This is a genomic window from Pseudomonas sp. MWU12-3088 (assembly GCF_023242405.1).
Classification (GTDB): domain Bacteria; phylum Pseudomonadota; class Gammaproteobacteria; order Pseudomonadales; family Pseudomonadaceae; genus Aquipseudomonas; species Aquipseudomonas kribbensis.
In genome coordinates, this window is record NZ_JALJEA010000016.1 from 1 (window position 1) to 57,671 (window position 57,671).

A 57,671-nucleotide genomic window follows, 5' to 3' on the forward strand; every position below is an offset into this window, starting at 1 on the left:
CGGTGTGAACCAGCACATCAAGATCGGCACCGGGCAGTTCATCGACGCGGGGCAGGAAATTCACCTGAGCAGCGGCATGAAAGTGGTGCTGGAGGCCGGGGCTGAGCTGACGCTGGTCGGCGGTGGCAGCTTCATCAAGATCGATGGCGGCGGCGTGACCATGAGCGGGCCGGCGATCAACATCAACTCCGGGGGTGGGCCTGGGAGCGGGACGGGGGCGGCGCCGTTGATGCCGGGCGTGCTGAAGCAGGCGGATGCCGACAAGGCGGGGGCTGTGCTGACGCCGGCGCAGATCAACACGCTCAAGCGTAATGCGCCGTTTTGTGAAGAGTGTGAAAAATGCAAGGCAGGTGCCTGTGCCATCTAATCGACTGACACCCAAGGATTGGCTGGCACAACAGCCGTTGCAGAAAGACGAACGTCTGTATCTGATCGTCAGTGCTGCCAGTGATGCCGACGCGCTGAAGACCCTGTATCAGAGCGAACCGTCCGTCCAGGCCATTCCCGTCTGGGGCGGAACGCCCTACTCCACCTGGCAACCGGTGATGCCTTACGTCGCCGAACTCAAGGCCAACTCCGCCTTCCTGCCCTGGATCAGCGAAACCGACGCCCTCGACTGGGGCTGGCTGGCCGTCTCCCGCTCCGAACCCAACGAAGTCTTCGAACACCTGCGCAGCCTGACCCAGGTGAAGATGCCGGACGGGACCGAGGTGTTTTTCCGGTTCTGGGATGGGCGGCATATCTATCCGATTCTTGAAGGGTTGGGTGAGAGCGCTGGGGAGGTGCTGCCGGTGTTTGAGCGGTATCTGATCAATGGCCGCAGCCTGGAAGTCGGACCGAGGGTGGTGCCGAAGGTGAGGGATTGGCCGTGGTGGGAGGTGCCGAAGAAGCTGTTGGATCAGTTGGCGAAGGAGGATCAGACGACGCTGGTCGGCAACTTGATGCAGTGGCTCGAAGAAGCACGCCCGGACCTCTATAGCGCCTGGCCCGAGAACAACCTGAAACTGAAAATCACCCGTTTCGTGCGTCGCCCGGATGCTCCGGACAACCTTAAAGAAGCACTGTTAAACCACCTGATTCTGGAGCAAGGCTGATGGATCGCGTTGCCTTTGTTGACAACCAACTGAACACCTTCAAGGACAGTTTGAAGCTGTATCAGGAACAGACCAAGACCTGGTACGCGAGAGCCGCCGACAAGGCCAGTCGGGCCGCCGACCTGCCTTCCCTTTTGGGCATGGAGCGAGTGATCAAGGTTGGAAACACCAGTAAGTCGGTGAGCATGACCGACGGCGACTTCTCTTCGAACGTGGCTCAGTGTCCGCTGAAAGGGCCGCTGCTGATCGAGAGCAAGTTCGAATCGGTTTATGACATTCCCATCGGCGATATCGAAGTCGAGATCGTTGCAGTGGAAGGTGGTGCAGTCAGCAAGGTCAAACTCGATCAGCAAGGTAAGGCCAGCTGGACCGGCGGAATTCCTGGCAAGTTCTACAAAATCCGTGTTCACAACGAAGTGACACCTGCGCAGATCGACGCTCTGTTCAGCTCCTACAGCGGCGTAACAGCAGACCTTGAAGGTTTCCTGCGCAAGGAGTGGGCCGGGTTCAAGCCGCAATGGTCGAATCTGTCGGCTTCGGGGACTGCGATGGCGATCGGCAACGGCATTCTTGAGGGTGGCTGGGAGGCCATCAAAGGCGTGTGGGATGGCATCAGTCTGGTGCTCGACATTCTGCAAGACCCCAAGAAGTTTGCAAAAGATCTCGGTGCCGGCGTCCAGGACCTGATCAAAGTCGCCGAAAGTTCGCCAGACATCATGAAAAAAGCCATGTTGCTGGCCAGCGACGAAGCCGCTTTGTTCCTGCTGGTACGCAGTGCCGTGATCTGGTTGGCAGGCTTGCCGCCAATGAAAATGGCCGGCGACGTTGCGAAGATGACCACGGCCATTGTCGTCGGCATCGCGATCGACATCGTGATTGGCGTGGTCCTGACCATTGCGGCTGAAGGCACAGGGGTTATCTACCTCGCCGCCCGACTGAAGAAGTACGGTGAGCTTGTCATCAATGCTGTCACCAGCTTCGTGAAGTCGCTGTTCAAAATCATCAATGGCTTTATGGAGTATGTCGCGAAGTACACCGCTGTTGCGGCGCGTGGGGTGACAGCCAAGGTGAGAAACGGCGTCTCTCAGTTGCGCTTCGACGGGAAAAAGAACGCAAAACTGGGTAAAGGCAAAGTCGGTGACGACGCTTCCAAACAGGCAAAGTCGCCTGCGGAAAAGAGTGCCGAACCCGCCTCGGAAACCTGCACCAACGGATGCCCGGTTTCGATGGTCACCGGTGAAGAGCTGCTGACGCTGACAGATGGCCAACTTGATGGCTTGCTGCCGTTTGAATGGACGCGCCTGTACAGAACCAGCGCCGTGGAAATCGACTGTGGCCTGGGCTACGGCTGGAGTCACGCCCTTGCCCACCGCATCGAAATCGTGGGCGATGAGGTCATCTGGACCGACCACGAAAACCGCTCCACACCGTTCCCGCTTCCAAGCGAGCAACGCCCGGCGATCACTAACAGCCTCTCGCGTGCAGCCATTTTCCTCGGCGATGACCCGTCCGAACTGGTACTGGCCCAAGCAGGCAAACGCCCATCGTTCTACCACTTCCGCTTCAACAGCAAAGGCGCAACCCTGATCGCCATCAGCGACAGCTATGGCAATCGCCTGCACGTCACACGAGACATCCACGGGCGCATCAAACGCCTCGACAACGGCGCAGGTCGTGCCCTGCTTTTACGCTACGACCGCAAACATATTGTGGCTGTGGACTATCAGCAGTTTCTACCGGCGGACAATCTTGAGGATGCCTGGAACACCGTCCAGACGCTGGTCATCTACACCTATGACGCGCAACACCGGTTGATTGAAGCAAAGAACGCCGCGGGGGAAGCCGAGCGTTATCGCTACAACGATCAACACGTGATTCTGGAGCGGCAACTGGCCGGCGGCGCGAGCTTCTTCTGGGAGTGGGAGAACGAAGGCAAACTGGCTCGATGCATCCACCACTGGGCAAACTTCTCGCAGATGGACGCGCGCTACGCCTGGGATGACAAAGGCAGCGTGACCGTTACCAACGCCGATGGCAGCGAAGAGGTTTACACCCACGACGACCAGGCGCGACTGATCAGCAAGATCGATCCGGATGGTGCCGAGCACCTCAAGGCCTATAACGACAAAGGCCAATTGGTCGCGGAAAAAGATCCGCTCGGCGCCGTGACCGAATATCGGTACGACGATGATGGATTGATGACCGCTGTCATCCCTCCTGAAGATGAAGCCACCACGTACGAATACAGCAACGGATTCGTCAGCGATGTTCACCGTGGCAAAGCCAGCTGGAAGTATCAACGCAACAGACAGGGTGATGTCACTCAGCAAATCGACCCGGATGGAAATTCGACGTTCTACAGCTACGACCGTCAAGGACGTCTGCTGGAGATCCGTCACCCGGATGGCAGCCGCCACCAACTCGGTTGGAACAACCTCGGTCAACTGCTTGAGGAACGACTGCCCGACGGTGGTCAACGCAAATATCGCTACGACGCGTTGGGGCGGCAGATTACTCGGCAAGAAGAGTCCGGGGCCATCACCCAGTACCAATGGGATACCGCCAACCGCCTTGCACAAATTACCCTGCCGGGCGGCGCAACACGCGCGTTCACCTACAACGCCTACGGCAACGTCACTGCCGAACGTGACGAACTTGGCCGCGTCACTCGTTACGAATACGCCGATAAACTGCACCTTGTCAGCCGTCGCATCAACCCGGATGGCAGCCAGCTGCGTTACCGCTACGACAACTCGCGCCTGTTGCTGACCGAGATCGAAAACGAGCGCGGCGAGCATTACCACCTCGACTACTTCCCGAATGGCCTGATCCAACAGGAAACCGGCTTCGACGGTCGTCGCACCGCATACGAATACGACCTCAACGGCCAATTGCTGAAGAAAACCGAATTCGGTGAAGACGGTAGCGAGTTGGTAACTGAGTACCAACGCGACACCGCAGGCCGGTTGCTGGTGAAGACTCTTCCCGACGGCGAAGAAATTCACTACAGCTACGACGCCCTCGGCCGCCTGGTCAACGTCGACGACGGAAACTGGCCGCTCGCCTACGAATACGACCTGCAAGACCGCCTCGTCACCGAACATCAAGGCTGGGGCACCTTGCGTTATGAGTACGACAACGTTGGCCAACTCAAGCACTGTCGCTTGCCCGATGGCAGCAAACTCGACTACCGCCATCAATCCGGCGGTATGCTCAGCGGCATCGATCTCAATGGCTCGCGCCTGACGTCTCACCAGTTCAGCGGTGGTCGCGAACAGCAGCGCCAGCAAGGCCTGCTGCTCAGCCAGTATCAATATGACGAACAGGGTCGCTTGCAGGCTCACAACGTCAGCCAGCGCGACAAAAACCTGTTCCAGCGCCGCTACAACTACGACGCAAACGGCAACCTCGCCGGTATCGACGACAGCCGCAAAGGCAACCGCAGCTACCACTACGACCCGCTCGATCGCTTGATCAGCGTTCGTGGCGCGACACCGGAAAGTTTCGCCCACGACCCGGCCGGCAACCTGCTCGGCCAGAACAACGAAGGCACAGCCAACCTCGCCAACGTCAAAGGCAACCGCCTGCTGATGCAAGGCGACCGCCACTACGACTACGACGCGTATGGCAACCTGATCCGCGAGCGCCGTGGCGCCGGGCAGAAGCTCGTCACCGAATACCGTTACGACTGCCAGCATCGACTGATCGGCGCGAGCCTTCCGGGTGGCAGCACCGCGTCCTACAAGTACGATGCTTTCGGTCGCCGCATCGAGAAAACCGTCGATGGCCAAACCACCGAGTTTCTGTGGCAAGGCGAACGCCTGATCGCCGAAAGCGGCGACAACCGCTATCGCACCTACATCTACGAACCCGGCAGCTTCCGCCCGCTGGCCATGCTCGACGGCGAAGGCCCGCGCAAGGCAACGCCGTTCTACTACCAGCTCGACCATCTGGGCACACCGCAGGAACTCACTGACTACAGCGGCGAAATCATGTGGTCCGCGAAGTACCGCGCCTACGGCAACCTCGCGGCGCTGGATGTCAGCGAAATCGATAATCCGTTGCGGTTCCAGGGTCAGTATTTCGATGCGGAGACGGGCCTACACTACAACCGACATCGCTACTACAATCCGGGGACTGGACGGTTTCTGACGCCGGATCCGATTAAGCTTGCGGGTGGGTTGAATAACTACCAGTACGTGCCTAACCCTACGGGGTGGGTGGATCCGTTGGGTTTGAATGGATGCCCGCCAGATGGAGATGGTCAAGGAAACTCAACATCACCGGCAAAAAATGCCAAAGTCGATACCAAAGAACCACCACCACCAGATTTAGACTGGTCAAGTCCTAGCGTTAAAAGAGCGTCAGCTCAGCTTGATCAAGGTGCCAAGGACGTCACAGTCAATAGCCGGGCGGAAGCTGAAGAAATATTCAGAGGAAAATATGTAGGCCAAGGCTATAGAAACGCAGAGGAATTCAACTCAGTGACAGCCAAGGATTATTTTCAAACGCCCCAAGGCAAAGAGTCTTATTACCACTGGGACGACACACCAGTTTCCAATATTGAAACGCGAAAAGTCTATATGGCGAACCACAGCCCAACAGATCCACATGCTGCGATGCCTCATTTGCAGCTACACCCAAAAGATGGGAAAGTAATCCGTATTTATTGGCCAAACCCGTTCGAGGGGCAAAAATGACAGCACAAAAATATATCCCACGAAGTGTATGGTATGGGCTTGACGGGACAGGCTACGACAACATTGCGCAAGAGCTAGAATCCGATGAACCATCATTAAGAAAATGGATTTCAGTGTATGCCATTTACAAGTATTCCTTCACCAACGACCCAAACCAATATTACGATTTCATCCACCATTCAAAAAGCTTTCGATACGCGATTGTAATATTTACAATTCCTACCGAAACACTTGAAACAAGCGACGGCATAGATGACCGCGATATTACTATCGAAAAAATAGAAACCATGAACTCCGAGGATGAGATCAACGCTCTACTTGAAAAACTCGATATTAATCCAGAGCTTTTCACTACACCATGGCGCTGTGAATATCCGCTATAACCACCAAATCGGAAAAAGAAATAGAGCAAAAAGGGGACCGGGTTACATTACAACCGGCACCAAAAATGGCAAAAATGGGACTGGCAAAAATGGACAGATTTATTTTTCACGGAAAAAAACAAATCTGTCCCTGAGAAATCTTGGAAAAAGATGGAACAATCACTTTACTTCCACCAGGGACAACCCCATGAAATTCACATCAAAAGGTGAGGTAATCAATCCATGTTCTGTCGGATATCGAAGTCTAGGATTTGGCGAATCGACAAACTTACAAACAAAAAATTACGAGTTAACAGCTGAACTTAACGAATTACCTGACAGCTTTATAAAATGCGCCGACTCATTTATTGAACAGTGTAAAATTGACGACACAGAACAAGGCTTCCCAGAAATACCTGAACTTGAAGAGCTGCAATACCCAGACTTTTTAGAACTAGTCAAAAAAAGTCCAAAACAAGCCACTGAACCAATCAAAAACCACCTATACTTCGATCTATTATTTTCACTATTCCCAAACACCAACAATCTAAAGCTAGTAATAAATAATATAACCAGCATCAGCACAACCACAACGGGAATAGCAATAACCGGAGAAACCTTCCCTTTCAAGTCATAAACCAAACAAAGGGATAAAATTTAAAGTAAAAAGGGGATAGATTTATTTTTAGAAAATAAATCTATCCCCTTTTCATTCTTTTTCATTCAACGATGGTATAAACTTCAGAATCTACTTAGACGAAACCTTGACAACAGTTACAAATCTCCACCCGACAATTAAGTAATAACATGCAAACACCAAACCTCACTGCGACACAAGAAAGCATAATTCATAACTGCTTATTGGATTTGCTTGAATCACACTCACTAAATAACCCAAGCTTTTTACCAAAAGCGCTTGACAGTCTAATTGAATCCCGGGGATTCGGTATCGAGATGTCTGGAATCTATATCAGCACAGACGACGACTACGAAAACATTCCAGAACACCTTAAAACTGGAATAGCTTTCGAATTTATGGACGACCATGTTTCGCTACAGTTCGGGGAAGCAATTGTTTGCATCACAAACTGGTGCAATAAACATAACCAAACAGCAACCCCCTCAATCGACTCAAAACTTAAAGCACTCCAAAAAAAATTCATGAGAGCGCTTTAATCCAACTCGAAAAAATGGAACCATACAGAAAATAATCAGAATCAAAGGGGACATAGAATCAAAGGGGATAGATTTATTTTTCGCTAAAGACAATAAAAAAACAAATCAATAAAAAATAAATCTGCCCCCTTTCATTGGAAGGGCTCTACAGGAATTGAGACCAAAAATCCAAGGTATGGCACCATGGAGTTAACGATAAAAGGAAATTTAAAACTTGAAAACCCAACTTTCACAAGGAGAAAATAATGTTAGAAACCAATAAAAAAATAGAACTTAAAGGGGAGGACGCTCTTGAAGCTCTAGCTGAGCTTGAATTTATATTAATTTCCCTACACAAAATGGGAAGCTACTATAGCGACAAATCAGTCGAGGATTATCAAAAAGCCACCACCAACTTCATTGACAACGAAAAGGTAACTCATAGGCTTGCAAAAATAAGAAAAATCATCTCCAAAAGCTTTGATACAACTCTTGGGGACGACGATATGGACGATATTGAACGCCATGTAGAAAACATTCAATTTTGGAAACCCTAAATTCAGAAAACCAAGAACAAAAGTGGACAGATTTGTTTTTCGCTGAAGAAAACAAATTTGTCCCCTTTTCACTTGTCCCCTTTTCACTTTTTACTTTTTACTAACCCTTTACTATTTTCCAAATCAGTTTAAAGAAAAAATGAGTATTCAGAAAATAATCCCTAGAAAAATCTGGTGGGGTTTTGAGGCAAAATCATATACAGAAATTGCTCAAGAACTACCGTCACAGGATGTGTCACTTCGAAAATGGATCGCAATCTACGCTGCTTATCATTTAAACTTCGAAAATAGATCCCCAGGAGAGCGTTATTACAAGTTCCTAGAAGATGCAAAAAATTCTAAATACGTAATTATAGAATTCACTCTCGCAATCCACCTTCTCGAAACAAGAGACAGCATTGGCCCCAACGATACGACAATAACAAAATGCAAAACCCTGGAAACAGAGGAAGAAATCAACTCTTTTCTTTACGAAAACAACATAAACCCAGAGCTATTTACGCCACCATGGACTTGCGAGTACCCGCTAGACTGAATTCAACAAAAAGAAACCACAGAGGACGCACTAACATGAGATCCAAGCTTAAATACGAACTCCATCCCCTTCGAGTCCCAAGCGGATGGACTATTACAATCAACAACCTTTTCGAGGTTGATTTCACACCAGAGACTGTCGAGTGGTTTAGTAACTCAGTTTTACTGGGTGGTGTCCGGCGAACTACTGGTCATTGCTTTGACTCAAGACTTGAGCCAGAGGGAGATCCTGACGGGGACTTTGTCATTGAACTCCTGAAAATCAAGTACGACAACAAAGGAAAACCGATCAAAAACTCTGAGCTACCACTAGGGCAATACAGAACAAAAAGCAAAGAAGACTTTATCAAACAGATTGAACGCTTCATGCTCGACGCTTGAAAATGCTTCCCTCCCAACCAATTGGAACTGATCTATTTTTATTTTTTTCTGTAAAACAAAAGGAACACCTCGATGAGTTACTTGGAAAAAGAAATCACATCAGCACTCGAAACAAATCATCTAAAAAACCAGAAACTCAAGAAAGATGAATTAGAAAAAATAATTTCAGACGTAAAAACCCGCTTCTTTTACTCCAACACAAATACCCTTGACCCCTTCAATCTAAAATTCGCAACAAAACAACACGACTCAGATTTTTGGAAAAAGGTCGATCTCCTATACTCTTCTGAGAAACCAACATTAATCGTCCTCGACAACCAAATCCATGCCTGGACGCTTCAGTCATCATCCGATTTGAAAATATTGCTTTCAGAAACGACTGGATTTCCATTCTGGATAACTAATACAGCCCTTAGCTTCTTAATTTATGTAGACGACCACGATTGCGTACATACAGCATCGACTTCATTCCCTCCAGCGATTAAAAATCATGATCTTCAAATCTGAAAACGACATCATTGACCCAACCTTTGTAACCTACCGCAGCCTTGGCTTCGGTGAACCTCTCTTCAACAATGCCAAAAAATATACTTTATCAATAAAAATTCACGAACTGCCCGAGCAATTCCACGAGCTGACAAATGCATTCATCGCCGAATGCATACAAGACGATAACAAACAAGGCTACGCCGACATCCCCGAATTACGAGATTGCAATTACCCACCACTTGCAACCCTGATAAGAAACCACCCAGACGTAGCGGTAATCCTCATCAAGGACTATTTATTCTTTGAGCTGCTCTATTTGCTATTCCCATCAAAGGAAAAGCTAGAAGTGGTAATAAACTCGATTTCCGGAGTTTATTATTTGGACGATACGTTTCACCTATGCGGCGAAACATATCCCTACAGAAACCTGTAATTGCGTTATTTCCATCGTACGCTGGAAACCCTAAGGTAAAAACGCAACCTACTGCTGCCTTTCAATGGCTTGTTCCCCCACCTCATACTTAACCACCACCCGATTCCCATACAACCTCTCCCTCTCCACCAAAGCCCCCACCTGCCCCTTCTCCCTCACCTCCCGCCAAATCTCATTCTCCCGATACACCCGCTCCCCCTCCCGCACAAACCGATGCCCCAACTCAAACACGTGATACCGAAACTCCCGCTCCCGATCACACAACAACTCCCCCTCCAGTTGCGTCTCCCCGACCTTCAACTTCAGCTGAAAGCTCCGATCCGTCGGGTTGTGCAGTACCAGGTCGATGTAGTTGTAGAAGATCGCCGCGCCGGAGCCGAATGGCAGGACGCGGCCGTCGTCCGGGAAGGGGTCGAAGCTGTGGTTGGCGCGTTCGATGACGACCAGGGGTGAGTGAATGGCCATCCAGTGGATGAGGTTGCTGAGTTGGCAGATGCCGCCGCCGATGCCGGTGCGGGCCTGGCCGAAGGACAGTTCCATGCCTTCGACGTAGCCGCGTTGGCGGGTCGGGCGGCCGACGAGGCGGCAGAAGGAGAAATACTCGCCGGGGGCAATGGTGACGCCGTCGATGGCGGCGACGGCGAGTTTGAGGTTGATGACTTTGTTGTGTTGCAGCGCCAGGTCGGAGTCGCCGAGTTTGCGGATCAGTTTTGAGGTGTGTTTGAGGTAGCGATACGGCAAGCGCTCAGGCGTCGCGACGGGCCGTGCATAGCGTTTGCTCGAGCAGTGCCAGGCGATGTGGCGGAACAGTCTTTTTTGCCACACGCGCAGCCAGTAGAGGGCCGGGTGGTAGAGGGAAAGTGGTTTCATCCGTGGCGAACGGCGCGGGCCGTTGTCTTCCTTGATCTGAAAAGGGCGGCGCATCTTACCGTGGAATATCGCCGTGTGCGCTGCTCGCGCAGGCGTCGCAAGCCGTTACAAGTCGGCCGACGCCGAGCGTTTCGAAATTAAGTTTGAACTAAGGTTGCGTCCCTACCATCCGGGCCACGAAGCAGCGGGTGCGAGCGTTGATTGCCGCACACAAAGCCATCCATTTCGATGTGAGCCCGGATCATGAGAGAGTTTGATTTCCCCTCGGCACAACAGCCCGCGTTCAGTCTTGTATTGGTCAATTACAAAACCCCGGAAATAACCCGGATGTGCCTGGAGTTTCTTCAGGAATACGTCAAGGAACAGCAGATTCCGGTGTGGGTGGTGGACAATGATTCTGCCGACGAAAGCCTGGCTTACTTGCGCTCTCTGGACTGGATCAACTTGATCGAGCGCCCTTCCCCTTGCAAAGAAGCCGGGCATATTGCTCACGGCAAGGCACTCGATCTGGCACTTGCAAAGGTTGAAACCGATTACCTGTTTTTACTGCACACCGATACTTTCGTTTTCGATAGCACTGTCTTTTCAATGATGATGAAAGAGTGCATGCAATCTTTGGATACAGCAGCGGTCGGTTGTGTCGAACAGCTTGACCGGGGTGTTTTAAGAGACACCTGGCGCTTGTCTTCGCGTTATTTCAAACACTATTTCCGGCGGGCGAAATTGCAGTTGGGCCTGCGCTCCCGGGAACCCAAACCCTACCGGGAAACCCACCTGAAAAGCTTCTGCACCTTGTGGAATGCACGGTTGATCAAGGCTCATGGCCTGCATTTCTCGATGGACGACCGGGTCCCGGGATACACGCTGCAGGATCGATTAAGCAGCCTTGGCTACGGCATCAGATTCCTTTCGCCGCGGACGATCTTCCGCTACCTGGACCACATCCAGGCCGGCACCGTGGCGGCTGCCGGTGGCTACGCGAAAAACCACCGCCGGACCACCATGTACCAGCAAACACTCAAACGTATTCAGATGCAGCAAGGCATGCGGCCGGCGAAATCCTGAGAACAATAAAAAAGGGCGACTTCACAGTCGCCCTTTTTTTATCCGAATTCTTTAGTCCTCTCTCCGGAGGAGGTGTCCGCCCAGTGTAATGGCCTGGCAATCCATGCACCGGTAAAGAGCCCTGACACTGGGCGAACGGGAAGGATTTTAATGGAAGTTGGCGGATATGTCGTGCTAATTGAGGATGAAATTTATGTACTAAAACGTTAACGGATATTGATCACCGATATTTCCCGAGAAACTTCCAGAATTATCGGATCCGATCATTTTATATGACTGTTCTCATACAACTACTTGTACAAGAACAGTCACTCTGTAGAGTTAATACTCAGCTTTCATGTTCACTGGTCACTTTTAATACATCGGTGTAAGTGACCACGACACTCTGCCCGATTTTCAGATCTTTGAGTTTGGCTTGGATTTCAGGCTTTTCGACATTGAGGGTTTTCGACTGGCCCGAAGGGTTTTCCAGGGTCACCTGGTTTTTCTTCAAATCAATTCTGGTGATTTTCAGTTGTACCTGAATCTGGCGGAATGCCTCGCCGCCAGGGTTGCTGCTGCCCACGGCGTTGCGCAGCTCGCCGGTACGCTCGGTGGAGCCAGGCAGACCTTTATCCACGTCGGTGTCCAGGAAAGCCGCCACGGAACGGGTGACTTGAATGTCGACCTTGTCGCCAACCTTCAGGTTGGCGAGGTTTTTCGCCTTGTCGCTGAGCTGGACATGCACCTGGCGACCTTCTTCGCCTTCAAGGACAACCTGATGATTGGCCGGATCAACCGCCAGTACTTTGGTGGTGACCTGATCCTTCTCGACAGTCGCCGACAAAGGAATATCGGCCGCGAACGCCGTGGAGGCGGACAGGACAGTGGCGAGGGCAATGGCGTGCGACAGTGATTGAAGCTTCATAAGCGGTACGTTCCCTGTGATGGATGGCAGCACACGGCGCATTCGGCGCCGTGCGTGCCAAGGAGCATAGACGCTGATCCGCCGTCGCTCTTGGCACAGGGTGAATCAGTACCCGGTCATCTCCAGATAACCGCGCCCGCCCTGACTGCCGCTCAACCGCACCGGGCCTTCCCAGTAAGGGATGCGCAGCCCCATCCAGGCATCGGGATTGATTGCGTCGAGGGTGATCTGCAGGTTCTTTTCCGCAATCCCGATCGACCAGCGCACCGGCATCGAACGGCCAGCGACCTTCGCGGTGTCTTGCGGCGTCAGTTTGATCTGCTCGGCGTGCAGCGTTTCAGTCTGGCCATCGGCGCCAATCCAGGTGCCGGTGAGGTACGGCGCGCCCTCCTTCTGGCGCATGCGGTAAAGCATGACGTGCGCGCCATCGTCCAGATGCAGGGAGAACCAGTCCCAACCGGTCTGGTTGGCGGTCAGCGGCTGGCTGCTCCATTCTCGGTCGAGCCAGGCCGGACCGTTGACGGTGTAGGTCTGGCCGTCGATTTGCAGGGTGCCGCTGGCCTGGAAAAACGGCTGGCTGTAGTAATACGAGGCCTGGCCCTGTTCGGATTTCTGACTGAAACCGTGATCACCTTGCAGCACCAGCGGACGGCTGGAAGTCAGGCGCAGTTGGTAGCTGAAGTTTTTGTCCTTTGCGCTGAGCTGCATGTCGCCCAGCGGATCGCTCGCCTGACTGACGAAGCGCCAGTCATCGATCCACGCCTCGAACGGCGCCACACGCACCCCGGCCTGCCCGACGCCGCCACGGGCGTAGCGTTCGGCTGCGTGATGGACATTGGGCGAGGTCACCGCCGCATGCCCGAGCCAGATCGTTTGATTGGCCCACCCCGGTTGCTCCGGCGTGGGGTTCAGGGCGCTGCGAAACAACGTCCACTGCACGCCGAAATCATTACCCTGGGCATCCTTGAGATTGGCCGTGACATACCACCACTCGATACGAAAACCGTCATGAGCGCCATGATCCGCCGGAAAGCTGAACACCCGCCCCGGCACCACCGGCGTGAAGGCCTGCGCCTGAGCGCCCATCCCGGCGAAACCTTTCTGCTCCGGCGCCGGGTTGTCGCAACCACCGAGCAACAGCGCCATACACACCACGGCGAAGTTAATCTTCATGGGCAAACGTCCTCAGCAAGTCCGCCGGTTGCGTGCGGTACAGCGAATACAGCGGCCACGCCGAGGCCAGCAGCGTCGCCAGCAGCGCCAGCCCGGTCAGTTGCAGCAGCTGCAACGGAAACACCCGCAACGGCAGGCGCCAGCCGAAGGCCTGCACGTTGATCACCGCATCCAGACACCACGCCAGCCCGATGCCCAACGGCAATGCCAGCACCAGCGTCAGCACCGCCAGCAGCCAGGTCTGGCCAAGGTTGAGCAGCATCAATTGCCGTCGCGTCACACCCAAGGCCCACAACGGCGCCAATTGGCCGAGGCGACTCTGGCTCTGGGTCAGCAGGCTGATGAACAGCGCCACACCGGCAACCGCCAGCGTCAGGCTGTTGAGCGCGGCCGTCGCGGCGAAGGTTCGCTCAAAAACCTGCACCGACCAGCCCTTGAGCCGCGCCTGATCGACGATGCGGCTGTCATCGAGCTGGAAGCGTGCCTGCAAGGTGCTCAGCAATGCCGGAATCTTTGCCGGTTCGATCCGCAGGTTGAAGCGATTCGGCGTCAACTGCGGCCAACTGCGCAGCAGATGATTGCTGTTGACCAGCACATGCCCCTTGGGATTGCCGTAATCGGCGTAGATCCCGACGATGCGCGGCGACCACGACAGGCCCGGCGTCGGAATCGTCAGGTGATCCCCCGGCCGCACCTTGAGCCGGCGCGCGAGTTGCTCGCTGAGCATCACCGCATCATCCGTGGCCAGCAACGCCCACGGGTCGTTGCCCCGGGCTTCGAGCAGCGGCCAGTGCTGACGATAGTGCGGATGGTCGATGATGCCGAACACCTCCGTCGGCCAGCCTTGCAGCGTCACCGAAACCTGCCAGTTGGGCAGGATCGCCGTGACACTCGGCTGTTGCTTGAGCCAGCTGTACAGCTCGCGGGCCTGAGCCGGGTTGCTCGGGTTCAGATAGAGCTCGGCGGTGAGCCGTTGTTCGAGCCAGTCGTTGAAGGTCTGGCGGAAACCGGCGGTCATGCTGCCGGCGCCGATGTTGGCCGCCATCGCCAGCAGCAACGCCATCAATGCCAGACTCAGCGCCGGTAATTGCTGTCGGCAGTCCGCGAGAAACCACTGCCCCAGCACCGAACGACTGCGCCCGAGCAAACCGTTCAACAGCGCACTGAGCACCACCGGCAATGCCAGTGCAGCGCCGAGCAACAACCCGGCCATCAACACAAATCCGCTGGCGAGACTGTCACCCAACACCAACGCGATCAACGCAATCGCCGCAAACACCCCGGCCACCCAGCCCTGCCGGCGCAACCAACGTGCATGCTGTTCATGCCAGGCTTGCGGATCAGCCACCGCCAGCAACGGCAGCCGCGCCGCCCGCAGCAGACTGTTGGCCCCGGCCAGCAACGCGCCGAGCAGGCTCAAGCCGATGCCGCTGAACCACCACCAGGGACTCAGGCGCAACTGCCCCGCCACTTCCGCGCCATACAACCCGCGCAGGCTGGCGGCGACATCCGGCAACAGCACGCTCGCCAGCCAGTAGCCGCTGACGACACCGAACAGTCCGCCGATCAACGCCAGCGCACCGAGTTCGACGATCAGACCGGCGATCAGCATTCGCGCACTGACACCGCAGGCGCGCAACGTGCGCAGCAATCCGCGACGCTGTTCCAGTGCGAGGCCGATGGCGGCATGCACGATGAACAGGCCGACGACAAACGAAAGAAACCCAAGGGCATCGAGGTTGAGGTGAAAGCTTTCGGTCAGGCGCGCCAGATTGTTTTCTTCGCCGCTGCTCTTTAACTGCAACTGGCCTTTGAACGCCGCCGGCACGTCGGCGTGAAAATCCTTGGGCAACAGCAGCCGCGACAGTTGATCGGGTTGTTCGAGCACGCGTTGAGCGACACCGATGTCCACCAGCAGCACGCCGGGGGCCATGTCCTTTTGCGCCCGCAGCGGTGGCAACGTCTGAGCGGTTTCGGTTTGCGGTGTCGCGCCCTCGGTCAGATTCAACGCTTGCAAGGTGTCGGGGGAAATCCAGGTGCTGCCCGGCGGGCTGAAGAATTCGACGATGCGCTCGATCGGCATCGCCTGCCCGGCCACCGCACTGTCGGCCGGCAGCGACACCGGTTCGATGCCCATCAATTGCAGGCGCTGGGATTCATGGCCCTTGAGAATCAAACGCCCTTGCAGCACCGGCGAAACCGGCCAGCCTTGGCGACGCAGATCGACAAACCACTGCTGGGAAAACGTCGCGCCATTCGGCGCACTCAGGCTGGCCTGGGGTTCGCCGCCGATCATCTGGCTGGCTCGCGCGTAACTGTCCCGCGCCTGACTGTTGAGCGCCTCGACACCGGTCAACAGGCTGGTGGCCAGCCACAACCCGGTCAGCACGCTGAAGAACTGCACCGGATGCCGCCGCCAGTGACTGAGCAAGGCGATCAGCGTTTGCCGGAAAACCCTCACGTCAAACGACCGCTGGACAACACCACCCGCTCCGCCAGTCGCGCGGCCACGCGTTGACTGTGGGTGACCATCAGCAACGTGGTCGGCGTGTCGTCGAGCAACTCCAGCAACAGCCGCAGCACCTCGTCGCTGGTCGCTTCGTCGAGGCTGCCGGTGGGTTCGTCAGCCAGCAACAACTTGGGCCGCGAGGCCAACGCCCGGCCAAGCGCGACCCGTTGCTGCTGGCCGCCGGAGAGTTGTTCGGGATAACGCTTGAGCAGTTCGCTCAGGCCAAGACGCTGCACCAGATGATTCTGCCAGCGCGGGTCATGACGCCCGGCAAGTCGCGCCTGAAACGCCAGGTTGTCTTCGATGCGCAGGCTGCCGATCAGGTTGTACTGCTGGAACACCAGACCGATTTCCGTGCGCCGCCAGTTGGCCAGTTGCGCTTCGCTCATTGCGTCGAGTCGATGTTCGCCGCTGCGGATGCTGCCGCTGTCGACTTTATCCAGGCCGGCGATCAGGTGCAGCAGCGTGCTTTTGCCGCTGCCCGACTCGCCCATCAGCGCCAGACTGCTGCCGGGTTCGAGCGTCAGGTCGATACCTTGCAACACGGGCAACGGGCCTTGGGGGGTGAGGTAGCTTTTGAAGACGTTTTGAACCTGCAGCATGCCGCCATCCGATCGTTGCGTGTGGGGCAAGGATAGCGGATCGCGATGGGTTACTGCCCTGCTGCAACACTGGTCGGCGCCTCACCCGGCGTGACGATGCTGTTCAGGTCGATGTGCTTCCACTCGGGCTTGGCCCCCAACCGCGCATTGAAGCGGTAGTTGAAGGTGAAGTCGTCCGTCGTCGGCACGCTCAGCGGTTTGCCGTAGACCGATTCGATCCCCGCCAGGTCGTAGCCCATCAACTGCAGCAGGGTCGGGAAGATGTTGTAGTGACTGGAGCGATCCTTGTTCGCCGCCAGTTGTGCCGACCAGTCGAGTGTGTGCAACTGATCGCCCTGAATCACCACCAGCGGCACCAGTCCTTCTTCTTCCACCGGATCGCCGCCGCAATGGGTGTTGAGCCCCGGGTTACCGCGCTCGTGCAGGTCCTGGCCGTGATCCGAGGTGTAGATCAGCAGCGCGTTGTTCAGGTTGGCCTGGGCAAACACCCGCGAGAAAAACTCGCCAACATTCCAAAGCACCGTGTTCTTGTAGGCGTTGCGGTACAGCACCCAGTCATCCGGCTGGCCGTTGAAGCCGTCGCGCTTGCCGGTGTCGGCGATTTCGGTGAACTGGCCCCGTGGCAAGGTCGGACGATAAGCCATGAAGGCGTCCGGGTATTTGTCGTGCACCGGGAAATGCGCGCCGACCTTGTTGATCACCACCAGCTCCGGTTTGTCGTCGTTGAGCAGCTCGATCAGCTTGGCCGCAGCGGCCATGTCACGGTCGCGGACGCTGGTCTGGTCGAATTGCACGAACTCGTCGATGTCCTTTTTCTCGGTGTCGGTCATCAGGTTCTGCAGGTTGCCGCCGGTGCGTTGGGCGTCGATGTAGACCGTGCGCAGGCCAGCCTTTTTCGCGTACTGCCAGATCGACGGCAGCGTGCTGTTGATGCGCATGTAATCGGCGCGGGTGCCGCCGTAACGCAGGGTGACGTTGGTGTCGGCGCTGCAATTGGCAATGGACGCCGCATAGCCGTAATTGAAGATCTCGACACCCGGATGCGCCTGTTTGAGGTTGCTGTGCACGCCGAACGGCGCGTTGATGTCCAGGTAATTGCCGGAAATGCTTTCGTCGATGATCAGCACGATGTCGTGGCCCACTGCCGGGCCGTTGCGCGCCAGGGTCACCGGCTCGCGAGGGCCGACGGTGTTGTGCAATGCCTCGTAGCCGAACAGGTTGAGGTAGGCCAGCGGCGTGTACATGATCGGCAAGCCGCGCGCACCTTCCCCGGCCCGCACGAACAGCACGGCGCTGAGCAGCAACACTCCCAGCACCGGCGCCGCAACTCGCAGCGCATTGGGAACCGGAATCGAATGACGCGGCCGCAGGCCGATGCCGATCAACAGCAAAAGTCCGTTGAGCACCCCGTGGATGATCGCATCCCGGTACTGATACGCCGCTTCCTGGATGAAGCCGCCCGAATACACCAGCGAGACAAAACTGCTGTACGTCAGGTAATCGGCAGTGACCCGGGTATAGACATCAAAGAACACCGCCGAAATAAACATCGCCAATGCGAACAAGTGCCGAATGAAAGTCTGCCTTATATACGCCGTTAGTAGTAATGCGAAAGTCAGCGCCAAAAACATCGCGCCAAAAAGCAGTACTGCCGGACCGATACCCATGGCGTTTAAACGTTCAAGGTAATAATCGGAATAAAGCAATAGATAAATAACTAAAAGCAGTTCTTTCAAATATCGAAACATGGCGGTTCCGGGGCGCTGCCGACGGGGCACGGTCAATGAATTGTCGGTCAATTTCTGACACTAGCACCGCGCTATCAAAGCGCAAGAATTGTCGGACTTTTGCCAAAAGCGTCAAAAAAACATTGACTCATTACTGACACACCCAAGTCGCTACAGCCCTTGAATTTTGTGGCCTACGACCGTTTATCGCTTTCTTTGAATTGTGAAAAACATGTCAAGGACGGGACAAATCCAGATGCAGCAAGTACTTGATGGCTATTAGCCCCCAAAAACGGGGGTGTTATACACATGCAACATGTCATTTTGCTGACACGCTTTCCCCACCCTGCGCTATACCCCTTTTGACAGTTCCAATTCGATCTTCCTCCACCGTCTTACGAGGCACGCCAATATGGACGTGAGCGTATTTGGTACGGGCTATGTTGGCCTGATACAAGCTGCGGCACTTGCCGATGTCGGACATCGAGTACTGTGTGTCGATATAGATCCAAACAAGATTAAACAACTGCAACAGGCGGTTCCGCCTATCAGTGAGCCGGGTCTGTCGGCAACTTTGGAAGAAAACATCAAGGCCGGGCGTTTGCTGTTCACCACTCAGGCCAGCGATGCCGTTGAACATGCCGAGCTGATCTTCATTGCCGTGGGTACGCCGGCCGACGAAGACGGTTCCGCCGACCTCAGCCACGTGCTCAACGTGGCACGGCAGATCGCAAGCTTCATGGAGGCCGATCGCACCCTGATCATCAAGTCCACGGTGCCGGTCGGCACGGCGGATCAGGTACTCGATACCGCCAACAACGAATTGCGCCGGCGCGGCAAAAGCGGCCTGAACGTGCGGATCGTGTCCAACCCCGAATTCCTCAAGGAGGGCAGCGCCCTCGCCGACTGCATGCGCCCGGACCGGATCATCGTCGGCACCCTGGACCCTGAAGCACGGGAACAGTTGAGCGAACTCTACGCGCCGTTCTGCCGCAACCACGAAAAACTGATGTTCATGGACAACCGCAGCGCCGAGCTGACCAAGTATGCAGCCAACGCGATGCTCGCCACCCGCATCAGCTTCATGAACGAACTGGCCAACCTCACCGAACTGCTGGGCGCCGACATCGAAGCCGTGCGCAAGGGCATCGGCTCCGACCCGCGCATCGGTTATCACTTCATCTACCCTGGCTGCGGCTTCGGTGGCTCATGCTTCCCCAAGGATCTGCGCGCCCTGCTGCACACCGCCGAACACAACGGCATGCCGCTGAAATTGCTGCGCAGTGTCACCGACGTCAACGATACGCAGCGGCACATCCTGTTCAGCAAACTGAAGGCGCAGTTCCCGCAGGGCCTGGCCGGCAAATCCATCGCCGTCTGGGGCCTGGCGTTCAAACCGAACACCGATGACATGCGCGAAGCCCCCAGCCGTTATCTGATGGATGCACTGTGGGCCGAAGGCGCCAGCGTGCAGGCCTACGATCCGGAAGCCATGTCCGAATGCCGGCGCATTTACGGCTACCGCGATGACCTGCACCTGTGCGCCACCCGCGACGACACCCTGGAAGACGCCGATGCGCTGGTGATCTGCACCGAGTGGAAGAACTTTCGCGTGGTGGACTTCGAACTGCTGGCCGACAAGCTGCGCTCGAAGGTGATCATCGACGGGCGCAATCTCTACAACCCGGAACAAGTGGCGGCCGCCGGCCTGCACTACAGCGGCATCGGTCTGCGGCATATCGCGCCTGACGGGTTGCGGTCATGAAAATCCTCGTTACCGGTGCGGCCGGATTCATTGGCGCTCATTGCGTGTTGCGGCTGATGCGCGACGGGCATCAGGTCATCGGCCTGGACAATTTCAACGCCTATTACGACCCGCAGCTCAAGCATGACCGCGTGCGCTGGGTGCGCGGTCAGGTCGGCGACTTCCAGATCGCCAGAGTCGATCTGGCCGACGCCGCCGCGGTGGATGCGCTATTTGTCCGCGAGTGCCCGCAAGTGGTGATCCACCTGGCAGCGCAGGCCGGGGTACGTTATTCGCTGGAAAATCCACAGGCCTATCTGAACAGCAATCTCAGTGGTTTCCTGAACATTCTGGAAAGCTGCCGGCATCACCCGGTCGAGCATCTGATCTATGCCTCGTCGAGTTCGGTGTACGGCGCCAACCAGCACACGCCGTACACGGTGCATGACGACGTCAATCACCCGTTGTCGCTGTACGCCGCGACCAAAAAAGCCAATGAGCTGATGGCCCACAGCTACAGCTATCTGTTCGGCATTCCCTGCACCGGGCTGCGCTTTTTCACGGTGTACGGGCCCTGGGGCCGGCCGGACATGTCGCCGATCCAGTTCGCCCGGGCCATCACCGAAGGCCTGCCGCTGAAGCTGTTCAACTACGGCCTGCACCAGCGCGATTTCACCTACATCGACGACATCGTCGAGAGCATCGCCCGCCTCACGGTCCATCCGCCGCATACCCATCCGGAATGGGACCGCGAGCACCCCGACGCGGGCAGCAGCATGGCGCCGTGGTGCCTGTTCAACATCGGCGGCCACCATCCGGTGGAGCTGAAAACCTACCTGGCCCTGATGGAAAAACACCTCGGCCAGAAAGCCATTGTCGAGCTGCTGCCCCTGCAACCGGGCGATGTGCTCAACACCTGTGCCGACACCGACGATCTGGCCCAGGCCACCGGGTTCCAGCCCCGGATAGAGCTGGATGAAGGCCTCGGGCGGTTCATCGCCTGGTATCGCGATTACTACCCGACTGCCTGTCGCCCACGCGCCGTTCGCGGCTGAACACCAGCGGAGGACTCCATGACTGGACATGAGAAAGGTGTACCGATCCAACATCTGGTTCGTGACAAACGCATGGATCCGGAACATCGAATGCGCCTCGACGCGGCCATCCACCGTCAGGGGCAAGGCTGGGTGACCGGACGCGAGGGTGGCCGCCCCTGGCAGCTGTCACGCACCAACCGGGTGCTGGCCTGCTTCGGCGCGCTGGTGATTCTGGTGATGATTTCGCCACTGCTGATCGGCCTGGCACTTGCCATCAAGTTCACCAGCAAAGGCCCGGTGATGTTCGTGCAGAAACGCACCGGCTATCGCGGCCGCAAGTTCGGCATGTACAAATTTCGCACCATGGTCGCCAACGCCGAAGAACTGAAAGAGTCGCTGCGCCACCTCAACAAGCACGGTGTCGACGCGATCGATTTCAAGATCGACCAGGATCCGCGCATCACCCGGATCGGCGGCTTCCTGCGGCGCACCAGCCTCGACGAGCTGCCCAACCTGATCAATGTGGTGACCGGCGACATGCGCCTGGTCGGCCCTCGTCCGACCTCGTTCAACGCCTACCGCTACAAGGACAAGCACCTCGCCCGTCTGGCGATCTACCCCGGCATGACCGGCCTGTGGCAGATCTCCGGGCGCAGCAATATCGACTTCGACCAGCGCGTTGAGTTGGACCTCAGCTACATCGCCGAGCAGAGCCTGTTGCTTGATTTGAAGATCCTGTTGAAAACCCCTTTCAAAGTATTCAGCGGCCACGGAGCAAGCTAATGGACGGTTCAACCAACAAAAGCCTGAGCATTGCCAGCCCCAGCGAGTCGAACCTGACGTCGACCGTGCTGGACCTGGATCTGCGGATCCTGTTCCTGACCGCCGCCAACCCCGGCGCCGGCACCACCACCAGCGCTCTGGCCATGGCCAGTCAACTGGCGCAAATGAGCAGCGGACTGGTGCTGTATGTCGATGCCAGCCAATCGGCGAACAACCTCACCCAGCAACTGAACCTGGGCAAGGAGCGCGGTCTGCGCGACCTGCTGTTCAACCCGGACAACCCGCCGCTGTTGCAAGACTGCGTGGTGCAGGTTTCCAGCCTGCCCTTCCACGTGCTGCCCAACGGCCGGCCGATCCGCACCATGGACATGCTCACCGCCGAACGCCTGAGCCCGCTGCTCGATCAGTTGGGCAGCCAGTACCGCTTCGTGGTGATCGACGGCGATGCGGTGTACTCCGCCGCCGACACCCTGGTGCTCAGCACCCAGGCCGACGGCGTGGTGTTCGTGGTCCGTGCCGAGGACACCCGCTGGGAAGTCGCCCAGGCCGCGGTGCAACGGCTGACCCAGGCCGGGGCAAAAGTGGTCGGCAGCGTGTTCAACCGGCGCAAGTACTACATGCCCAAATGGCTGTACAAAAACCTGTAAGCAACGCGAGGGATGACGCAATGAACGCCAAGATACTGGTTCTGCTGATGCTGCCGCTTGCAGGTTGCTCCAGCAACTCCGAAACCCAGACCATGCCGGTGAATATCCTCACCGCCACCCCGGCCAACGCCCAAGCCACCGACATGCCGAAGGTCGAGCAGACCCTACGCCCGCAGGATGTGCTGGACGTGATCTTCCACATCAGCACCAGCGGCTCGGACGCTTATCGCGTGCAGTCGGGTGACCAGATCGGCCTGAACTTCACCGCTGCCAGCCAGCTCAACGGCAATCAACTGGTGCTGCCGGACGGCACCATCAATCTGCCGGGGGCCAACACTTCGGTGAAGATCGCCGGGCTGACCAGCGATGAGGCCCGGGATGAAATCCAGCGTGCCTATCAGCGCAAACAGTTGTTCCAGCCCAATCGCAATCAGCTGACCGTGCAGATCATCAGTCCGCTGACCAACGAGCAGAACCTGAAAAGCGCCCTCAACCACCCGGCCACCGGCATGAGCCGCGAGATCACGGTGGGTAACGACGGCTACGCGAGCTTCCCGGAAATCGGTGCAGTGCCGCTGCAAGGCATGACCGTCAATCAACTGGAAACCTTCCTCAACAAACGCTACGCGCAACTGCCTGGCCGGATGAGCGTCGACGTCATGCTCAAGTCCACCGCCGGCAACGAGATCTACGTGCTGGGTGAAGTCGGCCAGCCGGGTTCCTACCCGATCCGCCGGCCGGTCTCGGTGCTCGAGGCGCTGACCCTGGCCCGTGGCACCAACATCAAGGCGCGGCTGGATTCGGTAGTGATCATGCGTCGCAACGGCAACCAGGTGCAGGCGGTGCATTACGACGTGGAAAAAGCCCTGTCCGGCGACGCCTCGCAGATCGCCTACCTGCAACCGGACGACATGCTCTACGTGCCGAAGACCAAACTGGCCAGTGCCGGCGAACTCGCCCGTCAACTGGCTGACGTCGTGCTGTTTCAAGGCGTGGGCGTGAGCTTCAGCTACCGCCTCGACAACAAAACCGACAGCAGTAACCACAATTGACTCTCAGGTGACCTGACATGAATCCAAAGGAAAACTACCTGCACGAGTTCTTCAGGATCTTCTTCGCCAACAAACGGCTGGTGAAGCGTGTCTTCCTGATCTTTGCAGTGATCGCGCTGGTACTGCCGATGGTGCTCAAACAGAGCTTCGATATCACCGCCCAGGTGATCGTGCAGTCGAAAAAACTCTCCCAGGGCGACGCCACCACGTCGCTGACCGTAGACAACGCCACGTTCATCCCGCCGTCACTGGCGGACATGGAAACCGAGAGCAACATCCTGCGTTCGCCGGCGCTGATCCGTCAGACCATCAGCGAACTGCGGGACAAGGGTGAATACACCCCGCCGCCTGGAATGTTCGCCAAACTGATCGGCGATCCGTTCCGGCGCTACATCACCTCGCCGCTGCGCCAGTACCTGATCAACCCGCTGCGCAACCTGCTGGGGCTGGAAACCGATCCGGTGCGTGATACCGTGCTCGACGGGCTGACGCAACAGGCCATCGACAGCCTGAAGATCGAGACCCTGCCCGGCTCCAACGTGATCTCGATCGTCTACAGCTTCCCGGATCCGCATCAAGGCACGACCTTCGTCGCCGCCCTGCTGCAGAACTATCTGGTCAGCCGTCAGGCGCTGCAATCGATCGACCTGCCGCAGTCCTTCTACGAGACCAAGAAGCACCTGTATCAAGTGCGCCTCGACGGTCTGGAAGCCAATCGTCAGGCCTTGCTGGAACGTGTCGGCGCGGCGGATCCGAAGGAAGAAATCACCTTCCGCCTGAACGCGATCAACACTGAAGAGCAGGCGCTGAACCTGTATCAGGATCGCCTGCTGCAAAGCCAGCGCTGGCTGGAATACCTGAAAACCAGCCTGGCCGCCGCCAGCAACAACAAGCTCAATGACTACACCTTCCCCTACACCTTCACCACCACCGTCGACAACGTGGCGTTCGAAGACCGGGAGATCAAACAACTGGGCGAGCAACTGACCACCCAGGTCAGCCGCTACATGAACGATCTTGCAGTGTTCCAGCCCGGCAGCGAGCCGATGCTGTTGACCCGCGAACAGATCGCCCGCACCCGCCAGCAGTTCCTCAAAGTGGTGAGCAACCGCATTCAGGAACGCACCAACGATCTGGCGGTGGTGCAACAGGTGATCGATCAGAAGACGGCGCGCATCGCCGAGTTCAAGGCGCGCATCCATGACTTGCAGCAGACCCAAAGCAAACTGCGGCAGATGGACACCGAAATCGATGCCCTGCACGCCGCGTTCTCGACCTACGCCCAGCGCTTTGCCGAAAGCAGCACCACCCGCGCGCTGAACGACGACCTGTCGAACGCCCGGGTCCTGAGCCCGCCGTTCGAGCCGACCGAAGCGGCGTTCCCCAAACCGCTGCTGATCATTCCGTTCGGTCTGTTCACCGGCCTGCTGCTGGCGATTGCCCTGGTCTACGTGCGTGAGTTCTTCGATCACCGCTTCAAACACCCGGCGCAAATCAGCCACGAGCTGGGCGTACCGGTGCTGCTGGTGATCAACGATCAGAGCACCCAGCCCGGCAATCCGCACAAGAACTGGACCGTGCCAAGCTTCGTGCACTGGGTGCGCAATTGAACACGCCGTCCTCCCCGAACGCCGCGCTGCCGATCATACATTTGCTCAGCAGCGGCGGCTTCTATGGGGCCGAGCGGATGTTGCTGGATCATTGCCTGGCGACACCGGGGCAGCATCAGGTGCTGTTTCTCGATGCGCCAGCGCAGCTGATCGAGCGCTTTCGCGAAGCCGGCGTCGATGCGCAAGGGTGCGCCGGGCTCGGCGCACTGCTCGGGCATCTGCGCCAGCGCCGGGCGGAGCGTCCGTTGATCAACACCCATAATTTCAAGGGCCTGTTGTTCGGCTGGGTGGGCGCTTCGCTGTTGCGTCTGCCGCTGGTGATCACGCAACACGGTTTTACTCCGCGCAGCCGCAAGCAGAAGTTCTACACCTGGCTCAGCCTGCAACTGTGCCGCACGGCCTCGGTGGACCGGGTGGTGTGCGTGGCCGAAAGCATCGCGGTGCTGCACCGCCAGGCCAGCGTGCGGGCGGAGAAGCTGCAAGTGATCCCCAACGGCCTGCCGGCAGCGGTCGCCCCGCAAACGCTGCAAACCGAAAATCCGCGCTGGCTCGCCGGTTACGTCGGCCGGCTGAGCAGCGAGAAAGGCCCGGACCTGTTCCTCGATGCGCTGATTCCGCTGTGTCATCAGCACCCGCAGCTCGACGCAGTGATGCTCGGTGACGGCCCGGAACGCGAGGCGTTGCAGGCACGGATTGACGCCGCCGGGTTGCAGCAGCGCATTCGCCTGCCGGGGTATCAGAACGACATGCGCCACTGGTGGCAGCGACTCGACGCGCTGGTGATCAGCTCGCGCACCGAAGGCACACCGATGATTTTGCTCGAGGCCATGCAGACCGGCGTGCCGGTGGTGGCCTTTGCGGTCGGCGGGATTCCCGATGTGCTGGAACACCGGCACAACGGCCTGCTCGCCGCGCCGACCGACAGTACCGCCCTGGGCCGTCAGCTCGACACCCTGCTGAGCGACAGCGGGCTGGCGCGCCGGCTGCGGGATAACGCAAAACGCACGCAACAGGACCGCTACGACCTCAAGGCCCTGGCCGAACGCTGGTCGCAGCTGTACATCCGCACGGCACGGGAGGCACGCGCATGATTTTCCCGCTCTCGATCGTCAGCTTGCTGGGTCTGGTCTGCATCGCCTTGCTGGCCAGTCCCTGGCCCTATCTTGCGCCGGGCGCGGTGCTCGGTCTGGTGGGGTTCGCCGTGCTCTACCGCAAGCCGACCTGGGGCCTGCTCGGCATCGCCGCGCTGGTGCCGTTCGAGGGTTTCTTCAAGGACAGCTCGCTGTCGGGCAGCAAGCTGATCGGCGCGTCGCTGGCAGTGATCCTGATGCTGCAACTGGCGATGCACCAGATCCCGGCGGAACGCCTGCGCAGCAATATCTGGCGTTACCTGATCTGGTTCATGGTTCTGTACTTTCTGAGCCTGCTCAACACCGATGACATGGGCATGTCCCTCGGTCATCTGCGTGAACTCAGCGTCGGCCTGATCCTGTTCGTCATCACCTTGCTGATCGGACGCGAGTTGAACCTCGACCTGTTCGCCCGCCTGGTGACACTGGCCGTCAGCGCCACCTGTGCGATGGCGATGTTTTCGACCAAATTCCAGGATCAGGGCCGCGCCGCCGGCCTGCTCGAAGACCCGAACGCCTTCGCCATGCTGATCGCCTTCGCCGTGCCGCTGGGCCTGCTGCTGATCATTCGCGGCCCGAACCTGTTGCACCGTCTGTTCTGGGGCGGTTGCTGCCTTCTGCTGCTCGGCGGCATGACCAAGACCGAATCACGCTCCGGGCTGGTGGTACTGGCGTTGAGTCTGGTGATCGGTTGCTGGCACTACCGTGCGCAACTGACACGCATCCGCCCACGGCACCTGGGCTTCGCCATGCTCGGCCTGGCGATCGTGATTCCGCTGGCGATCTATGCGATGCCCGCCGGCTATCTGGCGCGTATCCAGTCGCTGAGCGTGCTCAGTGCCGGCGCCCGTGGGCACGATGACGAATCCCTGGGCCGCCGCGCTTCGTACATCGTGGTCGGCAGCCAGATGATCCGCGAGAACCCGTTGCTCGGCTCCGGCCCCGGCACCTTTCCCCTGCATTACGCCACCACCGGTTACGCCAAGGCGTTTTCCGCCAACCGCAAGATCGGTGACCTGTACCGCCGGGCGCACAACACCTACCTGGAAATCTTCAGCGAACTGGGGATTCCCGCCGGCCTGCTGTTCGTCGGCATGCTCACGCTGGGTCTGTACAACCTGATTCGCGCACGTCGCGCCTGGATGCAGCGTCGCGACTGGGAGCAGGCCGACATGATGACCCATCTGGGGGTGGGGTTCCTGTCGCTGACCCTGTTTCTGATGTTCCTCAGTGCACCGAACCAGAAGTACGTGTGGATCATGCTCGCGCTCACCAGCGTCCTGCGCCTGAAGGCCGAGCAAGCACCGTTGGTGGAGACCAGGGCATGAGCCGGATCAGTGTCGTCATCCCGATGTACAACGAGGGCCGCCACATCGGCCGTACCCTGCTGGCGGCGCAGAAAGCCGCACATGCGGCCAATGTCGAGTGCGAACTGATCGTGGTCGATAACGGCTCCAGCGATGACGGCCCGCAGATCGCCCGCCAGTTCGGCGCAAAAGTGCTGGTGGTGCCGGGTGTGTTGATCGGCGCCCTGCGCAATCGCGGCACCGCCGTCGCCACCGGTGACTGGCTGGCATTCATCGACGCCGACATCGAGATGCCCGAAGACTGGCTCACCGGACTGTTCGCTCTCGAAGCCGAGGGCCACGCCGATGTGTTCGGGCTGGACCTGCACACCCCTGCCTCTGCACCGTGGTACGCCGTGGCCTGGCAACGCCGCACCCTGCGCCCGACCAGCCACACCGCCCACGCCGTGGACTGGTTGCCCAGCTCCAACCTGCTGATGCATCGGCGCTGGTTCGACAAGGTCGGCGGGTTCAACGAATCCCTGCGCACCGGCGAAGACAAAGAATTCACCCTGCGCCAGAGCGAACAGGGTGCGCGGCTGCTGTCGGTCAACGAATCCGTGGCCCTGCACTGGGGCTACGAAATGAACTGGCGCGAATGGATGGGCAAGGAAATGTGGCGCCAGGGCAGCCATTTGCAGCTGCTGCGCACCCATGGTTTCAGCCTGCGTCTGTTGCGTTTTCCACTGTTGTCGCTGGCGGCGTGGCTGCTGGATCTGCTGGCGATTTCCGCGCTGCTCAACGGTTTTCCCCATCACGCCGCGGTCATGGTGATCATGACCACGATCCCGGCGCTGGTCCTCAGCATCCGTCAGAGTCGCCGCCAGCACGATATCGGCCTGACCCTGCAACTGTGGGGACTGCATTGGGTACGCCTGCACCTGGCCGGCGCGGCGTTCATTCTCAGTCTGTGTCATTGGAACGCCAGGAGGCCTGCCCGTGGCTGAGTTCATTTTCTGGATGTGCCTGTTGCTGCCGGTGTACGCCTACGTCGGCTACCCGCTGCTGCTGACGCTGCTCGCTCCGCTGTTTCCGGCGTGGCGCCACAGCCCGACGCCACCGCTGAATATCAGTATCGTGATCGCCGCGCACAACGAGGCGCGGCATATCGAACACAAGCTGCGTTCGCTGCTGTCCCAGGATTATCAGCCGGCCACCCTGCAAATCATTCTGGCCAGCGACGGTTCCACCGACGACACCGTGGCTTGCGCGCACAAGGTCGTCGACCCACGGATCATCGTGCTCGACCTGCCGCGCCAGGGCAAGGCGGCGACACTCAATGCCGGTGTGGCCCTGGCCACCGGCGACATTCTGGTGTTCACCGATGCCGACAACCAATGGTCGCGGGAAACCCTCGGCTACCTGCTCGCGCCCCTGAGCGATCCGCAGGTCGGCGCCTGCGCCGGGCACATGGTGATCCCGGTCACCGGCGGCGGTTTGAGTGTCGGCGACAGCCTCTATCGGCATTACGAAGGCTGGCTGCGCCGGGTCGAGAATCGCACCGGCTGCATGGTCTCCGCCGACGGCGCCCTGCTCGCCCTGCGCCGTGAGTTGTTCGAAGACGTGCCAGCGGAAGTCAACGACGACTTCTTCATCAGCACCTGCGCCCCGGTGAAGTTCAAACGCATCGTCTACGTGCCTGAAGCGCAAGTGATCGACCACGGCGTAGATGAAGCGGACAAACAATTCCGCCGGCGCCAGCGGGTCACCGTCGGCGGCCTGCAAAGCCTGGCCCAGCGCAGCGAACTTCTTAATCCACTCAAGCACGGGCTGTATTCGATTGCGCTGATCAGCCACAAACTGATCCGGCGGCTGGCGCCGATCCTGTTGCTGCCGCTGCTGCTGAGCAATTTCTGGCTGTGGGACGACCACGGTTTCTATCGTTTGAGCCTGATCGCGCAACTGCTTGGCTACGCCATCGCGATTGCCGGCCTGCTGGATTCGCAACACCGCTTACCCAAACCGTTCCGCCTTGCGGCATTCCTGCTGGTGACATTGGCGGGCATGAGCATCGGCCTGTGGCAGTTCCTGCGCGGCCAGCGTTACGCCCAGTGGAACCCTGACCAAAACCGTTGAGAGGGCACAAGCCATGGCGATCAAACAACTGATAAAACGCACCAGTGGCTGGCTCTATCTCAACTCGCCCGTGGGACGAAACCAGTTGCACGGCGCCGGGGTGATCCTGATGTTGCACCGGGTGCTGTCCAACGACCGCGCAGCCGACCTGCCGCATCGCAACGAACTGTGCGTCGGCCCGAAAGCCTTCGAGCATTTGCTGGTGTGGCTGCGCCGGCACTTCGACTGCGTGCCGCTGATGGAAATCCTCCAGCCCAACGCCCTGCGCCGCGAGCGCCCGCAAGTGGCGCTGACCTTCGATGACGGCTGGCGCGACAACGCGGCCAACGCCTTTCCTCTGCTGCAGAAGCATCAGGTGCCGGCGAGCATTTTCCTCTCCACGGATTTCATCGGCAGCCGTCAGCGCTTCTGGTGGGAAAGCATCGGTGAAACGCTGTGGGGCAGCCACGGTGAAAAACCGCGCATGCACCTGATCGACTGCCTGCAGGCGCTCCACCACCCATTGCCGGTGCTGATGGACGACATCGATGTGGATCGTCGCAGCCTGACGTTGCTGCACTATCTGCAAAGCTTGAAAAGCACCGACCCTTTGATCCTCGAACGCCTGACCAACGAATGCCCGCCAGAGTCACTGCCCCAGGCGCTGGACTGGCATCAGGTGCGGGCGATGGAGGCTTCGGGGCTGGTGCGTTTCGGTCCTCACGGTGCCAGCCACGCGATCCTGACCCAACTCGACGACGTGCGTCTGGGCGAAGAAATCAGCCGCAGCCGCGACGCCCTGAACAATGGCTGCAACCGGCCATTGCCGGTGTACTGCTACCCCAACGGCGACAACGACGCGCGAGTCCGCGAACAGATTGCCAGCCATGACTACCCGTTCGCCCTCGGCACCGGCACCGGCATCTATCGCGGCGCCGGCGATCCGCTGAACCTGCCGCGCTTCGGCGTCAGTCAACGCACGGCGCGCAACCCCGAGCTGCTGTCGTGGCGGATCTTTCGCGGGGCGCGACCATGAGTCGAAGCAGTTACCTCAAGCACCTGGCGCTGAGTATGGGCACCAAACTGGCGATGATCGCCCTGCGCCTGCTGAGGAACGTGTTGCTGGCGCGGATCCTCGGCCCCAGCGAGCGCGGGCTGTTCGCTCTACTGAGCACCCTGCCCGACCTCATCAGCGCGGCCACCAGTGGCGGCTTGAACTCCGCCGTCGGTTACCAGGCCGCCAAGCAGCGGCCGATGGGCTTGCTGCTGGCTCAGGTGCTGGTGTTCGGTTGTCTGCTGGCGGGGCTGTTGACCTTGCTGGTGGTGGCACTGGTGCGCGAGTTCGGCAGTGAACTGGACGTGACCGTGCAACTCGGCCTGCTGGCGTGGCTGTTGCTGCTGGCGGTGCCGTTGACCGTGCTCAAGAGCGGCCTGCTCACGTTGCACAATGCGTCCGGCGGCGTGGTCGCGTTCAATGCCTTGCGGCTGGTGGAATCCCTGGCGCCGCTGCTGTTGTTTCTCGCGCTGTTCTGGATGTGGAAAGAAGCGGCACTGGAAGCGGCGCTGATCAGCTGGCTGGCGGGAATCAGTCTGGTGGTGCTGGCCGGTTGGGTCTGGCTCAAACGAGCGCAGCCGTTGCAGCTGCAATGGGACCGCGCCAGCCAGAACGAACTGCTGCGCTACAGCGCCCGCAGTCATCCGGATCTGTTGTTCCAGCAAGTCATCCTGCGCTCCGATTACCTGTTCATCGGCGCCCTGCTCGGCAGTACCGCGCTGGGTCATTACGCCATGGCCAGCGCCGCCGCCGAACTGCTGTTGATCGTCCCCGAAGCCGTGACCACACCGCTGATGAAACGCCTGCTGCAACAGGACGAAGGCATGGACAAGGTCACCCCGCTGGCCCTGCGCCTGACCGCCACGGTGATGCTCGGCGCCTGCCTGACCATGGCGGTGATCGGCGAATGGCTGATCGTCACCCTGTTCGGAGTCGCCTATCAACCGGCGTATCCGGCGTTGCTGGCGTTGCTCCCGGGTCTGCTGGGCCTGTGCTACGCGAGCATTCTGCGGCTCGACCTGCTGGGCAAGAATCGCCCCGGCACCGTGTCGTTGCTGATGGGCCTCGGCGCCCTGCTCAACCTGGCACTGAACGTGGTGCTGATTCCGGCTTACGGGATTGTCGGCGCAGCAGCGGCATCGTCGATTGCCTATCTGGCGGTGACCGTGGCGATGCTGGTGTTGTACTGCCGGTTGAGCGGCGTGCCGTTCTGGCAAACCCTGATCATCCTGCCCGCCGACATCGCGCCGATGTGGCTGATGTTGCAACGCAGGAAAGCCGCATGAAAAGCCTGGCCCTGCTGCTCGGTCTCGGCCTTTCGCTGGACGCCTTTGCGGCGTCGATGCGCTGGGGTGACATCCGTGACGGCAGCCTGTACCTGCAAGCGGATCACCCCGACACCGTGACCGTACGCTGGGCACCGGCATGGCAGGCGGACGCCAACGAAGAGCACCTGTACCTGCTCGACGGCCAGGGCAAATTGCAGGGCGAGCGCTTCATCAAGGCCAGCGAAACCCGTGGCAGCCAGAGCTGGCCGTTGGCGCCGGGCGCGGCGAGTTATCAGCTGGAAATCCCCGGCTACAGCTTTCGCAATTACCGGGTCGAGCACGACGAAAATACGGTCGCATTGTTCGCCCCGGCCAAGGTGCATTTCAGCGCTGAGACCCATGACGGCGATGAGCTGTATTTCAGGATTGCGCCGGGTGAACACGCGGTGCTCGCAGGCAAGTTCCACGGTGGCGTCAGCGCCTTGCAAGCACAGCGGGTCGGCGACGGCCAACAGCTGTCACTGGCGCTGAAGCCTTATCGCGCCTATTGGCAATTCGATCAGGTCGCGCTGCCGGTCAGCGATCGCGAACAAGTCTGGCGCCTGCGCCTGCAAGGCAGCGGCAAAGCGGCATTCTGGCTGGACGGCACGGCCAATCTGTTCGCGCAGAACCCGCAACAGCTCAAACCGCTGCGCGAAGACGACGGCCAGACCCGCCTGACCCTGCACGACAAAGTCCTCGGCCGCACGCCGGACCTGGGCATCGCCCTGCCCTACGTGATGCCGCCGCCCGCCAGCCATGCCGCCCTCGATGCGCTGAAACCGACGGCCGCCAGTTACTACAGCTTCGTCGATGTGACGGCGAAAAAACCGCAGTTCGAAGATGCGTTTCGCCAGGTCTATCAGGACCGATTCGGCATTCGTCAGGACATCACTTTGCTCGCCGGCAGCCAGCGCCAGGCCGACTTGCGCGCCGACGTACAAAGCAACGGTGGCCTCGACGCATGGCTCACGAGCACTCGACTGCTTGGCGGCAAAGGCACGCACTACATCGGTTTTGCCGACGAGCCCAATCTCAATTATTCAAGCTACGAGCAATACCGCTCGATCTTCACCAGCATGGCCCGGCAGGTGCGCAGCGATCCGGCCAATGCCCGGGCCGGCGTGCGCATTGCGATGCCGGCCAGTTCGCGGCTGGTGAACGGCCCGTTCGCCGACAACGCCGCGAACAAACGCGGCATCGACTGGGCCCGGCGCCTGCTCGGCGAATCTGCCGATCAGGTCGATGCACTGGCCTGGCATGAATGGATGATCCGCGACCTGCTCGCCACCCGCGTGTACCGCGACAGCGTGCGCCGCGCCGCCGATCTGGTGGGCCTCGACGCCAAGGGTCAGCCACGCAAGGCCTTGCTGCTGGATCAGACCAATCTGTCCAGCGGCTCAAGCCTGAGCCCCTACGATCAGGAAACCCATTACACCTCGCTGTGGTGGGCCTCGGTGGTGATCAACGCCTCCCAGGACGGCTTGCTGACGATGCTCAACTGGTTCCAGGCCGCCGATGAGCCGGAATATCCCAAAGGCATGTTGCGCGTCTCGGCGGATGAACAACACTTCGAACTCAAACCCGTGGGCCTGGCCCAGCAGTTCATCCAGCAACACTGGCTGCACAAGGTGCTGTGGCTGGAAAACGATGCCTTCGAAGTCGATGTGCTGGCCATGGCCGGCGACGATCAGCGCGGCTTGCTGGGTGTGAACAAGGGCACGCGGTTGCAGCGTGTCGATCTGGCGGGCGCCAAGTGCCCGTTGAACAACGGCGCCCTGCGCTACTTCGGCGCCGACAACCGCAGCCGCGACGCGCCCTTCCGTTGCCAGGACGGGCGCGTGCGCTTCGAGCTGCCGGGGCAGACTCTGTTTTCCCTGAGCTGGCGCACTTGATGAACCGCCCGTTGATGTCCTGCCGCGCAGGCCACTTGCCGCGCGATGCCACGTCATCAGGAGTAACGACCATGAACGTTGTGACAAAAATCAGCGAACACATCAAACAAAAAGGCCTGCGTGCGACGCTGGCCAAGGTGTGGAAGCACTACGTCTTTTCCCATCAGGAACTGCTGTGGATGGAGCGCGACCTCGTCAGCCCGGTGCCGCCCCACAGCCTCAAACCGTATCCGCCGCTGCGGGTGGTGAAGATCACCCCGGATAACGCCAGCGCCTTCGCCCGCTACTTCGGCGACCGCGTCGGCACCATGGCGGAGCTGGCCAGTGAAGGTCACACCGGGCACATGCACCTCGACGATCACGGCGATGCCGTGGCCTTCATCTGGGGCAGCGCCCGGGACTATTTCGACCGCCACTATTACGGCTGCATGTTCCCGGTGAAGCCCGGCGAGTTCTTCGAGTTCGGCGGTGAGCTGACCCGTTCTTATTGGGGCACCGAACTGTCGGTGGACCTGCAACTGGAGCTGTGGAAAGCCATGGCCGCCCAGGGCTGCGACAAGGTCGTGGACGTCTGCGAATTCCACAACATCCCGGCGCTCAAGCTGCACCTGCGCATGGGCTACACCGAACAGGGCCGGATCATGAACGTGTACACCCTGTTCGCCCGCTGGCGCTTCTACCGCGAAACCCGCTACAGCGGCTCGCGGCTGGATGCGTTGCGCAAACCTTCCCGTCCCTCCGTCACAGCAACGGCGACCTGAGCCTATGGCGCGATTCGAATGGCGCACCTCGCTGTGCGCCCCTGACTTCCCGGCAGCGGCTTATGAAGCGCTGCGCCTGCGGGTGACGGATCACACGCCGTTCAACAGCCTAGGCTGGTTGACTGCGGCAGAGCAGACACTCGATACGAACGAGCATCTGCACATTCTGCTGGGCTGGGAAGCGGACGAGTTGCGCCTGTGCCTGCCGCTGGTGGCCGGTCGTGAACGCTTCGGCGGGCTACCGTTTGCCGTGGTGCATCACCTGGGTTATCCGCTGGCGGATCGTCTGGCGCTGCTGTCTGTGCTGACGGCCGAGGACATGCGCCAGGTGCTGCTGCTGATTCGCCAGCGCATCCCCCACGCCTTGCTGCAACTCAACGAACTGTCGGAGCCGGCGGGCGAGGAAAGTGTCCTCACGCAATGGATGGCCCGCAGTTCCAACGCCGAACGACGCCTGAGCTGTCGGGTGCCGGTGCACCTGATCAGTGACGCCGATCATCAGGAAGTCTCCGGCGATCCGCGTTACAAGCTGCGCCGCGCGCGCAAACGGATTGCCGCCTGTGGCGCGGTGGTGCGGCGAATCACGCCCGATGCCCTGACCATGGGCCCGCTGTTGCAAGCCATCAGCGAAGTCGAAGCGGTCAGCTGGAAAGGCGACGAAGGCGTCGGCATTTTCGCCACCGAACGCAGCCGCCGTTGCATCGAAAACGCTTTCACTGCCCTCGCCGCCCAGGGTCTGGTGCGCGTCGTCACGCTGGAGCTGGACGGGCGCTGCATCAGCTACCGGCTCGGCCTGCTCGAACAGGGCCGGCTCTACGATTACAACCTCGCCTTCCTGCCGCAGTACGCGGATCTGGGCAGCGGCCGGGTGTTGCTGGAGGAATGGATTCGCTGGGGGCTGGATGACCATTGGCGCTGGATCGATGCCTCGCGGGTCAGCCTGGAAAACTCCAGCCATCAACTGCACGAACGCATGACCGGACAACTGGAGCACTGGCGCTGGAGTTTCTATTCCTGGCGGCCGAGCGGTGTTTTGCTGGGGCTGGGATTACGTCTCTGGCAGCGGCTAAAACCGAAGCTACAGCAGTGGCGCGCACGGCAGGTAACGACAAAACCGGCGTCCGTCGTAAAACCGGCAACTCACCCCACCACGGAGGGCGAACATGCCTCGCCAAGTCATAGTCAACGCTGACGATTTCGGCCTGAGCCCGAACGAAAACGCGGTGATCTTCAGTGCGTTCCAGGCCGGGGTCATCAGTTCCGCCACGGCCATGGCCAACATGCCGGCCTTCGAAGCGGCCTGCGCGATGGCTCGTCATCACATGCTGGAAGGTCGGGTCGGCCTGCACTTCAACCTGACGTATGGCCGGCCATTGAGCCAAGGGATTCTCGCCCGCCCCACCTTCTGCGACAGCCACGGGGTGTTCGATCTGAGCCTTGCGCGGCACAGCCTGTGGCTGGGTCGCGAAGATCGTGAAGCGGTGCAGGAGGAATTGCAGGCGCAGTGGCAGCGTTGTGTCGATCATGGCGTGCGCCCGAGCCATATCGATTCACATCAGCACGTGCACAACATCTGGCCGATCGGCGAGATCGTCGCGCGCTTCGCCGCTCACCAGGGCGTACCGGTGCGACTGGCGCGCAACCTGGGACAGAACCTCAGCCTGCCGAAGCGCCTGTTCAAGGGTTTGCTCAACCGTCGTCTGCAAGGCCTGGCCGGTGCGACGGCGGACTATGTCTGCACCCCGGTGGATCTGCGCAACGAGCCTGCGCCGACCGACGGTGTGCTGGAAATCGTCGCCCACCCGAATCAGCTCGGGGCCGATTTCGGTGATGCCTATCTACAACCCGGAGAGTCCCTGAGTCGCGTGCTAGAGCGCCGGCTGCCGGGGGTTCCACGGGTTTCCTACGCCGACTTGAACAAGGATTTTCTACGCGGTGCCGCGGCACTCGACTGAGTTACACAACTGGCAACACTTTCGAAGATGGCACTTTGAAATGTACTTGCCAGCTTGATCTATACCCACAAAAGCCAACTACAAAAACACCCGGGCTTCGGCCACGGAGGGCATCATGAGCGTCATCGAAAAGCTGCGCGAACGCATCAAGCAGAAAGGCCTGGGCCGCACGTTTTCCACCTTGTGGAAACGCTACGTGTTCTTCCATTGGGAACTGCTGTGGATGGAGCGCGACCTGATCAGCCCTGTGCCGCCGCACAAGCTGCGCCCTTACGAAGGCCTGCGCAAAGTCGACATCACCCCACAGAATGCCGGCGCGTTCGCCAAGCATTTCGGTGACCGTGTGCAGACCATGGCCGAACTCGCCAGCGAAGGCCACACCGGGCACATGTACCTGGACGCCGACGGCCACGCCGTGGCCTTCATCTGGGGCAGTATCCGGGACTATCACGACCGTCACTATTACGGCTGCAACTTCCCGGTTCAGCCTGGCGAGTTCTTCGAATTCGGCGGCGAAATGACCCGTGCCTACTTCGGCAGCAGTCTGTCGGTGGACGTACAAGTCACCCTCTGGCAGGCCATGGCCGCCCAGGGTTGCCACAAGGTGGTGGACGTCTGCGAAACCCACAACATCCCGGCGCTGAAGCTGCACATTCGCATGGGTTATCACGAACAGGGCCGCGTCACCCACGTCTATGGGTTGTTTGGCAAGTGGCGGTTCTTCCGCGAAACGCGTTATGAGGGTTCGAGACTGGAACCGTTGCGTAAACCGGGGCGGCCGGTGGTGACGGCGGCTGCGCAGGCTTGACAGCTTTTTCCTGCGATCTGTAGGAGCTACGCCAGCGTAAGCTCCTACAAAACCAGTTCCTGCTTGCCTACAGACTCTGACGATACATCCAAGTCTGATAAACGAACTGACTGACTGCTCGATCGTATCCAAGTGGATACAGTCGAGCTATGAACTACTTCATACAACAAACAGCAGTTTTCATGGCATGGCACACCTCGATTCGTGATGTGCGAGCCAAGGTTGCTATTGCCCGTCGCATTGATCGTGCGTCAGCAGGTAATCTAGGCGACATCAAACCGGTAGGTGACGGTGTATCGGAAATGCGCGTTGATGTCGGTGCCGGGTATCGGGTCTACTTTACGATGCGTAGTGGTGTTGTCATTGTCCTGCTGGCCGGTGGGGACAAATCATCACAAAGTGCGGACATCAGACGTGCAAAAAAAATGGCAAAGGAGGTTTAACCATGAGCCAGACTTTGACAACTTTTGATATGGCAGCATTGCTGGACAGCGATGAAGCCATCAGCGAATACCTTTCCCAAGTGCTGGCCGACGGTGACAACGAGGAGTTTCTTCGTGCAATCGGCTATGTAGTCAAGGCACGCGGCATGACTCAAATAGCCAAGGACTCGGGAATGGGTCGCGAAAGCTTGTACAAAGCTTTCGCGCCGGGAGCCAAGCCCCGCTTTGACACTGTGCTCAGAGTTATTCATGCACTTGGCATCGATCTCTGTGCACAACCAGGGCATGTGCTGAATCATTCAACTACCTGAGAGTTGCGCTACTCGTCCTTCACCCCCACCCACGTAAAACACATCGGCATCTGCGCCTCGCGGTTCAGATACTGGTCATACGCCTCTTCCCGGTTCGAATGCGGGTATTCCTTGAAGTGCGCGATGTTCAGCCCGGCGTCGAGGGCGGCGGTGAAGATGGCGCCGAGGTTGTGCACGAACCAGTACGACGGTGCGACCTGTTGCTCGACCTTGCCGACGTAGACGATCGGTTCCTGCTGCACGAACGGCTCCTGGCGAAAGTACGAGGTCGCGAGGCGAAACGGATCTTCGGCGTCGGGATCGACCATTTCCAGGAACGGGTGGGTCTCGTAGATCACCAGTTGCCCGCCCGGTTTCAGGGTCGAGGCGACGTGGCGGAAGAATTCGCCGATGTCGGGCATCCAGTTGAGGACGCCGATGGTGATCAGCGCCACGTCGAAGCGATTGCGCAGTGATTCGGGCAGGTGGTGAATATCGGCCTCGATGAATTCGGCCGTGTGCGGCGAACGGCCGTTCAGCACACGGGCCTGTTCAAGAAACGCCGCCGACTGATCGACCCCGACGACGCTTCGCGCACCCAGCGCAAACAGCGAGAGGCTCTCGCGGCCGTTGTTGCAGCACAGTTGCACGACGTCTTTTCCATCGACGCCAACCTGTTTCAGCAACCCGCTCAGGGTTTCGTCGAGGCAGGAAAAACCGGTCTGGGTGACCTCGCTCAGCAAGGCCTGCCACTCGGGCGATTCCTGATGATGACGGGCCGAATCGTTCCACGCCTGACGATTGCTTTCGATGGCGTTCTTGTTGTTTGGCACTTCCATGGCGCACTCCGGACGATGCTCTTGATTGAGCGGCCCGAGTCTAGTTGAGCCTGCCGATCCAGGTTGTTGCGAACTTGTAAGCCAACGGGCGGCTATAGTTAATAGCCTTGGGGAAAACCGCTTCCACAGGTGCCGCCATGCAAACGTTCAATCGGCTGCTGTTTTGCGTCTGTCTACTCGCCGCCGCTCAGGCACAAGCCCTCGACAGCAACTTCAATTACTACGGGGCCGACCAGCCCTTCGCCCACCCTGCTCCGCCTTCGCTGTATGCGCAGCCGCCGCGAGCGTTCGATGACACGCCGCCACAGGATTTCATCGTCATCCCGGATCGCCACGTGTTCCATGACTCACAGTTGCCGACCGTGGCCGATGCGACGGTGAGGGTGTTTATCCGCACCTACGATGCCGAGCGCGGCATCTACGTCAATGACGAGGTGCTGGACCCGACGTGCCTGCTGGAGTGCCTGAGCCCGCCGAACCCACGAACCAACGCGGTTTACCACTGACGCTTGTCCGGTCGCGCCAGGCCAAGCTTCTCGATGCGATAGCGCAGCATGTCGCGGCTCAGGCCCAGCAAGCGGGCGGACTTGGTGACGTTCCAGTCGGTCTTGTCGAGCATCTTGCGCACCATGTCGCGCTCGACTTCCGGCAGGTTCATCGACTCGGTGTTGCTCGCCGGGCGCGGTTCGAAGTGCGGCACCTCGTGATGTTGATGCAGCGACGGTTCGTCCACCAGGCTCATGCACACGTTCAACTGGTGCGCGGCGATGGTGTCGTTCGGCGCCAGCAACACGGTCTGTTCGAGCATGTTGCGCAGTTCGCGCACGTTGCCCGGCCAGGTGTAATTGAGCAGCAAATCTTCGGCTTGCTGGCTGAAATGCAGGTTGGGCTTGCCGTAGCGCTTGCCGTGGCTGGCGAGAAAATGCCGGGCCAGCAGCAGCGCGTCGTCGCCCCGGGCATACAGGCGCGGCACCTTGATCGAGATGATCCGCAGGCGAAAGAACAGATCGCGGCGAAACTTGCCCTGCTGGACCATTTGTTCGAGGTTGCAGTTGGTGGCGCTGATCACCCGCAGATTGACCTTGCGCTCCTTCACCGAGCCGACCCGGCGAATGGTGCGGTCCTCCAGCAGCTTGAGCAGTTTGGCCTGCAGCACCAGGTCCATCTCGCCGATTTCGTCGAGGAACAGCGTGCCGCCGTCCGCCGCTTCCACCAGCCCGACGCGGCGATCCTTGGCATCGGTGAACGCACCTTTCTCATGACCGAACAGCTCCGATTCCACCAGGTTGGCGGGGATCGACGCGCAGTTGAATTCAATGAACGGGCCTTTGCTGCGTACGCCATCGAAATGCAGCGCACGGGCCACCAGCTCCTTGCCGGTACCGGTCTCACCTTCCACCAGCACCGGCGGCAGGTCACCACCGGTCATGCGCCGCTCGGCTTCGAGCAACTGGCCGATGGTGTTCTTCAGATGCAGCATCGGCTCTGATTCGCCGATCAGCGCCTGCACCCCGGACTTTTGCGCCTCGCGTTCCTGATAGAACGACAGCGTGCGCTCCATCCGCTCAGTGGCCAGGGCCTTGTCCAGCAGCAACTTGAGCTCCGGCAATGCAACCGGTTTGGTGACGTAATGAAAGGCGCCCTCCTTCATCGCGACCACCGCGTCTTCGACGTTGCCGTAACCGGTCATCATGATCACTTTCAGATCCGGCGCGCTGATGCGCAGCTTCTGGATCAGGTCGTGACCGCTCATGCCCGGCAGCGAGTTGTCGGTCAGCACGATGTCCGGCATGAAGCTTTCCAGTTGCCCCAGCGCGTCTTCAGCCGAATGGCAGACCGTCACCTCGAAGTCTTTGCGCTCCAGGTAGGTCTGAATATTGTCGGCCAACAGTTCGTCATCCTCGACCAGCAGAATGCTGTGTTCCATATTCCCCTCCCGATGCCACTTTAAAGTTGAGACTGACGCGGGTTCCTTCCTGCTCGCGGCTGGTCAGCACGACCGAGCCCTGAAAGCGCTCCATGATTCTTTTGACCAGTGCCAGGCCAACCCCGAGGCCGCCCTGCTTGGTGGTGAAAAACGGTTTGAACACCAGTTGTTGCTGCTGCGCGTTCATGCCTTTGCCGGTGTCACCCACCGTCATGCAGACCTGGCCGGCATGGGGTGCCTCAATCTCGACACTCAGCACGCCGCCCTTGGGCATGGCCTCCAGGGCGTTGGCAAACAGGCTATTGAGAATCTGCGTCAGCAGTACTTTGTGACTGACCACCGGCGGACAGTCCTGCAGGTTGAATCGCACCTCGACACCGTTGCGCCGGATCAGCGCCTCGAACGCGCCGAGCGAGTCTTCCACGGCGGCGCGCAGTGCCAGCGCCTCGCCGTCGTCACTCATCGGCCGCAACGAAACCAGCAACTCCCGGACCCAGCGCGACATGCGGTCCACCTGACTGATGATGTCGCCGATGTTGCGCTGGGCGCTCTGGCTGGCCACTTCCTGAGCCAGTTCGGCACTGGAGCGAATGGTTGCCAGCGGATTACGCAGGCTGTGGGCCACCGCCGAGGACATCTCCCCCAGCGCCACGAAGGTTTCGTTGCTGATCAGTTGCTGTTGCTGGCTGTGCAGCAGGGTCGAGGCGCGCCGCACGATCCAGAAAAGGCCCAGGTAAATCGCCGCCCCGCCGAGAATCGTCGCCGCCCAGATCGAGGCAAATCCGCGGTCGATGCGATCCACCAGATCCGCCGGTTCCTTGTAGATCTCGACCATGGCGATGACTTTGCTTTTATCGGCGTTGAACATCGGGATGTAGTTCTCGATGAACAGGTATTTGGGTTCGCGGGAGAGTTTCTGTTCGGGCTTCTCGTCGTCGATCTTGTGATAGCTGGAGGACACCGGCACTTTCATTTCGAACGACTCGTCCAGCTCGTCATCGTCCTCGAACTTGACGCCAATGAGTTCCGGGTTGGTCGACCAGATCACCGAACGATCCAGCGCATAGACCGTCGCCAGCAGCACATCCGGCAAGTGTTCGACGTGATCGAGAAACTCGGCCCGGGCCGCGCCATGGGCCAGCGGATCGACGTCGGGAAAGTTTTCGTCCTGGCGCGGGTCGAGCATTTCACCCATGGTGCGCAGCGGCGTGATGCCGGCATGGCGCATTTCCGCATCGCCGATGGCCTGGACGAATTGCGCGGTGAGCAGCGCATCGCGCTCGACGCTTTCGGTGACCACAAAACGCGTGGAGATATAACCCAGCCCCAGCGCCACGGCGGCAATAATGAAAAAACTCGCCAGCGAGAACCAGCGCAATAGATTGAACTGCGCGCCCCAACCCTTGATGGCGGCTGCCGCGACGTTTGGCGCCGGTGTTTGTTGTTCTTCCAGTCGTTGCATGGGGGTGCCCTGGCGTTTTTTTTGTATCGAACCGGTTACAGCCACCTCACGAGTGAGTGTAGGTGGCTATCACCGCAATACAGGACTCAAAGTCGCTATTTGGTCGCTAGCGCATACGGCTCACCGTTTCGCTGCTAGCGGCCGCACGGGTTGGCGTCAACGCCCCGTCAGCCAAGGGCTGCGTGGTCGGGTGCTGACGCTCGGTTTCATCGCGCAGAAAGTCGATGATCGACTGCGCCGACTGTTCGTCGAGGCGCAGATTGGGCATCGGAATCCGCTCGTATTGTTCGAACAGTTGCAGCGCAATCGGGTCTTTTTCTGCCAGTACCCGATCCGGCTCGCGGATCCAGCGGTTGAGCCAGGCCGGGTCACGCTGGCGGGTCACGCCGATCAGGTCCGGGCCGATATTGCGCATGCCGATGCCTTCACCGTCCTGCGGGCCGAGGCTGTGGCAGGAGGCGCAACGGGTGCGGAACAGTTCTTCACCATTGCTCGGCGGGCGGATTTCCGGCGCATTGGCGTAGCTTTGCTCGATGCTCGGCTGCTTCCAGTTCTGCAAGGTGTTGGCCAGCTGATCGGCGAGGATCCACGGGTTCTCGAACGGCGAGGCTTTCATCCAGCGCCCGGTGCTCTGGTTGCCGACGATCAGGCTCAGGTTGTGATCCTTGGTGCGGCCGTTGTCGACGCCCTCGATGAACAGCCCGAGTTTCTTGCGCAGGTCGGTGACATCTTCGAACTCGCCGGTGAGGAATTTCCAGCCGGGGCCGACCTTGAAGCGTTGCGCATAGGCCTTGAGCACCTCGGGTGTGTCACTCAGCGGATCGATGCTGATCGAGTAGAAAAAGATGTCCTGTCCGACCCGATCACCCAGCAGTTTCTGCACCTGACGCAGGCGTGCGGTTTCCAGTGGGCAGGAGTCACTGCACGAGGTGAAGATGAAGTTGATCACCACCACCTTGTCTTTGATCAGGTCATCGAAAAAGCGCACCCGCTTGCCGTCCTGATCGGTCAGCAGAGTGTTGGGGAAATAGTCGCCACCCCAGGGGGTGGCGGATTCGCTGGCGCCTTCGGGCAGCGCTTGATGGGCGATGAGCACCTGACTGCCGAGCAGGCAGGTGACCAGCACCAGGATCAAGTGCATGCCGAGGGCGCGGGAGCGCGGCGTTGGCCGGGTCATGTCGGCTCCCTCCCTTCTCATTTTTTCACGGTCACTTGCGGGCCGAAGCCATCGCCAGCGCGGAAGGTTGGCAGCGCGGCGGAGTTGACGTAGCGCACGCCATCCCAGCTCGGCAGCGGAGTCGGCATCAACTGCAGTTGCCCGGGTTTCTCGAGGTCCCAACGCAGCAGCATCGAGTTGTCCTCATGCTGGGTGTTGTGACAGTGCTCCATGTAGGTCCCGGCAAACTCGCGGAAGTTGATAGCCATTTCCACGCTGTCCAGCCCGTCGGCTTCGGAGCCGATGCGATAGACGTCTTTGCGCGCCCATTTTTCCCACTCGGGCGGGGCCTTGCCGCCACGGCTGAGGATGATCCCTTCCTCGAAGTGCACGTGCACCGGATGGCTCCAGCCCTTGCCGCCGAGTTTGATGTTCCACACCTCCAGGGTACCGAAACCGGCAGTGCCTGCATCGGTCGGGCCGCTGGCCAGTTTCGTTGACGCGTTCAACCGGCGTGGGTCCATGTGGAAACCAAAGCCGCCATCGGTCTTGACCGTCCACGGTGCTTCATCGGTGCCGTCGCTGCGGCCGAAGGTGAAAGTCCGGTGACGGGCGTTGGCCAGCAGCGCCTTGTCGGCGGCGTTGTCGCGGTGGATCTTCAGCGGGATCATCACCATGCCTTCAGCCTTGCCCGGTTTGGCCGGCTCGTAAGCTGCCGGGTCCATGGCCAGGTCCTGCCCGGTGAAAGGCTTGACGTTGAGCTGCAAGACCTTGCCCACCGCCGGATCGCCCTTGTCCCATTGCGGGCCCTTGCTGGTCTGCTTGATCACCGCCAGGTACTTCTCGGAGAGCACGTCGGACAGCGAGATCGTCTCTTTCGGGCCTTTGCCGTCGTCCTGGGCCTGGAGGTTGACGAAGAACAGTTTGTCGCCGGGTTTGATGCCGTTTTTCGAGAAGTTGACGATGATGTCGAACCGCTCGGCGATGCCCTGGGTCGGCAGGATCGCGTTGTGGTTCTGTTTGTCGCCGTCGGCATCCAGATCCATCGAGCCGTCGAACGGCACGCTGTGCTCCATGATGTTGCCGTCGTTGGCGATCATGTGGAACGGCACGCGGCTGTAGGAAACGCCAGAGTTCTTCGGCCCCTGGAATTCACCGCTGGTGCCTTTGATTTCGCGAACCAGCGCGAGCTTGAAGTAGCGCGAGACCGAACCGTTGAGGATGCGGAACCGGTAACTGCGGGCGCGCACGTCGAGGGTCGGTTTCCATTGCCAGTTGACCAGCACCTGATCGCCGATGAAGCCGTCGGTGTTGAACGGGTTGAACCACAACTGGCCTTCCTGATCCCAGGCCTTGTCGGCGAACACCAGGTTGACGTCGTAGTCACGGTTGCCCCACGGCAAGGCGCTGCCGCTGGGGAAACGCAGATTGACCCCGTCGTTCACCGATTCGTTGCCGCGATCCAGGGCGCTGTAGTAGTTCATCATCGCCGCGTTGCCCTTGTAGACGTTCTGCGCGGTGAAATCGAGCATGTGGTCGTGGAACCAGTGGGTGCTCATGGTTTCGCGCCAGTCGCCACGGATCTTGATGGTGCCGTGGTCGCAGGTCTTCTTCGCAGGCTGCATGTCGTTGACCCACAGGGTTTCCCCTGGCGCGCACGGGAACGCCGCGCGCGGATCCTCGGCCTTGGTGTTGATGCTGTCGTAACCGGCGAGCTGGATCGGCCAGCGATAGTCGTAGTACTGGCCGGGGAAGAAAAACGCGTTGGCATAGCCGTCGCTTTCCGCCGGTGCGTGGCCGTTATGTTCGTGGGTGGTGATGGTGTGCAGGCCGAAGCCACGGTTGGCCGACGGATCGATCGGCAGGCCGTTGTAGTGACGCATCATCACCGGTTGCCCGTAGCGCACCATCAGCAGTTTCGGCGGCAGCGTGCCGTCGAAGGTCCACACCGAGTTGTGGTTCTGCACCGGCATCGCCGGGTGGAAACGCGCATCGACGCCCTTGGCCGTGCCATCCGTCGCCGGCACGCCAGCGACGTTGTGGTACAGACCACCGGGGCCGAACTCGCCGACGGCATAACCGTGCATCTGCCGGCTATCACGCAGGCCGCCGTTCACACGCGCGCCGGTCTGCACGGTCTTGTAGGCGACTTGCGGGTAGAACTCGTTCCAGCGTTGGTGGGCCCAGCCTTTTCCCGGTGGCCGGCCTTCGGCGGACGAACCGATGTGGCGGTTGAGGAACAACTCGATCTGTGACTGCCACGGGTTGCGGTCGACGACGTTGGAGAACTGGCTCGGGAACGGTGTCAGCCCCGGTTGCCGCAGGAACGCATCCAGCGCGGTGCCCGGTGGCGCACTGCGGGCGACACTGTTCGGGTCCTGGGCCGGCGCCGGGCCGATGGCCGCAGGCGGAAAACCCAACGGCGCGGCCGGAGTGGTCGGGTCGAGTTTTTCCGGGCCGAACTCTTCGAACAGGACGATTTGCTGGGTAAACGGTTGAGCGCCAAACAGCGGGCTCGGCTTGCCGTTGGTGGGGTAGTTGAAACTGGTCTGCACGGTCGGTGGCAGGATGTTTTCCGAACGGGTGGTGTTGCGCGTGCCTTTCACCCCGTCGGGCAGATCGAAGGAGTCTTCGTTGGCCTCGGGCATGGTCAAGATGGCGTTGAGGGCCGCCGGTTCATCCGCCGGCTCGTCGTAGTACGCCGACGGGTCGGAGGCTTCCGGCTGGTTCTCGTCGTCGATCGGGCTCGCTCGGACTCCGGCCATGTTGCCCAGGGCCAACATCAGAAAGACGCTCAAAGGCGTCAGCAGAAACAGCTTTTTGGGGTCACGCGTTGTTCTGTCCATCACCAGCCGCCTCATCTAAGGAAGGGGTGATGGTGTTTTGCAATTAGCTCGCCAAAGTATTAATACCCGCTGAAACAAGCTGTTACAGGCGCTGTTGGATTCCCCACTCCCCGGTGACCGGGGCCTGACACCCGCTCCTGGGGGAAAGTTCACCCCATTTACTGGATGAGCTGAAACGCCAGACGAACGGTGGTGCCCTCGCCTTCGCGGCTGTCCAGGGTCACGCCGCCGCCGAAACGCTCCATGATCCGTTTGACCAGCACCAGCCCTACGCCAAGGCCGCCCTGCTTGGTGGTGAAGAACGGCCGGAAGGCCATGCTGCGCTGTTCTTCGTTCATGCCTTTGCCAGTGTCACTGAGCATGACGCTGACGCCGCCGTTGTTTGTGGGTTCGAGCGTAATGGTCAGCGTGCCGCCCTTGTCCATGGCTTCCAGTGCGTTGGCCAGCAGGCTGTTGAGGATTTGCGTCAGTTGTACCGGCTGGCTCAGCACCATCGGCGTCTGCTGCGGATGAAACACCACGTGCACCGCGTTTTTGGCGATCTGTTGTTCGAACGCCACCAGACTTTCGTGCAACGCCGCCACCAGGTTCACTGGCTCCGGTTCGTCGTTGAGCGGTCGCAGTGACTGCAGCAGTTCGCGCACCCACTTCGACATGCGATCGACCTGACCGATGATGTCCTTGATGTTCTTCTGCGCCGGTCCCGCGTCGAATTCCAGGGCCAGTTCGGCGCTGGAACGGATGGTCGCCAGCGGGTTGCGCAGGCTGTGCGCCACCGCCGAGGACATCTCGCCCAGTGCGACAAAGGTTTCATTGGCAATCAGTTGCTTCTGCTGCACCGCCAGCAGGATCGCCGCCCGCCGCACGATCCAGTACAGCCCCAGATAAATCAGCCCGCCGCCCAGCGCGGTAGCCAGCCATATCAGGGTCAACCCCCGTTCCATGCGGGCGATCAGGTCCTTGGGTTCCTTGTAGATCTCGACCATCGCCGTGACGTTCTTGCCGTCGGCGTCGAACAGCGGAATGTAGTTCTCGATGAAGATGTAATCCGGCGGCACCACAAACTTCTGCTCTTCACGGCCCTTGTCGACGTTGTGATAACTGGCCGACACCGGAATCTTCTCGCTGAATGCACGATCAAGGTCTTCATCGGCGTGGATGCGGGTGTTGACCAGTGCAGGATTGGTCGACCAGATCACCAGGCGATCCGGTGCGTAAACGTTGGCGAGGATCACGTCCGGCAGATGCTCGATGTGATCGAGAAATTCGCCCCGGGCGCTGGCCCGGGCCGCCGGATCGACGTCGGGAAAGTCCCGGTCCTGGCGCGGGTCCAGCAAGTCGCCCATGGTGCGGATATTGGGAATCGAAACGTGGCGCACCTCCGCCGAAGCGATGGCCTGAATGAACTGTGCCGTGAGCAAGGCATCGCGCTGAACGCTTTCTTCGATCACGAAACGCGTCGACACCGTGCCGAGCGCCACGGCCACCGTGCCGATCACCGCCATGCTGATCAACGAAAACCAGCGCAGCAGATTGAACGGCTGCTTGCGCGAGCCCAGCCGCAGACTGCTCTCCTCGACGGGTAGCGTTTTTGACTGCATGTTCATGACGGCGACTTCCCGATACGTCCCTATAGGGTTATAGCCCACGGTTGGGTGATTGCCCGGATGCGGGTGCCCCACAAGCCCCCCGGATAACCACAAAACCCTGTGGGAGCGAGCCTGCTCGCGATGACGGTGTGTCTGCCCAGGTGATGTTAAATGTGCCGGCCTCATCGCGAGCAGGCTCGCTCCCACAGTTCGGGTTGACGGATGGATCCCCACAATCCCCAATCCTGGGGACTGTCGCCCGCTGCCCGCGCTGCAAAAAATTCCCCTTCTCACTCGCAAACCCTTGCACCATGGGCCTCTGCGGCCCGTTGCCCGGCCGTTGGTATGGAAGTTGTAAAGCCCCTCTGCAACTGACCCACCCCCAAGGGGCAGGCACTTCGATAGAGGGATTAACTCATGCACCCTTTACTGTCCAAAACCGCGACCGTCCTGGTCGTGAGCGCCCTGGCCCAGGGCATTGCCCAGGCCGCTCTGTTCGCCGTCGATCCCGGACCCTATGCCCCGGCGACCGGCGGATTTGCCAGCTGGTATCAGGACACCCACGGACGCACCCTGGACCTGTGCCTGTCCAAAGCGCTCAGCTCGCGGGTGCCGAGTACGCCCGGCGCGCCTTCGTACATGTGCTCGCTGATCCCTGCGCCCGGCGTGTTCGACGACACCCAGCCGATTGTCTTCCCGGGCAATTTTCCCGACGAAGCGTTCTGGTTCACCGCCGACGGCACCGTGGTCGATGCGGCTCGGGGCATCAACCTGTCCTACGGCTCGGCCGTGGAAGCGGCGTTCAGTGGTGGCGATCCCGTGGAAGGCGACCAGATCAGCTTCGCCCGCATCCGCATCCGGGTCGATGTGCCCACCGCCGGCACCTACGTGATCACTCACCCCTACGGCGTCGAAGTGTTCAACGTGGACACCCCCGGTCGTCGCGCGATCAACATGACCCGCGACATCGGCATCGGCAGCCCGAAAACCTACGACGGCGCGCTCAAGGGTGACGTCGGGCCGTTCTTGCGCAGCGTCAACGGGCCCTACACCGAAACCAATCCGGTGAGCGGCGGCGCCGAACAGTTCGTCGGCGACCCCAACCTCGAAGAGGCCGTGACCGGCAGCCCGTTCAACACCAACTACCTGCGCATCGAAGGCCCCGGCGGTATCGATTTGCGCACCACGGTGTTTGCGGTCTCGGGCAAGTTGTCGACGGTGGTTCGACCCACGCCGTTGATCACCGAGCGCAGTACCTACTCGCGCAAACCCGGCGACAGCGCCCCGGTCGCCCAGCAGGACGTTTTCGTCAAAGCCCCGCCGGCCCCGGCCACCGTCGCGGTCACCAGCAGCACACCGGTGCTCAACCTCAAAGAGGCCGACAGCACCGGCAGCTGGTACGCGCAATCGCAGGTCAACCCGACCCTGCCGACCACCCTGCAAGTGACCGCCGACAACCACCTGGCCATCGCCAGCAGCACCCCGACCACCCTGCCCATGGCCCTGACCGATCTGGTGGTGATCCAGCGCGCCGAGTACAGCCTGAGTTCCGGGCAACTGACCGTGGTGGCCTCGACCAGTGACGAAACCTCGCCACCGGTGCTCACCGCCACCTCCGGCACCGGTGCCGCCATTGGAGCCCTCGGCGGTGATGGCGCAGTGAAAACCCTGGCCACCGGGATCTCGCCGATTCCACCGGCCAGGGTCCGGGTGACGTCGTCCAACGGCGGCAGCGATACCGAAGAAGTGGTCATCGTGCAATGAACGCTCACATGCCCAGATCCGCATCAGGAGGCATCATGAACAAGTGGCCACGCTTCGCGCTCAACGCGCTCGGGCTGACAATCTCGCTGACCGGCAGTGCGTTCGCGCAACTGGCCGCCGTCGATCCCGGCCCTTATACCTACGCCACCGGGAAATTCCCGATGTGGTACCAGGACAACAACCTGCTGTCGATGGAACTCTGCCAGTCCCGCGCCGCCAGCTCGCGAGTGCCGGCCGCCACCCCGCCGGCGTACATGTGCACCCTGCTGCCGGAGCCGGGGATTTTCGACGATACGCTGCCGATGGTCTTCCCCGACAACTGGCCACCGGAAGCCTTCTGGTTCCTGGCTGAAACCAACATCCCCAACAACGGTGCCGGTTTCGGGATGGACGCTTATGTGGCCGGGGTCGAAGCGGCCTTCGCCTCGGGAAACCCGGTGGACGGTGATCAGCAGAGCTTTGCGCGGATCCGCATCCGGGTGAACGTGCCCGTGGCCGGCACCTACACCATCACCCACCCGTATGGCGTGGAAACGGTCACCGTCACCACGCCAGGCCGGCGGGCGATCAACATCACCAAGGACGTCGGCATCGGAGCCCCGGGCAATTTCAGCGGCGCGCTCAACGGCGCCATCGGGCCGTTCCTGCGCAGCATCAACGGGCCGTACACCGAAGTGAATCCGGACACCGGCAACGTCGAAACCTTCGTCGGTGACCCGAACCTCACCGAAGCGGTGACCGGTAGCCCGTTCAATACCAACTTCGTGCGGATCGACGGTCCCTCGGGCGCGGGCTCGATTCAGACCACCCTGTTCACCGTCGCCGGCAAGGTCCTCGACAACCGTCAACAGACCCACGTCGCCCTCGATCGCGCCACCTATCGCCGGACGTCGGCCGGTGTGCGTACCGAAGTGTTCGCCAAGGCTGAAAGCAGCTCGACCCTGTGTTTCCGCGAAACCCTGGCGTTGCTGCCTGGGCCACCAAAGACGCCGTGCCAGACCAGCCTGTTGGGTGACAACAATGGCCTGTTCTTCGGCCAGCGCCTGGGCAACGGCACCTTGCCGTCGGTGGTGGTCGTGACCGCCACCAACCCGGCCGGCACCACCCGTCCGACCTCGGTTTCGGCCAAGCTCACCGACGTGGTGAAAGTCCAGACCGCCCGCTACAGCTGGGCCAATCACAGCCTGCTGATCGAAGCCACGTCGACCGATGAAGTCGCCGTGCCGGACATGGTCGCCCAAGGTTACGGTCGCCTGTCGAAGACCGGCACCCTGCAAAAAATCACCGTCGCCGACCTGACCCAGCCGCCTGCCACCGTCACGGTCAAATCCGCCGCCGGCGGCAGCGATACCGAGCCGGTCGTGGTGGTTGGCAACGCGCCGGACACCGGTGAAAACCAGGCGCCGCTGTCCGTCGCCGACACCGGCAGCACCAGCTTCGGCGTGCCGATCACCCTCAACGTGCTGACCAACGACAACGACCCGGACGGCAACGTGCCGCTGACCATCACCGCACTGACCCAACCGGCGGCCGGCCAGGGCACCGTTGCCCTGAACGGCACCACCTCGGTGGTCTACACCCCGCCAGCCGTGGTCAACGCACCGCTGACCACGACCTTCACCTACAAGGCCCAGGACAGCAAAGGCCTGGCCTCGGTGAACCCGGCCACGGTGACCATCAGCGTCGCGCCGAACCGGCCACCGACCGCCGTCGCCGACAGTGTCGCCACGTTGGGTGTCGCGATCCCGATCAACGTCCTGGCCAACGACACCGATCCGGAAGGCAACGTGCCGCTTGGCGTCGCCAGCCTGACCCAGCCGCCGGCAGGACGCGGCACCGTCAGCACGGACGGTACGGTGATCACCTACACCCCACCGGCCACCGTGACCACCGCGTTCACCACGACCTTCACCTACATCGCCCGGGACAGCTTCGGCGCCCTGTCGACGCCGGCCACAGTCACCGTGCAAGTGTCGCCACGACCAGCGGCGGAAACCTTCACGATCACCACCTCGACCGTGCAGGCCCGCTCCGGCAACCGCTTCAACTGGGACTTCGCCGGCACCTCGTCGGTGACCACCGGCAACACCATCACCGTGCAGGTCACCACCCCGACCGGGCTGGTCACGCTCGGCACGACGACGGTACCGGTCACCGGACGCTGGCGGCTGACGCTCAACAACACGACGGTGGTGCCATCGGCCAACCCGACCGCCACGATCCGTTCGTCCCAGGGCACCGTGCGCACCATCTCGGTGACCACCCTCTGAGCCTACGCCCCACCCGCCCCACACCGCTTGGCGCGGAGTGGGTGGGGCCGGTCTCAGCCACGATTTCAGGTTTGCGCAACACGACACACCACAGGACAACGCCATGAACACGCCGACCGCCGCCCTGCTTTGCCTGCTCGCCCTGTGCGGCAGTGCGGGCGTGTGCGCCGACGACCTGATGGACAACGACGACCTGGCGCCCTCCGCCGACCTCGGCGAACTGCCGCCCCCGGTGGGTCAGCAAGCCCTGATCGACCAGAACGGCCAGGCCAACCTCGCGCTGCTTTCGCAGAACGGTCAGTCGCTGCTCGGGCGGATCGTGCAGTCGGGCAGCAATCAAGAGGCGTACATCCTGCAACAAGGCAGCGACCTGATGGCGTTGATCACGCAAAACGGTTCCGGCAACGCCGCATCCATCACCCAGAACGGCAGCCACAACCGCGCGCAGATTTCGCAAAACGGCAACAACAACGACGCCAGCATCGAGCAGGCCGGCACGGGGCTGCAAAGCGCCGTGACCCAGTCGGGCAACGGCATGAGCGTTTCGGTCAAGCAATACCGCTAAGCACTGCAATCATCGGAGAGTTCATCATGTTCAAACTGACGCCCCTCACCGCCGCCATCCTGGTCATGATCAGTGCCCAGGCCATGGCCGACGACAGCCTGTCCACCCAGAACCAGGTCGGTACTGCCAACATCGCCAATGTGAAGCAGACCCAGGCCCCGTTCAGCAGCGCCACCCAGACCCAGCTGGGCCAGGGCAACGACGCCGCCGCCGTGCAAGACACCGCCAGCAGCGTCATCACCCAGGACGCGGTCGGCGACTACAACGCCGCGTACGCCGAACAACTTTACGAAGACAACGGCACCATCACCCAGCAACAGACCGGCGCCTTCAACACCACCCACGCCAGCCAGTCGCTGGGCTTCGGCTCACCCAACACCGCCCTGCAACAACAGCAAGGCACCGGTAACTTTTCGTTCGTCTACCAGGACTCACAAAACGGCAGCGAAGGCAAGACCTTCCAGTTCGGCGACAGCAACGAAGCCAACATCGAGCAACTGTACGAAGGCAGCGGCAACAGTTCGGTGATCACCCAATACGGCACCGCCAACTACGGCACCGCCGAACAGGTCACCCACAACGGCGGGCAGATCGGCATCAACCAGGCCGGCGAAAACAACTACGGCTACGCCGACCAACGCAACGGCACCGGCGGCAACATCACCATCAACCAGTTCGGCAACCTCAACGGCAGCGAAATCTGGCAGGACACCCAACTGGCCAGCCAGGCCACCGTCAACCAGTACGGCGACAGCAACGAAACCGTAGTCGACCAGAGCTACGGCGAAAACAACACCGCCGCCGTCACCCAGGTCGGCAACACCAACGCCATCTACGCCGACCAGTTCGAATCGGTCAACTCGACCCTGGCGCTGTATCAAGTCGGCAACGGCAACGTGCACTACACCTACCAGAGCGGCGACGGCCACACACTCAACGCCACCTCCGTGGGCAACGACAACAAGGTCTACGCCAGCAACTGGAAAGGCCCGCAACACGGCGGCCAGTTCGGCAGCAACCAGCGTGCGACGATCAATCAGGCCGGCAACGGCAACATCGCCAGCTTCACCCAGGACGGCGTCGGCCACGTCATGACCACCCACCAGACCGGGACCGGCAACAAGACCACGGTCAGCCAGGCCGATTCCTACAACGAGCTGTACTTCGACCAGAACGGCAGCGACAACATCCTGATCTCCGATCAACGCGGCACCACCAACCTGGCCCAAGGCACCTCGAACGGCTCGGGCAACAGCACCGAGTTCGACCAGTCCGGCACCGGCAACCAGGCGTACACCGCGCAACTGTATGGCAGCGACAACATGATCACGGTCAAACAGGCTGACACCATGAACGTGGCGTACGTGACCCAGGGCGGCACCGGGAACATTGCCAATGTGGATCAGAGCGGGATGACACAGACCGCGAATATTCAGCAGTTCGGGTCGGCTAACCAGGCGACGGTTTTGCAGCAGTAAGGGTTGGGTGTCGGGAAACCGCGATCTCTTGGGGTCGCGGTTTCTTTTGCGCTGACGCTTGAGTGGCGTCCTACGGAAAACGTACCGTTTTCAGAAAATCGGGGACTTTTCTGACGAATTCTGGCGGTTGGCCGTCGGAAGTGCAGGCTCTAGGATTTGCCGGGACAACTTGATCCCCATGGAGCCTGGCCAACATGCAATTCATCCAGACAGCGACGACAGCGATACCCGGAGGTTCCATGATCGACCCACTGTGCCCGGTTGTTTCGGATCTTGATCCTGAGGAACAGTCTGCTAGTTATGATCGTTGGTTTAGGGCCGAAGTACAGGCCTCTCTCGATGATCCGCGTCCGAACATCCCGCATGACCAGGTGATGGCCGAGATACATGCCTTAATGGAATCAATGCGCAAAAGGGCTGATGCTAATTGAGATTAAATATGCGACTTATAGCGACTCGAGCCTTCTTGCCGTCTGCCTCGTAAAGCCCATGCAACAAAGCCTGATCGGTTAACCGATGGAGGCGGAAATGGTTGTAGAAGGCTTGTCCCAATCGCTGATTATCAAAGGAGCCAATTTCCCACAGGCCCAAGAATTCTGCATAGGTAGCGCTGTCGATTACCAGTGGTGGTGAAAGGTCCATGCGCTCCTCAAAAATAGTTAGTCGTCAGGAAGCAGTAGAGTAGCCAAAACCGGCATTGCGCTTTTCTACTTTTCACCTTGACGCAAAGCACTCACCCCGCCTCATGCTTTCTTCGTTTGTCCTCCATCAGGGCCGACATTTCAGCCATCACCTGCTCATTCGGAATGCTGGGTCGTGGGTCATCGATTGAAGCCTGTACTTTGGCAATCAACCAGCGGTCGTAGCTGGCGGCCTGCTCTTCGCTTTCGAAGTCTGAAACGATTTCGGAGAACAAGGGATCCATGGTGACTCCAATTTGAATGTGAAAAACGCGACCCCATTGCTGGGTCGCGTTTTTTATTGGGGATGGATCAGTCCTTCAGCTCGACGTGATCCAAGGCCTGATTTACGGCCAGTTCACTCAGCATGAGGATCTGCGCGATCCCCAGCGCGGTCTTGCGGTGGGCGGGGTCGAGGGCGGCGGCGAAGTTGTTGAGCATTTCGCTGGCGGAGCCCAGGGACTCGCAGGCGTTGGCGAGCAGGGATTCGGTGTTGTAAGCCGGGTTGGCGAGGTACATCGGGGCGGGTTCGTTGACGCTGCCCATGATGTGGGCGCCGGGGCAAAGGTAATGGTCCAGGGCGCGTTCGGCGGCTTCGTGGAGTTTTTTTGAGTTGATGGAGGTGTATGGGGAGGTTGGGTCGGTTTCGAGACTGGCTTGGGTTTCGGGTGGGTTGGGTGTTGGTTTTTTCATGGTCATTTCGTCCTCATTGATGGTTGCAGCCGGCCCAATCGACTTCCAGGAAGAATGGGTGACAGCTGTACGCGGGCTGGAAATCCGGGGAGAACGCGACCCGGCAGACATAAATGTCTCCCGCGCACAGCCGCCATAACAGCGTGCACACAATGAAGGTGCGCAAGCATACGTTATGAAAAGCGATTTCGCTTTCTCGCACATCCGGGTTTCCAGACCCGATCGCTGAATTGGCAGCGACCCAAACAGGCTAGAGCCCGCGCTTCCGACGGACAACCTGAAAACCTTGTGGGAAGGATCGTTAAAACAGACACAACTTTTAAACATTCAAGAATGGAACGCAGAGCGTCCCGGGCTGCATTCCCACGCAGAGCGTGGGAACGATCAAAGCAAAAGCAATCCGCTTTCTGCTTTCCGCTTCTCACCACTCAACACAATGAGCGTTAGCTCGAGTACCGCTTTTGACGTGCCGGCCCCATCGGAAGGCTGAGTGGAGGGATTTATCCGGGGGTTGGCGCGCAGCGCCGTTCGACGAAGTCGAACACATCGAGAGGAGGTGCAGCGAAGCAAACCGGAGGCGATGCCCCCGGATGAATCCCGGAGCGAAGGAACCCCGAGCCCCAGCGAGGGGCCGAACGCCGGGGCCCAGCGTTTTGGTTCCTTTTGGGCGTTTGCAAAAGGGACTCGCCGTAAGGGCGAAACCGCCAGCCGCAACACCCAAAGAAACGGATATTCACCCAAACCACCCAGAGAACCTGGTCGGCCCAAAGGCCGCCAAGTTCACTCAGCCTCAGGATCAACCTTGTTCTGGGTCAAATACCGATTCAAAGTCTCATCCGCAGCAGGCGAAGAATTATCCCCCGCCACCTGCCACAACCGCCGCTCAATCCCCTGCGCCAGCAAATGCCCCACCGCCGCCTCGATCGCCGACAACACACACAACTGAGCCGGCTCGTTAGTCGTGTACCCCGCCTCCGCCTCAAGCAACTTCTTGAACTCGATGAACTTGAACACCCCGGCACTGCGCGCCACCGAATAAATCGTCTTGCTGGTCATCACATTCGCCAACACCTGCCCGCTACGAACATCCACCGCGCGCAAATTCACCGTCACCTGATCCACCCGGTACTCCCGGGACAGATCGATCCCCAGATACCGCGCCCCTTCCCCGCCGCTGCGCACGTTGGTGTCGTAAGCGATGATCCCGCCCTCGAGCATCATGTTCGCCGCCTGCAACGGCGGCAGCTCGGCCTGGATGTTCACCGGCGTATTCGGCTTCTTCTGCGAGGCGCGAATGATCTTGCGTTCGGTCAGCAGGTTCTGCAGCCCTTCACGCTCCAGCACCACAAACCAGCCACTGGCCTGCAAGGCGTCCATCAACATCGACGCCGCGCCCTGGGTGACGCTGGTGGAAAACGAACTGGCCGGGGTCGGTTTGTACTGCCCGGTCTGGTCACGGAAGCCGTACACCACCGCCATCAGCCGGCCCTTGGGTCGCGGCATTTTCAGCAAGTCGTAGTAGGTCGAGGCCCTGGGGGTCAGGGTCGGAGTGTCGGTGTCCTGCTCGGCCGGCATCGGCTCGCGCAGACCACACCCTTGCAATGCCGCCAACATCAGCCCTAGCGCTATTATTTTTTTCATGTCCTGCACTCCCCGGAACCGTCATCCCGTCATGGGTTGAGGCCGTTCACCTGAATTTCCGAAACCTGCCCGCTCGCTCGGTCGGTCACTTCAATGGTCAGTGCCCCCGAGTCGTCGACGACGTTGACGATGAAGGCGTCGGTGGACAGGCTCCCCGTGTTGCCGGTGGAGATGTTGTCCAGCAGTTGCCCCAGCAGCCGCGACTGCAACTGACTGGTGAAGCGCTCGAGCGCCGAAGTGCCGGCCACCGTCGAACGTTTCTTGAGGTCCGGATCGTCGAAATCGT

Annotated in this window: 53 protein-coding genes and 1 pseudogene (1 of these 54 running past the window's edge); 37 read left to right on the forward strand and 17 right to left on the reverse strand. The window is 59.8% G+C overall.

What is annotated here, in order from left to right; genetic code table 11:
- The 11 genes and pseudogenes from M5B98_RS26850 to M5B98_RS26900 all read left to right on the forward strand — a co-directional run.
- Nucleotides 1-367 (forward strand): annotated as a pseudogene (locus M5B98_RS26850) (DUF2345 domain-containing protein); the annotation flags it as partial.
- The gene (locus tag M5B98_RS26855; protein ID WP_248744486.1) at nt 357-1,094 is read left to right on the forward strand and encodes a DUF4123 domain-containing protein; all 738 of its coding nucleotides are present in this window, start codon (nt 357-359) and stop codon (nt 1,092-1,094) included. The pseudogene M5B98_RS26850 and the gene M5B98_RS26855, both read left to right, overlap by 11 nt.
- A complete protein-coding gene (locus M5B98_RS26860; RefSeq protein ID WP_248744487.1) occupies nt 1,094-5,794 on the forward strand; it encodes an RHS repeat-associated core domain-containing protein in 4,701 nt (1,566 codons plus the stop codon). The genes M5B98_RS26855 and M5B98_RS26860 overlap by 1 nt, the downstream gene beginning before the upstream one ends.
- Entirely contained in the window at nt 5,791-6,177 is a 387-nt protein-coding gene (locus M5B98_RS26865; protein WP_236191351.1) for a hypothetical protein, read from the forward strand. The genes M5B98_RS26860 and M5B98_RS26865 overlap by 4 nt, the downstream gene beginning before the upstream one ends.
- On the forward strand, nt 6,161-6,793 hold the full coding sequence (locus M5B98_RS26870) for a hypothetical protein (protein WP_248744488.1): 633 nt from the start codon (nt 6,161-6,163) through the stop codon (nt 6,791-6,793). The genes M5B98_RS26865 and M5B98_RS26870 overlap by 17 nt, the downstream gene beginning before the upstream one ends.
- A gap of 170 nt (nt 6,794-6,963) precedes the next feature.
- Nucleotides 6,964-7,332 carry a hypothetical protein gene (locus M5B98_RS26875; RefSeq protein ID WP_248744489.1) on the forward strand — a complete coding sequence of 123 codons (369 nt, stop codon included), beginning with the start codon at nt 6,964-6,966 and terminating at the stop codon, nt 7,330-7,332.
- 245 nt (nt 7,333-7,577) lie between these two features.
- The gene (locus tag M5B98_RS26880) at nt 7,578-7,868 is read left to right on the forward strand and encodes a hypothetical protein (protein ID WP_248744490.1); all 291 of its coding nucleotides are present in this window, start codon (nt 7,578-7,580) and stop codon (nt 7,866-7,868) included.
- Nucleotides 7,869-8,007: 139 nt separating this feature from the next.
- Entirely contained in the window at nt 8,008-8,403 is a 396-nt protein-coding gene (locus M5B98_RS26885) for a hypothetical protein (protein WP_248744491.1), read from the forward strand.
- Nucleotides 8,404-8,438: 35 nt separating this feature from the next.
- Complete coding sequence (locus M5B98_RS26890; protein ID WP_248744492.1) at nt 8,439-8,783, forward strand: hypothetical protein; 345 nt, start codon at nt 8,439-8,441, stop codon at nt 8,781-8,783.
- Nucleotides 8,784-8,855: 72 nt separating this feature from the next.
- On the forward strand, nt 8,856-9,290 hold the full coding sequence (locus M5B98_RS26895; RefSeq protein ID WP_248744493.1) for a hypothetical protein: 435 nt from the start codon (nt 8,856-8,858) through the stop codon (nt 9,288-9,290).
- Nucleotides 9,274-9,705: a hypothetical protein gene (locus M5B98_RS26900; RefSeq protein ID WP_248744494.1), complete on the forward strand. Its 432-nt coding sequence runs from the start codon at nt 9,274-9,276 to the stop codon at nt 9,703-9,705. The genes M5B98_RS26895 and M5B98_RS26900 overlap by 17 nt, the downstream gene beginning before the upstream one ends.
- 48 nt (nt 9,706-9,753) lie before the next feature.
- Here the strand turns inward: M5B98_RS26900 and M5B98_RS26905 are convergent, their stop codons facing one another.
- Entirely contained in the window at nt 9,754-10,575 is an 822-nt protein-coding gene (locus M5B98_RS26905; protein WP_248744558.1) for a VanW family protein, read from the reverse strand.
- A 243-nt stretch (nt 10,576-10,818) separates the two neighbouring features.
- Between M5B98_RS26905 and M5B98_RS26910 the strand changes: the two genes are divergently transcribed.
- Complete coding sequence (locus tag M5B98_RS26910) at nt 10,819-11,640, forward strand: glycosyltransferase family 2 protein (protein ID WP_248744495.1); 822 nt, start codon at nt 10,819-10,821, stop codon at nt 11,638-11,640.
- 328 nt (nt 11,641-11,968) lie between these two features.
- Here the strand turns inward: M5B98_RS26910 and M5B98_RS26915 are convergent, their stop codons facing one another.
- From M5B98_RS26915 to M5B98_RS26935, 5 genes are all read right to left on the reverse strand, one after another.
- The gene (locus M5B98_RS26915) at nt 11,969-12,547 is read right to left on the reverse strand and encodes a hypothetical protein (protein ID WP_119429866.1); all 579 of its coding nucleotides are present in this window, start codon (nt 12,545-12,547) and stop codon (nt 11,969-11,971) included.
- Between the two features lie 105 nt (nt 12,548-12,652).
- Nucleotides 12,653-13,720, reverse strand: a complete 1,068-nt coding sequence (locus tag M5B98_RS26920) for a lipocalin-like domain-containing protein (RefSeq protein ID WP_248744496.1) — start codon at nt 13,718-13,720, stop codon at nt 12,653-12,655.
- Entirely contained in the window at nt 13,710-16,181 is a 2,472-nt protein-coding gene (locus tag M5B98_RS26925) for an FtsX-like permease family protein (RefSeq protein ID WP_248744497.1), read from the reverse strand. Before M5B98_RS26925 ends, M5B98_RS26920 begins: the two co-directional genes overlap by 11 nt.
- Complete coding sequence (locus tag M5B98_RS26930) at nt 16,178-16,831, reverse strand: ABC transporter ATP-binding protein (protein ID WP_248744498.1); 654 nt, start codon at nt 16,829-16,831, stop codon at nt 16,178-16,180. Before M5B98_RS26930 ends, M5B98_RS26925 begins: the two co-directional genes overlap by 4 nt.
- Before the next feature lie 50 nt (nt 16,832-16,881).
- The gene (locus M5B98_RS26935) at nt 16,882-18,579 is read right to left on the reverse strand and encodes a sulfatase-like hydrolase/transferase (protein ID WP_248744499.1); all 1,698 of its coding nucleotides are present in this window, start codon (nt 18,577-18,579) and stop codon (nt 16,882-16,884) included.
- Between the two features lie 391 nt (nt 18,580-18,970).
- On the opposite strand from M5B98_RS26935, the gene M5B98_RS26940 reads away from it, so the two are divergent.
- From M5B98_RS26940 to M5B98_RS27030, 19 genes are all read left to right on the forward strand, one after another.
- A complete protein-coding gene (locus tag M5B98_RS26940) occupies nt 18,971-20,323 on the forward strand; it encodes a UDP-glucose dehydrogenase family protein (protein ID WP_085712113.1) in 1,353 nt (450 codons plus the stop codon).
- A complete protein-coding gene (locus tag M5B98_RS26945; RefSeq protein WP_085712112.1) occupies nt 20,320-21,357 on the forward strand; it encodes an NAD-dependent epimerase/dehydratase family protein in 1,038 nt (345 codons plus the stop codon). Before M5B98_RS26940 ends, M5B98_RS26945 begins: the two co-directional genes overlap by 4 nt.
- Before the next feature lie 18 nt (nt 21,358-21,375).
- Nucleotides 21,376-22,122, forward strand: coding sequence for a sugar transferase (locus tag M5B98_RS26950; RefSeq protein ID WP_248744500.1), 747 nt, complete (start codon nt 21,376-21,378; stop codon nt 22,120-22,122).
- Nucleotides 22,122-22,769 (forward strand): CpsD/CapB family tyrosine-protein kinase, encoded by a 648-nt coding sequence (locus M5B98_RS26955; protein ID WP_085712110.1) that lies wholly within the window; start codon nt 22,122-22,124, stop codon nt 22,767-22,769. Before M5B98_RS26950 ends, M5B98_RS26955 begins: the two co-directional genes overlap by 1 nt.
- A 20-nt stretch (nt 22,770-22,789) precedes the next feature.
- Nucleotides 22,790-23,821: a polysaccharide biosynthesis/export family protein gene (locus tag M5B98_RS26960; RefSeq protein ID WP_248744501.1), complete on the forward strand. Its 1,032-nt coding sequence runs from the start codon at nt 22,790-22,792 to the stop codon at nt 23,819-23,821.
- 17 nt (nt 23,822-23,838) lie between these two features.
- Complete coding sequence (locus tag M5B98_RS26965) at nt 23,839-25,431, forward strand: GumC family protein (RefSeq protein WP_248744502.1); 1,593 nt, start codon at nt 23,839-23,841, stop codon at nt 25,429-25,431.
- Complete coding sequence (locus tag M5B98_RS26970) at nt 25,416-26,522, forward strand: glycosyltransferase family 4 protein (RefSeq protein ID WP_412548553.1); 1,107 nt, start codon at nt 25,416-25,418, stop codon at nt 26,520-26,522. Before M5B98_RS26965 ends, M5B98_RS26970 begins: the two co-directional genes overlap by 16 nt.
- Nucleotides 26,519-27,889 (forward strand): O-antigen ligase family protein, encoded by a 1,371-nt coding sequence (locus M5B98_RS26975; protein ID WP_248744504.1) that lies wholly within the window; start codon nt 26,519-26,521, stop codon nt 27,887-27,889. The genes M5B98_RS26970 and M5B98_RS26975 overlap by 4 nt, the downstream gene beginning before the upstream one ends.
- The gene (locus tag M5B98_RS26980; protein WP_248744505.1) at nt 27,886-28,854 is read left to right on the forward strand and encodes a glycosyltransferase; all 969 of its coding nucleotides are present in this window, start codon (nt 27,886-27,888) and stop codon (nt 28,852-28,854) included. Before M5B98_RS26975 ends, M5B98_RS26980 begins: the two co-directional genes overlap by 4 nt.
- Entirely contained in the window at nt 28,847-29,983 is a 1,137-nt protein-coding gene (locus M5B98_RS26985) for a glycosyltransferase (protein WP_248744506.1), read from the forward strand. Before M5B98_RS26980 ends, M5B98_RS26985 begins: the two co-directional genes overlap by 8 nt.
- 13 nt (nt 29,984-29,996) lie before the next feature.
- Entirely contained in the window at nt 29,997-30,998 is a 1,002-nt protein-coding gene (locus tag M5B98_RS26990) for a polysaccharide deacetylase family protein (protein WP_248744507.1), read from the forward strand.
- Complete coding sequence (locus M5B98_RS26995; protein WP_114882159.1) at nt 30,995-32,302, forward strand: lipopolysaccharide biosynthesis protein; 1,308 nt, start codon at nt 30,995-30,997, stop codon at nt 32,300-32,302. The genes M5B98_RS26990 and M5B98_RS26995 overlap by 4 nt, the downstream gene beginning before the upstream one ends.
- Nucleotides 32,299-34,218, forward strand: a complete 1,920-nt coding sequence (locus M5B98_RS27000; protein WP_248744508.1) for a hypothetical protein — start codon at nt 32,299-32,301, stop codon at nt 34,216-34,218. The genes M5B98_RS26995 and M5B98_RS27000 overlap by 4 nt, the downstream gene beginning before the upstream one ends.
- A 71-nt stretch (nt 34,219-34,289) precedes the next feature.
- Entirely contained in the window at nt 34,290-34,979 is a 690-nt protein-coding gene (locus M5B98_RS27005) for an N-acetyltransferase (protein WP_119429852.1), read from the forward strand.
- Nucleotides 34,980-34,983: 4 nt separating this feature from the next.
- Nucleotides 34,984-36,171 carry a GNAT family N-acetyltransferase gene (locus tag M5B98_RS27010; RefSeq protein ID WP_248744509.1) on the forward strand — a complete coding sequence of 396 codons (1,188 nt, stop codon included), beginning with the start codon at nt 34,984-34,986 and terminating at the stop codon, nt 36,169-36,171.
- Entirely contained in the window at nt 36,143-36,934 is a 792-nt protein-coding gene (locus tag M5B98_RS27015) for a ChbG/HpnK family deacetylase (RefSeq protein ID WP_248744510.1), read from the forward strand. The genes M5B98_RS27010 and M5B98_RS27015 overlap by 29 nt, the downstream gene beginning before the upstream one ends.
- A gap of 115 nt (nt 36,935-37,049) precedes the next feature.
- On the forward strand, nt 37,050-37,742 hold the full coding sequence (locus M5B98_RS27020) for a GNAT family N-acetyltransferase (RefSeq protein ID WP_248744511.1): 693 nt from the start codon (nt 37,050-37,052) through the stop codon (nt 37,740-37,742).
- Nucleotides 37,743-37,891: 149 nt separating this feature from the next.
- The gene (locus M5B98_RS27025; protein WP_102622395.1) at nt 37,892-38,185 is read left to right on the forward strand and encodes a type II toxin-antitoxin system RelE/ParE family toxin; all 294 of its coding nucleotides are present in this window, start codon (nt 37,892-37,894) and stop codon (nt 38,183-38,185) included.
- A 2-nt stretch (nt 38,186-38,187) separates the two neighbouring features.
- Entirely contained in the window at nt 38,188-38,496 is a 309-nt protein-coding gene (locus tag M5B98_RS27030) for an addiction module antidote protein (protein WP_248738861.1), read from the forward strand.
- A gap of 8 nt (nt 38,497-38,504) precedes the next feature.
- On the opposite strand, the gene M5B98_RS27035 is transcribed toward M5B98_RS27030, so the two are convergent.
- Complete coding sequence (locus M5B98_RS27035; RefSeq protein WP_248744512.1) at nt 38,505-39,314, reverse strand: class I SAM-dependent methyltransferase; 810 nt, start codon at nt 39,312-39,314, stop codon at nt 38,505-38,507.
- Nucleotides 39,315-39,451: 137 nt separating this feature from the next.
- Here M5B98_RS27035 and M5B98_RS27040 point away from each other — a divergent pair, with 137 nt between their 5' ends.
- Nucleotides 39,452-39,820 (forward strand): hypothetical protein, encoded by a 369-nt coding sequence (locus M5B98_RS27040; protein WP_248744513.1) that lies wholly within the window; start codon nt 39,452-39,454, stop codon nt 39,818-39,820.
- On the opposite strand, the gene M5B98_RS27045 is transcribed toward M5B98_RS27040, so the two are convergent.
- The 5 genes from M5B98_RS27045 to M5B98_RS27065 all read right to left on the reverse strand — a co-directional run bounded on the left by M5B98_RS27045 (nt 39,811) and on the right by M5B98_RS27065 (nt 48,312).
- Nucleotides 39,811-41,241 (reverse strand): sigma-54-dependent transcriptional regulator, encoded by a 1,431-nt coding sequence (locus M5B98_RS27045; RefSeq protein ID WP_248744514.1) that lies wholly within the window; start codon nt 41,239-41,241, stop codon nt 39,811-39,813. The genes M5B98_RS27040 and M5B98_RS27045 overlap by 10 nt on opposite strands.
- Nucleotides 41,210-42,703, reverse strand: coding sequence for an ATP-binding protein (locus M5B98_RS27050; RefSeq protein WP_248744515.1), 1,494 nt, complete (start codon nt 42,701-42,703; stop codon nt 41,210-41,212). Before M5B98_RS27050 ends, M5B98_RS27045 begins: the two co-directional genes overlap by 32 nt.
- Before the next feature lie 106 nt (nt 42,704-42,809).
- Nucleotides 42,810-43,880, reverse strand: coding sequence for an SCO family protein (locus tag M5B98_RS27055; RefSeq protein WP_248744516.1), 1,071 nt, complete (start codon nt 43,878-43,880; stop codon nt 42,810-42,812).
- A 17-nt stretch (nt 43,881-43,897) separates the two neighbouring features.
- A complete protein-coding gene (locus M5B98_RS27060; RefSeq protein ID WP_248744517.1) occupies nt 43,898-46,705 on the reverse strand; it encodes a multicopper oxidase domain-containing protein in 2,808 nt (935 codons plus the stop codon).
- 158 nt (nt 46,706-46,863) lie between these two features.
- The gene (locus M5B98_RS27065) at nt 46,864-48,312 is read right to left on the reverse strand and encodes an ATP-binding protein (RefSeq protein ID WP_134826198.1); all 1,449 of its coding nucleotides are present in this window, start codon (nt 48,310-48,312) and stop codon (nt 46,864-46,866) included.
- Between the two features lie 399 nt (nt 48,313-48,711).
- Between M5B98_RS27065 and M5B98_RS27070 the strand changes: the two genes are divergently transcribed.
- From M5B98_RS27070 to M5B98_RS27090, 5 genes are all read left to right on the forward strand, one after another.
- Nucleotides 48,712-50,058, forward strand: coding sequence for a hypothetical protein (locus M5B98_RS27070; protein ID WP_248744518.1), 1,347 nt, complete (start codon nt 48,712-48,714; stop codon nt 50,056-50,058).
- 35 nt (nt 50,059-50,093) lie between these two features.
- The gene (locus M5B98_RS27075; RefSeq protein WP_248744519.1) at nt 50,094-52,328 is read left to right on the forward strand and encodes an Ig-like domain-containing protein; all 2,235 of its coding nucleotides are present in this window, start codon (nt 50,094-50,096) and stop codon (nt 52,326-52,328) included.
- A 103-nt stretch (nt 52,329-52,431) separates the two neighbouring features.
- Nucleotides 52,432-52,893, forward strand: coding sequence for a curlin (locus tag M5B98_RS27080; RefSeq protein WP_248744520.1), 462 nt, complete (start codon nt 52,432-52,434; stop codon nt 52,891-52,893).
- A gap of 26 nt (nt 52,894-52,919) precedes the next feature.
- A complete protein-coding gene (locus M5B98_RS27085; protein WP_248744521.1) occupies nt 52,920-54,371 on the forward strand; it encodes a curlin in 1,452 nt (483 codons plus the stop codon).
- A 239-nt stretch (nt 54,372-54,610) separates the two neighbouring features.
- Nucleotides 54,611-54,802, forward strand: a complete 192-nt coding sequence (locus M5B98_RS27090; protein ID WP_096821372.1) for an antitoxin — start codon at nt 54,611-54,613, stop codon at nt 54,800-54,802.
- On the opposite strand, the gene M5B98_RS27095 is transcribed toward M5B98_RS27090, so the two are convergent.
- The 5 genes from M5B98_RS27095 to M5B98_RS27115 form a co-directional block, all read right to left on the reverse strand.
- Complete coding sequence (locus tag M5B98_RS27095) at nt 54,795-55,013, reverse strand: hypothetical protein (protein WP_248744522.1); 219 nt, start codon at nt 55,011-55,013, stop codon at nt 54,795-54,797. The genes M5B98_RS27090 and M5B98_RS27095 overlap by 8 nt on opposite strands.
- A gap of 91 nt (nt 55,014-55,104) precedes the next feature.
- Nucleotides 55,105-55,296: an antitoxin gene (locus M5B98_RS27100; RefSeq protein WP_248744523.1), complete on the reverse strand. Its 192-nt coding sequence runs from the start codon at nt 55,294-55,296 to the stop codon at nt 55,105-55,107.
- Between the two features lie 67 nt (nt 55,297-55,363).
- A complete protein-coding gene (locus tag M5B98_RS27105; RefSeq protein ID WP_248744524.1) occupies nt 55,364-55,744 on the reverse strand; it encodes a DUF6124 family protein in 381 nt (126 codons plus the stop codon).
- 780 nt (nt 55,745-56,524) lie between these two features.
- Nucleotides 56,525-57,385, reverse strand: a complete 861-nt coding sequence (locus tag M5B98_RS27110; protein WP_248744525.1) for a CsgG/HfaB family protein — start codon at nt 57,383-57,385, stop codon at nt 56,525-56,527.
- Between the two features lie 29 nt (nt 57,386-57,414).
- On the reverse strand, nt 57,415-57,671 hold the 3' portion of the coding sequence (locus tag M5B98_RS27115) for a curli assembly protein CsgF (RefSeq protein WP_248744526.1). The gene runs 175 nt beyond the window's last position; the window shows 257 of its 432 coding nt (coding positions 176-432); the start codon falls outside the window, past its right edge; its stop codon occupies nt 57,415-57,417.

Excerpts from the sequence above, each read along its gene's own strand:
- M5B98_RS26860 (WP_248744487.1), top strand. The coding sequence starts at position 1,094 with ATGGATCGCGTTGCCTTTGTTGACAACCAACTGAACACCTTCAAGGAC.
- M5B98_RS26865 (WP_236191351.1), top strand. The coding sequence starts at position 5,791 with ATGACAGCACAAAAATATATCCCACGAAGTGTATGGTATGGGCTTGAC.
- M5B98_RS26875 (WP_248744489.1), top strand. The coding sequence starts at position 6,964 with ATGCAAACACCAAACCTCACTGCGACACAAGAAAGCATAATTCATAAC.
- M5B98_RS26880 (WP_248744490.1), top strand. The coding sequence starts at position 7,578 with ATGTTAGAAACCAATAAAAAAATAGAACTTAAAGGGGAGGACGCTCTT.
- M5B98_RS26885 (WP_248744491.1), top strand. The coding sequence starts at position 8,008 with ATGAGTATTCAGAAAATAATCCCTAGAAAAATCTGGTGGGGTTTTGAG.
- M5B98_RS26890 (WP_248744492.1), top strand. The coding sequence starts at position 8,439 with ATGAGATCCAAGCTTAAATACGAACTCCATCCCCTTCGAGTCCCAAGC.
- M5B98_RS26895 (WP_248744493.1), top strand. The coding sequence starts at position 8,856 with ATGAGTTACTTGGAAAAAGAAATCACATCAGCACTCGAAACAAATCAT.
- M5B98_RS26900 (WP_248744494.1), top strand. The coding sequence starts at position 9,274 with ATGATCTTCAAATCTGAAAACGACATCATTGACCCAACCTTTGTAACC.
- M5B98_RS26905 (WP_248744558.1), bottom strand. The coding sequence starts at position 10,575 with ATGAAACCACTTTCCCTCTACCACCCGGCCCTCTACTGGCTGCGCGTG.
- M5B98_RS26910 (WP_248744495.1), top strand. The coding sequence starts at position 10,819 with ATGAGAGAGTTTGATTTCCCCTCGGCACAACAGCCCGCGTTCAGTCTT.
- M5B98_RS26915 (WP_119429866.1), bottom strand. The coding sequence starts at position 12,547 with ATGAAGCTTCAATCACTGTCGCACGCCATTGCCCTCGCCACTGTCCTG.
- M5B98_RS26920 (WP_248744496.1), bottom strand. The coding sequence starts at position 13,720 with ATGAAGATTAACTTCGCCGTGGTGTGTATGGCGCTGTTGCTCGGTGGT.
- M5B98_RS26930 (WP_248744498.1), bottom strand. The coding sequence starts at position 16,831 with ATGCTGCAGGTTCAAAACGTCTTCAAAAGCTACCTCACCCCCCAAGGC.
- M5B98_RS26935 (WP_248744499.1), bottom strand. The coding sequence starts at position 18,579 with ATGTTTCGATATTTGAAAGAACTGCTTTTAGTTATTTATCTATTGCTT.
- M5B98_RS26940 (WP_085712113.1), top strand. The coding sequence starts at position 18,971 with ATGGACGTGAGCGTATTTGGTACGGGCTATGTTGGCCTGATACAAGCT.
- M5B98_RS26945 (WP_085712112.1), top strand. The coding sequence starts at position 20,320 with ATGAAAATCCTCGTTACCGGTGCGGCCGGATTCATTGGCGCTCATTGC.
- M5B98_RS26950 (WP_248744500.1), top strand. The coding sequence starts at position 21,376 with ATGACTGGACATGAGAAAGGTGTACCGATCCAACATCTGGTTCGTGAC.
- M5B98_RS26955 (WP_085712110.1), top strand. The coding sequence starts at position 22,122 with ATGGACGGTTCAACCAACAAAAGCCTGAGCATTGCCAGCCCCAGCGAG.
- M5B98_RS26960 (WP_248744501.1), top strand. The coding sequence starts at position 22,790 with ATGAACGCCAAGATACTGGTTCTGCTGATGCTGCCGCTTGCAGGTTGC.
- M5B98_RS26965 (WP_248744502.1), top strand. The coding sequence starts at position 23,839 with ATGAATCCAAAGGAAAACTACCTGCACGAGTTCTTCAGGATCTTCTTC.
- M5B98_RS26975 (WP_248744504.1), top strand. The coding sequence starts at position 26,519 with ATGATTTTCCCGCTCTCGATCGTCAGCTTGCTGGGTCTGGTCTGCATC.
- M5B98_RS26980 (WP_248744505.1), top strand. The coding sequence starts at position 27,886 with ATGAGCCGGATCAGTGTCGTCATCCCGATGTACAACGAGGGCCGCCAC.
- M5B98_RS26990 (WP_248744507.1), top strand. The coding sequence starts at position 29,997 with ATGGCGATCAAACAACTGATAAAACGCACCAGTGGCTGGCTCTATCTC.
- M5B98_RS26995 (WP_114882159.1), top strand. The coding sequence starts at position 30,995 with ATGAGTCGAAGCAGTTACCTCAAGCACCTGGCGCTGAGTATGGGCACC.
- M5B98_RS27000 (WP_248744508.1), top strand. The coding sequence starts at position 32,299 with ATGAAAAGCCTGGCCCTGCTGCTCGGTCTCGGCCTTTCGCTGGACGCC.
- M5B98_RS27005 (WP_119429852.1), top strand. The coding sequence starts at position 34,290 with ATGAACGTTGTGACAAAAATCAGCGAACACATCAAACAAAAAGGCCTG.
- M5B98_RS27010 (WP_248744509.1), top strand. The coding sequence starts at position 34,984 with ATGGCGCGATTCGAATGGCGCACCTCGCTGTGCGCCCCTGACTTCCCG.
- M5B98_RS27015 (WP_248744510.1), top strand. The coding sequence starts at position 36,143 with ATGCCTCGCCAAGTCATAGTCAACGCTGACGATTTCGGCCTGAGCCCG.
- M5B98_RS27020 (WP_248744511.1), top strand. The coding sequence starts at position 37,050 with ATGAGCGTCATCGAAAAGCTGCGCGAACGCATCAAGCAGAAAGGCCTG.
- M5B98_RS27025 (WP_102622395.1), top strand. The coding sequence starts at position 37,892 with ATGAACTACTTCATACAACAAACAGCAGTTTTCATGGCATGGCACACC.
- M5B98_RS27030 (WP_248738861.1), top strand. The coding sequence starts at position 38,188 with ATGAGCCAGACTTTGACAACTTTTGATATGGCAGCATTGCTGGACAGC.
- M5B98_RS27035 (WP_248744512.1), bottom strand. The coding sequence starts at position 39,314 with ATGGAAGTGCCAAACAACAAGAACGCCATCGAAAGCAATCGTCAGGCG.
- M5B98_RS27040 (WP_248744513.1), top strand. The coding sequence starts at position 39,452 with ATGCAAACGTTCAATCGGCTGCTGTTTTGCGTCTGTCTACTCGCCGCC.
- M5B98_RS27045 (WP_248744514.1), bottom strand. The coding sequence starts at position 41,241 with ATGGAACACAGCATTCTGCTGGTCGAGGATGACGAACTGTTGGCCGAC.
- M5B98_RS27050 (WP_248744515.1), bottom strand. The coding sequence starts at position 42,703 with ATGCAACGACTGGAAGAACAACAAACACCGGCGCCAAACGTCGCGGCA.
- M5B98_RS27055 (WP_248744516.1), bottom strand. The coding sequence starts at position 43,880 with ATGACCCGGCCAACGCCGCGCTCCCGCGCCCTCGGCATGCACTTGATC.
- M5B98_RS27060 (WP_248744517.1), bottom strand. The coding sequence starts at position 46,705 with ATGGACAGAACAACGCGTGACCCCAAAAAGCTGTTTCTGCTGACGCCT.
- M5B98_RS27065 (WP_134826198.1), bottom strand. The coding sequence starts at position 48,312 with ATGAACATGCAGTCAAAAACGCTACCCGTCGAGGAGAGCAGTCTGCGG.
- M5B98_RS27070 (WP_248744518.1), top strand. The coding sequence starts at position 48,712 with ATGCACCCTTTACTGTCCAAAACCGCGACCGTCCTGGTCGTGAGCGCC.
- M5B98_RS27075 (WP_248744519.1), top strand. The coding sequence starts at position 50,094 with ATGAACAAGTGGCCACGCTTCGCGCTCAACGCGCTCGGGCTGACAATC.
- M5B98_RS27080 (WP_248744520.1), top strand. The coding sequence starts at position 52,432 with ATGAACACGCCGACCGCCGCCCTGCTTTGCCTGCTCGCCCTGTGCGGC.
- M5B98_RS27085 (WP_248744521.1), top strand. The coding sequence starts at position 52,920 with ATGTTCAAACTGACGCCCCTCACCGCCGCCATCCTGGTCATGATCAGT.
- M5B98_RS27090 (WP_096821372.1), top strand. The coding sequence starts at position 54,611 with ATGATCGACCCACTGTGCCCGGTTGTTTCGGATCTTGATCCTGAGGAA.
- M5B98_RS27095 (WP_248744522.1), bottom strand. The coding sequence starts at position 55,013 with ATGGACCTTTCACCACCACTGGTAATCGACAGCGCTACCTATGCAGAA.
- M5B98_RS27100 (WP_248744523.1), bottom strand. The coding sequence starts at position 55,296 with ATGGATCCCTTGTTCTCCGAAATCGTTTCAGACTTCGAAAGCGAAGAG.
- M5B98_RS27105 (WP_248744524.1), bottom strand. The coding sequence starts at position 55,744 with ATGAAAAAACCAACACCCAACCCACCCGAAACCCAAGCCAGTCTCGAA.
- M5B98_RS27110 (WP_248744525.1), bottom strand. The coding sequence starts at position 57,385 with ATGAAAAAAATAATAGCGCTAGGGCTGATGTTGGCGGCATTGCAAGGG.